This window comes from Streptomyces sp. NPDC015032 (assembly GCF_043080425.1).
GTDB lineage: Bacteria > Actinomycetota > Actinomycetes > Streptomycetales > Streptomycetaceae > Streptomyces.
On the sequence record NZ_JBIBVN010000036.1, the window covers coordinates 1 to 56,270 of the forward strand.

The window sequence follows — 56,270 nt, forward strand, 5'->3', positions numbered from 1 at the left end:
CGTAACGCCTCGCGGCCGATCCGGATCACACGGCCGTGTACGCGGCGCAGGTAGGCGGCGAGTTTGCGGATGGACCAGCGGGTGAAGGGCTGCCCGAGTTTGGTCGGTCGGGTGGTGGCCGTTTGGACGACGAAGTCCTCGTCGTCAGGACTGAGAAGGCGGGGACGGCCTCCCGCCCACTGAGGGTCCAAGCAGGCCAGACCGATCTCGTTGAACCGGTGGATCACGTCCCGGACCGTGTCCTCGTCGGCCTGCACCAACTTCGCGATCACCGGCACCCGGTTCCCACCAGCCGAGGCCAGCAACATCATCGCGCGCCGGTAACGCACCGAACTGGTGCTGCCCCGGCGCACGATCTGCTGCAGCTTCTGCCCCTCCTGGTCAGTCAACCTGCGCACGCGGACAGGCTCAGCCACCACACCCCCAGCGGTCAGATCGGACGTCACCGCTCATCCAACCGCTCGGACACCCAACCCGGCGAACCTACGTGGTCAGAGCACTAGCCCGTCGAAGACGAGGAGGACGCGCCCCTCGTCGAGAAGCCGGTCCAGGACGGGGAGCGGGAGCCCCAGCCCCTCGGTGGTCCACAGGTGTGCGAGGAACGCCGCGAACGTCTGCTGCCGCCATGCCGGTTGCGCGTAGTGCCACAGCTCCACGATGAGGGGGATGCGCCCCGCGAGGCCGACGAGGGACCCGTCGGAACGAAGGCCGCCGGTCAGGGCGAGCGCGAGGTACTGCGCGAGGGTGGACTTGCCGGCCCCCGGGTCGCCGAGGAGCACGACCCGCTGGCGGCCCTCCCGGGCAAGGGCCGCAGGAACCCGTACGGGCGTCCGCGAGTCATACGGTGCCCTCGGCTGTCGTGGCTGATTCCGCAGGAGGCTGTGAGGCGTCCTTCTTCGCCTGTTCGGCGAGGATCTGTCTCACCTGCCAAGCCGGTGCCCGTGTTGCCAGGGCGATGTCACGCCGCGTGGTACGCCGCAGAGCCAGGGCGTGCACCGCGGCGCGCAGGGCCTGTTCGCGTGCGTCGTCGGCGGCCCGGAGCGTCTCCAGCTCCGGTGTCACCGGGATGAGCGTGACCTCGGCGCCCACGCCGACGAGTTCGAGCGCCTGCGCGGCGTTCGCCTCCGTCGCCCCCAGCGTCCGCCCGTGTGCGTACACACCGTGCTCGGCAAGGTGCGTCACCCAGCCCCGGCCGCGCCGGTGGGTCTGGCCCTCGATGGTCTCGCTCACTCCACGCTCCCCAAGCCCTCGATGACCTGCTGGACGAGTGCTTCCGGGACCGGCGTGGGCAGGACGATCTGCCGGTTCCCGATCCGGTACAGCGTGTGCGTGGCGCTGCTGCTGACTGCGGTGACGGTGAGCCCGAGCCGGGAGGCCGCGGTACGGATCCGCAGCAGCGGGCCGCCTTCGACGCCCGCGCGCATTCCCGCAGTGACCTCCTGGGCCTGCATCCACTCCTCCAGGCTCACCACCGGCTTGTGCACGACCTTCGGCGACCACACCCACTGGGAAATGGGGTTGCGCCGCGAGAACCCGGCGCGGCCGGTGCGGTTTGCGCGCCGGTTGTACACCTGATAGCCGCTCAGCTTCGGGTTCGCGAGCAGCCCCTCGACCCTGTTGAAGGTCCACTCGCCCTCGATCGGGTACCGGTCGGGCTCCGCCTTGAGGATCGCGATGATGTCCGCGCCCTTCAGATGCTCCTCACGCCGGAGGCGGCACAGCTCCCGGGCGGCGTCGAACCGGCGCTCGTCGGGGTGCGGAACGAGCTTCTTCTTCGGTCGTATCTCACCGAACCGGCCCTGCCCCCGCACTGGGGCGTCCTCGTCGACCACCGCGACGTAGGGGTAGGGCGGGTAGCCGTGGTTCCATCCGTTGATCGCATGCTGGAACTGGCCGCCCATCGACATCTCGATCACCGTCGCGCGGTAGATCTCTGCCTCAGCCTGCCCGTACCTGCGGGTGCGCAGCTGGCCGGACTCGGTGCCGCCCGTCGGCTCATTGGCGTACACCACCTCTGCCCCGAGGCGTTCCAGCTCATGTTCCACGGTGAGGCTGGTCAGCATGGCGCGCGCCACGCGGTCGGACCGCTCGGCCAGGACGTGCGTGACGCCCATCTGCCCGGCGCGGTCCACGAGGTCCTGGAGGCCGCCGTCCCGGGGCGTCGGCACGCCGAGCCCGTCGTACATCTCTTGTGGTCCCAGGCCCCTCAAGTGCGTGGGAAGCATCCCGCTCTCCACATCCCAGAAGTACGCGATGAACTCTTCACCCGGGTCGAGGCGTTCAGCGGCGAGGACGACCTGCCGCGGGATGGACGAGGCAGGAAGCTGCCGGTCCTTGGTGGAGACACGGCCGAGGAACACCGCGCGGCGGGGACGCGCGTCGGTGTGCCGGTAGTTCGGCAGGTGGCTGAGGTCGATGGGCGGGGCGAACGGGTTGGTCATGACGTTCTTACGGACTCGGAGCGGACAGTGGTCCTCTGGCCGGGGCCCGGTGGCTCCCCCCTGGGGGCGTTCACCGCGCGGCGTGCTCGTTGTGGAGGGCGGCGGCCTTCTTCCACCAGGCCTCGCGCACGTCGGCTTCATCGCCGACTCTCGCGCACTGGCCGCGCTGGTCGCCCATGTCGCCGGCCAACGGCGCGTGCAGGTGCGGGACAGACGGCAGAAGCAGCGCGGCGTAGTCCTGGCCGCCGAGGAAGATGACGTCTGCGTCGTCCAGGCCGAGCCGTGCCGCGTGCCAGCGGATCGCCTCTGGCGTGACGGCCCGCTCGTCCGTGAGGGGGACGTCATAGGGGTGCAGGAGCCGGTCGAGCGGGACGAGGCCGTGGAGCGCGGAGGCGATGAAGATCAGCGCAGGATCGGTCAGGGTGTCCGCAGCACCGCGCAGGGACCGGTGGTAGTCACCGACGTAGAGCTCCCCAGCCGGGTAGCCCGGAAGAGGGTTGCCGTACTCGTTGACGCCCGGGTCCGGCAACTTCTTCTCCCCGCAGGCGAAGGCGCGCAGGTTCCAGCAATCCCGGATGGCGGGAGCCTGGAACCCGTACGCGAGTACCTGGATATTCCGCCTTCGCGTACGGGTTGCTGGCTGAGGGACAGACGTCACCAGGGGTGTCCGGACGGATGGAGCACGGCCCGAAGCCTGTGCTCTTCGGCAGCAGTCGGCGGGTGTCGGTGCCGTGGAGGAACGAGGAAGTTGGTCCCCCAGAGGGCTTCTCTGTCAGTACGGTGAGTTTTTTGATTCCAGAGTCGGTGGAAGCAACTGGGGGGAGTCACTGTGACGGATGATCACGAACAGCAGCCACAATCCGACAGGCGGGACGAGAGCGATGCCCCGTCCCCTCCGCCTCGCCCCTCCAATCCGCCCACGGTGCCACCGCCACCGTCTCGGCCGCCCCACCCACCGCAGCCGCCTGCGACTCCTCCGCTACCGACCCGGCCTCCCACGGCAGGTGCGCCAGCGGGGTCCCCGCGAGCGGTTGCCCGGTGGCTACGGCAAACGCGTGCCCGGTCCCTCACGGCCGCGGGCGTTGCACTGGCCGTGCTGGCGACCCTGCTGTTCGTACTGTGGCCTGGCGCGTCGAAGGGGTCGGACGCTTCCGAGGATGCCAAGCACCGCGTGCCGCCGGCGCAGCAGGGCGCCTCGGCGGCAAAGGCGTTACGCGCCCTACCCGCGGTGCACCTGTCGATGGTGTACGCCCCGACCCAGCGCCAGCCCATGACCCGGGTGAACCTGACAGTCGACAGCACAGGGAAGGCGTCGGGAACCCTCAGTGAACCGGTGGTCGGAAAGTCCACACTCGCATGGTCCGGCGACCAGCTCTACCTGAAGGGCGACTCGTCCTTCTGGGCGCAGCAGGATCCCCAGTACGGCCACGATCTGACCAGCGCCGGCCGCTGGATCAAATCGGAGAAGCGCGACGGCTACTACATGCTCGACAGCTTCGGGGTGAACGCCGGCTCGCTGACGCCGGCCTCGCTCGCCACGCTGGTCCGGCAGGTCACCTCCGACCCCGAGGCGGTCCGCGAGGACGGCGCAACGCTCCGCGGCCGCAAGGCGGTCTCGTATACCACTGGGGGCTGGACGGTCGTCCTTGCCGCCGAGTCGCCCTACCCGGTCCTCGCTATCGGCGGCGAACCCGGCCACGACGACCCCGTCAAACCCGCAGTCTGGCACCCTGCCGGACGCACTGGACCGGTGATGTATCCGGCGGATCACCGTACGACCGCCGTGGTGGCCGACGACAGCAGCCTCAGCAGCTACCTCCTGCTGGAGCCGAAGCCGGCCACCACCGAACAGGTCAACTCCGTCCGCACCACCACCGCCACAGCCGTGGCGACTGCAGTCCCGCCCGCTACGTCGGCCGAGGCGGTCTCCAAAACCATGGGGCCCGCCTTTACCATCACCAACAACAGTGGGTACTTGTGCACGACGAACCCGTGCTCGTACTCCTTCACGGTCACCAACAGCGGAGATCAGGCGGGCGCGGCCACCCTCTATCTATCCCTACCGAGGGTGCCGGACCAGCCCCATCCGCTGGGCACCCTGCAGCCCAAGCAGTCCAAGCAGGTCAACGGAACGCGCCCCAACATCGCGTGGGGCGCCGGCGGACGGACCGTGCGCCACACCGACTACGCCTGGGTGTACTCGACCGCTGAGTACGGCCCCGACCCCAAGATCGGCAGCCGCCTCCACGCCCGCAACCTGCGACCGGGCGACCTCTCATACAGCACCCCTTTGCAGCCCACCGTGGCAGGGCTGCTCGACGCGATGACCAAGGACCGGCCGACGAGCGACACCGAGGCGGGTAGCAATGCGAGGGACGCAATCTATGCGGCCAACAGCCAGGGTGCACTGCCCGACCTGGGGAAGATTATCGACTCCGGCCGTCTGAACAATCCCGAAGACCTGCGCAAGATCCTCCCCACCACCGACAAGGTCGACAACCGGCGCGTGCTCCAGCAGATCGCGCTGCTCCTCCAGTCCGACCCCCACGCGCACGTCACCTGGACCGCCCCGCCCGCCGCCGGAGATACGACACCTCCGACGGACTACCTCTACACCACCACCGAGCAGGGTCAGCAGGTCAAACGTGCCGTCAAGGCGGAAACGGTGCGGAGCCCGGCGGAACTGGGGTCACAGGCACGCCTCGGCGCCGCGCAACTGAACGGCGAGCAGCCGGATTCCGGGGCCGGCGGCGGCCAGAAGGTGCGGTCCGGATACGAACGGGTGCTGCGGCTCGACCTCGAACCGTTCGTGGGCCCGCTGCTGGACCTGGCCACCACGCAGGACCTGGAGCGCTCCCTGTCCACGGGACAGCAGTTCCAGCAGCTGCGGGACAGCCTCTGCGAAGCGAACGGCGGCGGCCCCCGCGTCGACCGCCTCGTCATCGTCAACGGATCCGGCACCCACCAGTGGACCAGCCCGCGCCAGGTCGGCGCAGGCTGCGGTTCCAGCAGGACCCCGGCTTCTCCCAGCGCGTCGAGCAGTGGCACCTACTCCATTCCGGGCGCGAAACCGGACTACGACAAGGGGCTGCTGCTGACACAAGACAACAAGCAGGAGTTCCAGCCGGGAAACACCACCCTCCCGGACGAGAGCGACCAGTCCAACTGCAAATCTGGTGGTCCGAGTTCGGTGTACTATATGCCGCTGGATTCTGAAGGTCGTGCCCAAGGCGTCGTCGCCTGCCTCAGCCCTGGGGGATTCAACTACCTGAACAAGAACGGTAACGAGGAGCTGAACACGTCGCCGACGAACATCGTCGGTACGGGCACTCTTTGGCCTCCCACGACTCCGGGGTTCTGGGACAGTGTGCCGAAGGGGTTCGTTCTCGGAAGCAAGCCCGTCATGAACCGCGGACACCTTCTGGCACGTCAACTCGGCGGCAGCGGCACAGATTTGCGCAACCTGGTGCCTCTGTATCGGAAGGCAAATTCACCGGTGATGTCCGCCCAGGAGCAGAAGATTGCTAACGCGATAGCGGCGGGGAGTACGGTCTATTACTCGACCTTCCCCGTCTACTCCAGTCCTGATAATCCGATCCCGAGGGGTATTACCATGAACGCGCACACGTCGACCGGGGTCAAGATCGTCAACCAAACCATCTTGAACAAACCCTGACGATCGAATGCAAAGGTAGCAGCGGAAGAGAGGATAGGTGCGTATGGAATGGGTTGACCGGATTCTGTCGGCGACCGGGTGGGACGGGATGCCCGGACGGTTGGACTGGGCTGGTGTCGAATCCGCCGTGGGCACCCCTCTGCCGGAGGACTTCAAGGGGTTGTGCCGTTATTTCTCCGGCGGATCCTTCGATGATCACCTCGTCCTGCTCGAGCCCGAGGGTGAGTCGGAGTCCATGGCCGGGAACCACGAGGGCCTTCTCGCCTCGGTGCGGGGGAATCCGGAGAACCGGTCGGTGTACCGGCCGTACGGACTGTTCGGCGACTCTGGTGCGGGCTCGGGAGCGGGACTGCTCCAGTGGGGGTTCTCGTACATCGAGGACGAGTACTACTGGCTGGCAGACGCCCGCACCGATCCGGCGGACTGGCCTGTTATCGCCCGGGAGGATCCACTGGAGGGATTCCACCGGTTTGACATGCCGGCCTCGGAGTTCCTCCACAGCGTCCTTACGGACCCGGGTTTCCGTCCCTTCACGATCGCCCACAAGATCGACCGGCCCTTCTACCGGTCCTGGTGAGATCCGCTGCGTCAGTCGCCCACGGCAGTGGGCGACTGACGTGCCACCTCGGCGCACGACGGAATTGTGTGGCCGCTGCTGTCCGTCGCCTCTCTTCGGACGAGACGTTCCTGATGTCCGGTGCGGCGCATCCGTACAACCGGCTGTGCCACAGTCGATGCTGCGAGGCCTGCTCGTGTAAGTAGCCCGTGCGACGCACGGCGCCGGGAATTCGTTCCCCCGGCGCGATCCCGATGTGGTCGCCGGTGCCAACGGGGTGCTGATCTTCACTACCTTCCTTCTCGCGGACCTCCACCCTGGTGGTCTGGCGGTGCAAGGTCGCAAGGTTCTTCTTCCTGGCCCTCCTCGCGGTGATCGTGTGGCTATGGAACCAGATCCCCGTGTGAGGCCGTGTCTGGGAAAGGAGTAGCTACAGTGCAGTGGCTTGATCGCCTGCAGGAGGCGACGGGTTGACAGGGATCTCCGCGGGAGTACGACTGGGCGGCGGTCGAGGCCGAACTGGGCACGTCATTGCCGACGGACCGGAAGGAGCTTTGGGCCCACTTCAGACCGGGATCGTTCTTCTACTACGTCTTCGCTCTTCGCGACGGCGAGGGCGTCGACTCACTGCTGCATTTCTGGCTGACCGAGGACGCGGATCCGGACGCCTGGACGGTCGTGGTGTGGGACAAGGTGGAATGGCGCCACTACGACATGAGCATTGTCGCCCTTCTGATCCGGGCTCTTACGAAGGGCGACCCGTTCTTTGCCGATCTGATCGCCCCCAAGCTGGATCATCCCGCGTGGAACCCGCGGCTCTAGCCGTATTACACACGTGGCAGGGGCGCGGGGCATAGCAGCGCAGGACGTCGAGGTCGGCGATGCGGACGGTGGACCAGTCGGTCGTGAGCAGTTCTGCGTCCGCCTCCGTGATCCCGAGCCCCCGGAGGGCCAGAGTGACGATGGTACGGCGGCCGACGGTCTCGGGGAGGATTCAGAACACTCTGCGAGGTGCTCGATCCTATGGCTCCTGGGTACGGGTTGGTGGCTGCTGCTCACTTCATCGGGGTAGCTTCGCGGTGCGTTCGGGGTGGGCCGCGGTGATGTACCGCATGGCGGTCTGCGAGGAGATGCCGAACAGGCGCATCAGGTGGAGCGGGTCGTCGACCTCGAACGCCTCATCGCGGATTCGGTCTTGCCGCAGCGTCGGCATCGTGAGTCCGGTGGGCCGGAAGATGTTGGTGAACGTGGTGCCGATGGGCGAGTGAGTGGTGTCTACCGCAGTCCAGCGGTTGATCAGCGGATGCGGGTTGGTGGTCACCGGCCAGCGGCGGTGACGTTCACGAAGCCACGCAGAGGCGCAACGGTAGGTGAGTTCGTCCAGGTAGATGATGTGGCGTTTGCCGGGGCGCCGGACGATGAGGCGCTCACGGGACAGGTCGAGGTCGGTGAGTAGCAGGTGGCGGATGTCGGTGCCGCTGAGCGCATGCACGCAGACCAGCACCATCACGAAGCGCTGGAATTCGTTCCGCGCGTGGCTGAGGACGCCGGCCAGCCGGTCCGAGGGGACGGAAGGCGGGGGCTTGTTGATCCCTGCGAAGACGAGGCCGCGGGTGGGATCGCGGAAGATCGCGCCTTCTTGCCGAAGAGCCCGGAAGACGTTCCGAAGGACGATATGGATCGAGCGGGCCGGCGTCCCCTTGCGGGTGGCGATGGCCTGCTTGATGTCGTCCTGAGTAATCTCGCACAGGCTCTCTATGCCGTTCGCGAGCCACCCCTTGAGGATCGGGGTGAGGACATGCCAGTAGCGGGCGATGCTCCGGTAGGTGCGGCCGGGGTGTTCCCACTTGCCCTCTCCGCGCACGGCCTTGATCCAGACCGAGAGTTCCTGTGCGATTGTCGCGGGCAGTGCGGCGAGCTCGGCCTCCAAACGCTTCTGCTGTGCATCCCGGCGAAACTCGGTATCCGGGATCAGCAGGCCTCGGGCTTCCAGGAACTGCGTGACCCGCCGCCCGCTGAACTGCAGGGGACGGTTGTCGACCAGGGCCCGGATGTCGGACTCCAGCAGCGGGGCATCGGCCCCGAGCCAGGACACCAAGACGGCCAAGGTGCGCCGAGTTTTGGTGGCAACGAACTTGGACCACATCTCCCGCTTCATCACGCTGTCGAGGTCGGCGAGCAGCAGCTGGGCCGAGTCCGTGGGCGTCGGCAGATCCTGCCGTTCCAACTCGACCACCGAGCTCCACTCTCGTCGGAGCTCGAACAGCCTCTCCTGCCCAGGGACCATCAGGTGCTCGGAGACAGGGCGGCGCGAAGTAGGCGGGGGCACCTCCGAGTGACGCAGGCTTGCAGGTGCGGGGACCGGTGAACCGAGCCACAACTGCGTTCCGTACTGGGTGATGTCCCCTGGGCCCTGGATGGCTACGTGCCATCGGCATCCCCGACAGTGTCCGTCAGCGAGCGGCAGGTCAACGCGGCGACAGCGGTCACACGCTCCCTTAGAAGCAGAGCTGCTTCCACTCTTCCGAGCGAAGGACGAGCAGGGCTCGCAGGTAGCCTTCATCTTCGCCGCGAACCAAGAGCCGCACTGCTGGCACGACCTCGGTGTCATCGCCCGGGGCGCCCAGACACGGCGCGTGGTCTGTGACGTCCGTGACCGCAGGCGGCGCTCAGGTTCGCGCGGCTCTGGCAGGAGCCTGAGCATCTCCGCCCGCAGCAGGATCGCCCTGACGGACCGGCCGTAGTTGGGGATGTCGTCAAGCACCAGCTCATCGACGATGTCGTCGCCGTCCGCGTCGCGCACGGCGAGCGCGAGGCGCAGCATCTCGTGCAGCTTGCGCTGCATGGCTTTGCTGATGCCGGTGTCCGCGGCGAACGCGGCGGTGTGCTCGACGACCTCGCCGTAACCGGCGAGCGGCCTCTGCAGAATGCGCCGGCAGACGTCGATGGACAGCGTCCGGCGGACCGGGAAGAGCGGTAGCTGCCCCGGGACAGCGGGCGGGAGGACCGCAGAGTCGTCCCGCGTCGGGCCCGCGGCCGCGCGCAGGTGCTCCACCCAGTGGAGCCGCTCGCGCTGGTCGACACCGGTGCGGCCGGTGCGCCTGCCGTACTTCTTCAGAGGTTGGGCGTGGGTGGGCGCGAGACCGTAGTAGAGGAACATCAGCTGGCGGCTACGCGGGCCGGCACCGTCCGGGTCTGTGACCCACGCGACGTCGGTGTCGAGCCGAACAGCGTGCAGGCATGCCCGGCACAACCGGTCGGAGTTGAGGTATCCGGTGTGATGGCAGCGCAGACATACGCTCTGCTCAGGATGCTTCTTCCGCCATCCTGAGCACCCCTGGCACACGCTTAGGCCGAGCGTCCCCCAGCCCTTGCAGTCCGGGCACTGAGCGGGGTGCGATGGTGCCCGCATTTGTCAGTTCGGCGGCAGTGTGCGACGGCTGCCCTGCCGACGAGGCGTCGGCCGCACCGGGCCCCCGTCGGAGCCTTCGGCTCCCACGGCCTTCTGCAGCACTTCGCTCTCTCCCGCAGTGGCCTCCAGTGGCTCGGCCTGGAGCAGATCGCCGACCGTGCAGTTCAGCACCGAACAGATCTTGTCCAGGTCGTCGAGCCGCACCGTGACCGGTGTGCCGCTCCACATCGCGGCGACCTTGCTCAGCGACGGCGTGAACCCGACCGTCTTGAACGCCTCCAGCAACTCGGTGGGACGCCACAGGTCCTGCTGAGCGGCCACCATCCTCAGATTCCACTTCACCGAAGGTTCCCCTTGTCCATCACCAGGCGCTGGGCCGCCCGCGAGCTTGCTGCAACATTGGCATGCTCGGGGTCGGCCTGTGCAGTCGCCATGTACCGAAGAGTCGTGGTGGCCCAGTGGTGGCCCAAAACGCGCTGGACTTCCCACAGCGTCATGCCGCGCTCGTAGTTGTGGGTCGCGCAGGCATGCCGCAGGAGGTGCGGGAAGAGGTCGGTGACCGGGCCGGTCAGGTAGCTCGCGGCCGCCGCGTGGAGCTGGCGGCGGAACGTCGAGGGTGTGATTGCCGGCGCGATCGGCAGGTTCAGTGCAGCTATCGCCTTGGGCTTGCGCCCGGACGGCCACAGGGGCGCCGACGGATGATCGGCGTCGTCACCGAACTCCGCCCGAACCTCCTCGATGTACCACCAGAGCAGCTCGCGACCCTCGCGAAACATGTACGCCTCGCGAGGCCGCGGTCCCGAACCACGAGCGCCCTTGCCCTGGACGACGAACCGGCCCCACTGGCCATGCTCCCAGTGGACATCGCCAATCGTCACCGGGCACAGTTCGGCAGCCCGTACACCGGAGACATACGCGATCTTCGTCATGACGTAGTCACGGCAGGCCACGGCGTACTTCCGGGCACACGGCAACTGCTCCCGCCAGCGAGCGAAGAACTCCTTCATCGCCGTCTGCGACGGTGGGATCCGGAGCCCGAAGTCCCCACGGTGAACCGGCCTGTTGAACGGATCGACCGGTGACCCCACCGTCGCCCCGAACCGCATCATGATCTCGTGGGCGTAGCGCTGTTCGAGGAAGGCGAAGAACGCGTCGATGTGGTTGAGCTTCTGCCGGTGCGTGTGGTGCGCGCGCTTCCCTGGGCCGGCGAAGTACTTGTCGACCTCGCGCGGTGTCAGGTGCCACGGCACGGTGCCGTAGAAGTCGCAGACCTCGATGACCGGCTTGATCAACTGGTCGATCGTCGACGGGGCCAGTCCAGCTGAGTCCCGAGCCCACTGGTACTCGGTGAGCGCGTCGGCGAAGAAGCTCTCCTCGTCTTGGACGGACATCCGTGCCTGTCGGCGCCGCTGGAGGGTGACGACATCTGCCAAACCGGTCTCGATCGGACCTGAGCCCTCCTCCGTAGCACGGGGCGACAGCACGAGGGTGAGGGTGCGACCTTCGGAATCTGACACAAGCCCAGAGATTACCGCAGCACCAACGAACTTCCCTCAGTTACTCGCAAATTCCTGGAGATCGCTAAATGAGGGCTACGTACGCCGCTGACCTGCTGACGAGCGCGTTTACGACCCTCGAAGGCCCTCGGCGAACCTGCACGCCATCCACTAATGACCACGACGCGCCGCCGGCGGACGTCGATGTTCCCGCGCTGCCGGGCGTAGAGCCGCCCGGCCTCCGTGAGGTAGAGAGGGCGGCCCGTCTCCTCCCACGTCGCCTGGCCCTTGTCGTACGGCTCGGGCCGGATGGCGGCGTAGCCGCTCGCGGCGATCTTCCGCAGGGTGGAGCCGCGGAACCACGTCTCGCCGGCACGGCAGGCCGGGTCGTCCCGGCCGGGGACGTTCTGGTCCGGGCGCCGCGCGGCGGTGAGCACTGCCTCGTGCTGCCGGCCGGGCAACTTCGGCAGGATGCCCGAGGCGTCCGCCAGCGCACTGCGGCCCGGGTTCTCTTTCCGCCAGGCGTCGAGGGCCGTCCAGCCGGCCTCGGTCATCCAGTGGGTATCGCCGTCGGCGGTGTGCGGGACGACCAGGCCGTCGGACATCAGCCTGGCGAGTGCTGCGGGGTGCCCGGCAACAAGGCCGTCGTCGTTGGCGTCGAGAATCTTCGCGCCGGTAGGGCTGAGGCCGTGGCTCATCTGGGAGTTCCTTCGTTTCTCTGGGTAAACAGTGAGGGTGAAGGCGTCCCGTGCCGCGGAGCTGGAAGAGCGGGCCCTGCGAGCCGGAGCCGCGTGCGATGCGGGCCGATGGTTCGCGCGTACTTGTGGCAGCCGCCGTGGTGCAGCGCCGCTGCCCCGACCTCCTCGAGCGCCCGAGCGAGCCAGCGCGTGCCGTCTTCCTCGGCTCGGCGGGCGGTGGCTCCGAGTGCGATGAGGCGCCGTTCGACTGCCGCGTGGCCGGTCTCGTTTCGGCGGACCTTGACTGCGGCGCGGTCGTTCAGCACGGTGGCGTCAGGCAGTACGACCAGACGCCGGGCGCGGGTACGGCCGAGATAGGCGAAGCCCTGGCTGTGGCCGTAGACGTGGCCGATGTGTCCCGGCATCACGTACGACGGGCCGTCGGCCGTGATCCTGACCCGCGGGACGGGATCAGCGTGCGCGACGATCCCTCGGATTCCCTTGGTGGCGGCGTCCTGGAATGCCCTCGCGCAGGCCCAGGATTCGCCGTTCGAAGCCACGGAGTCCAAAAGACACATACGTGAGAGCTCAAGCGATTCCTTCAGCGGCGTCAGGTCCGGGAACACGTTGAGGACGGCGGTGTTCATCGGGACCCCGAGGGCGAGCACCCCGACCAGACGGCCGCCTTCGGGCTCGCCGGGCCCGGGGGGCTGATCGACGCGCTGGAGACCGTAGGCGAGCCGCACGACCGGCCAGCTCGCGCTGTAGTGATGAGCGACCGTGAAGCGCTTCGCCGGGGCCTCCGGGATCCGGACGACACGGTGGGCCTCCGGGTCGAAGCCACCGTCCCGGGTCCGTCTCCACGTCGGCAGCCGGTGGTTCCAGCGCTGGCACCAGGCATCGGCCCCTGGCTGCTGCAGTTCGAGTTGCTCGGCGAGGATCATGCGACCCTCTCCAAGGTTCGCCCTTCGCGGCCGGCCTTCTGGTTCTGGAGGCGTCGGCGATGCCTGGCCGGGGTCAGCGGGCGGGGCTCGGCGAGGATGAAGTCGCCCCATTCCCCGTACGGGCCTCCCGGTCGCGTCCTTCCAGGAGTCTCCAGCGGCTCACGCATCACGCCACCTCCTTGCTGCGCTTGCCCGCCGGCTTCGCCGCGGCGAGGGCCTGCTGCTCGACGTGGCGCGCCGCGATGTACAGGCCCTCACGGTTCAGGTGCCGCGAGTAGCTGGAGTCCAGGTAGAGCACCGGCACGTCGCCGGCGGCCTTCAGCAGCGCCGGGTGCAGCAGGTGCTTGATCGGGCCCGAGCCGCCGCCGTAGACGTAGACGACTTCAGTCGTCGCGCCGGCCTGGGAGAGGACGTCGCCGAAAGAGGAGACGATCTCGTCGACCAGATAGATCGCCTCGTCCTCGACGAAGCCGGCGGCGCGCTGGTGACGGTTCTTCACCAGCACCGACGGCTCCGCGTGGAGGAAGTCCGCCAGCTGCTTTCGCGAGGAGAACTGCAGCGTGGAGTCCGATTCGCTCATGCGCTCCATGGCGTTCATGAGCGCGGAGCCGTAGCCCTCGTCGAGGGTGTCGGCCGCCTCGGGGTTGAACCGCCCGTCGGTGAAGACCGGGAAGTTCACGGTGCCCTCGCCGACGTCGACGCCGATGGTGTTCTGCACCGCCACCAGGTCGGAGGCGGAAACGCCTTCCACGATGGACGCGTCGCGGGCGCGCAGGTCATCGAGCAGCGCCTGGGCGAGCGGCTCGCCCTTGTCGGTGATGGCGAACTGCGCGGACGCGCCCTCGGCCATCACCTGGACGTCGACGAACTGCAGGCGCACCGATACCGGGGTGCTGAAGTTCTTGATCGTCACCAGGTGCACCGTCGGGTCCGCGCTGCCGAGCAGGCCGATGAACTCGGCGGCGTAGGCGTGGCGGCGCGCGACGAACTCGGAGATGGGCAGCGCCAGGCCTGCGCGCACCAGCACCCGCAGCTCGCGATCGGGCAGCGCGCCGTGCTCCTTCACGTAGTCGCGCAGGGCCTTCGCGGCGAAGACGCCCAGGACCAGGACCTTGCTCAGCTCCTGATCGGCCTTGGAGTGCTTGCCCAGCACCTCGAACTCGGTGAACTTCGAGCCGCGCACGGAGAGCGCCGCCCGGCCGAAGATGCGGCGGTCCGACGCCGCCACCAGGGGAGTGGTGAGCGAGCAGTCGATCTGGTTGTAAAAGTCGCCCGCCAGCACGGAGGCCGCGTCCGCGTCGGGGAGCGGAACCTTCGGCGAGGTGCGGGAGGTGGAGACGACCGCGCTGGGCAGATCGATCTCGTCGAAAGTGCCCTGCTGCGTGTTCTGGATGACGCCCTTGACGTAGCCGTTGCCGACGTCGATGCCGCCGGTGAGCGTGATGATGTCGTTGCTGTTCGTGCTCATGAATTCGATCCCTCGGTGTCTGTGTTGTCTGCCTGGAAAGTGGTGATTACCGCGTCACTCAGCGCCGAGTGCTCGCCATGATTTCGTCGATGGATGCCTGCGCCGGCGGCGCGCTGGGCGCGGGCGCTGCGAACTCCTCGGCCGGTGCGGGAACCGGCTCCGGGCTGGCCTTCTGCGCTGGGGCCGGAGCCGCCTCCTCGACGACGGACACAGCCTCGGCGACGACCGGGGCCTGAGGCTGCGCCTGTGCGGCGGACCCGGGAAGCGCAGTGACCGTCTCCTCGTCCTCGCGCGGCTCTGTGCTCTCCAGCGGCGGCCGGCCGCGGCGCGGCAGCTGGACCACGGGCTTGTAGAAGACGTCGACGAAGCCGTCGCGCTCGATGGACTCCCGGATGAGCAGTCGAATCGACTGCGAGATGTCCGCCTGCTCATTGAGCCACTCGTTCACCGAGGTGTCGGCGGCGGGCACGGTCCAGCGGACCTTGCGAGGCTCACCGGACCGACCGGCCATTGCACTCACCTCTCCCCGGCACTCGCTCCTGCTCTCGATCCGGGCGTTCGCCGGATGTCTTTCGCTCTGCCATATGGACTCACCATCCTTCGCGTTTCCTCTCGAATGCGAATCAATGCGAGTCCACTCTAGTGTCCCTATCGAGTCCTATGCAAATCCCATTCGATACGCGGGAGAGGTGCCATTCGAGTACCTATCGAGTACCGGCAGGGACACCTGCGAGACACCGCAGCACCCCTACGCGGGGCGACCGCGCGCAGGCCGTCGATGTCGTGCACCTCTGCACCCCACCTGCGACGCCACGGGTGCTCACGAGGGACGCCTACGCGACACCTGCCGTACCGGCAGCGAGCCATGGAAGTCGCATTGGAGTACCTACGGCGTCCCCTCGGTGTCCCGGCTGTGTCTCCCGAAAGACGCCACCCGACACCCCTGCACAGAGGAGTCCACCCGGAGTGCCGAGCGCGACGCCGGAAGAGCACAACCGGAGCGCGTGTGAGACACAAGAGAGACACGCGCGGGACTCTGAGGGCTGCACCTGCACCAGTCGGCGTCTTATCGGCGTCCCGGTCGCGTCTCAGGGGCGTCCCGGCGAGTCACCACTGAGACGCGGTGGAGACGCCGTTTCACGGCTGTCTCGTGGGGCCGGGAAGCCTGATGGTGCCCTTTGCTGAAGCCCGCCGGCGGGCACGGCGAACCAGTCACAGACCGCCGGCGGAGCAATGCTGCTGGTTGCCAGCTCCTAGCGAGTGAAGCCGATCGACTGATCGCAGGTGCCGGGGTGGTCCTCGACGAGCAGGCACGCTTCAGAGACGACGACCTTCTGGCACCCCGGCGCGATCCGCAGCTCCCGTCTGTCCTCGTCGTCCCAGAACAGCCACCACAGTACGAGCCCGGAGGACTCGTACTGCATCTGCGCACACACTGTGTGCTGCACATCGGGCCCGTGTGCACCGAAGTCGCAACCAAGCGGCTCGGCATCGGCCTCGAAGTCCGCGCCGGGCAATGCGTTCAGGGCGCGCACCTCGTCGTCCGTCAGCACCACTTCCGCTGAGCAAGGCATGGGCATGAGGTCCTCCGACTTAAATTGAGTGACAGGGTCACTCTTCAGGCCCGGCAGACACCGAAAACGTCAATAAATCCTGGAAGTGTCATGGTGACCTGCGTCACAGTGATTTGTGAGGCTTCCGGGAGGGTTGCCTTAGCTGGCGCAGCCAGCACAGCGCGATGGTGCAAGGCCTGCGCAGCCGACCGCGGCGAGCGGTGGAGCAGAGCGTTATCCACAGCCTGAGCGACGGTGTCGCAGGAGGACGTATCCGCTGCGCGGCGAGGGCTGTGCCGCCTGCGGCAGCAGGGAGACGGACCGGGGCTGCGCCCCAACAAGCACAGACCCGTACCCCCGTCATCGCTCGTGCCTCACGAGGACGGATCAGCGTGGGGGTACGGCCGTATCACGGACGTCGAATCAGCAGTACGACCAAAAGGTGCAATGACCAGGCGAAACAGCCAGCCCCGTACCCCCGCTGCGCGGAAAAGGGGGAGGGGTACGGGTCAAGAGGGTACGGACTGTTTCCCCTGATGTTCCAGGCTTCCGCTAACGCTCCAGCTGTGGAACAGCGAGATGACGACAAGGAAGCAAAGGGCATAAGGGAACCTGATAACACGTGTCCTCCGGACCCTCGCTCCGCTCGGCCTCTCCGCTGCGCTCCGAGGACGTGTTAGTCGGCATAGCCGACGGGTTCCACCGCTCGCAGGCTCGCTGGTCCGTCGGTCGCTGGCGCTCCCTCCGGCTATGCCCAGCGCTGTGCTTGAGAGACGAAACCCCACCACTGCCCCGCTGCAGTCGTCCACAGATGTGGCCAGCAGCGAAAGGGTGCAGCAGTGGTGGATCGCCCGGCGCTGCGCGCCCGGCTCGGGCGAGGAGCGACGACCCGGCCGACGGCTCGCTGCGCGATCCATCCAGGGGCGGATCACGCTGGTGAGATCCTCCGGGTCGTCAAGCCAGCGGAGCTGGCACGGGCGCTCCGTCGAACATCGAGATCACACGGACCCCGCGGGGTCCGCACTCGATGGTCGCCACCCGCACCCGAGACCACGAAGAGGCATCGCCATGACGCAGTCCCAGTCCGAACTCTCGCCCTACGACACCGGAGCCCGGTGCGAGCCGAAGTTGTGGCAGCCCGACAGCGAAGCCGTCGCCGCGGTGATGCGTTCCGGCGAGGCCGAGGACATCGGCAACGTCGACTTCACCAACGAAGAGGACTGCACGGTCGTCACCGCGCACGTCTCCCGCGGCGACGACGGGATGTACACCGTCCACCTCATGCCGATGTGCGGCGACGACGAGATCCGCGTCGAGTTCCACGGCGAGAAGGGCCTGGCCGTGATCGAACCCGGTACGAGCCGTCTCGCATGAGCCGGCTGCATGAGGGTCGCTGCGCCTGCCCCGACGCCGCGGGCACGCATCTCGGATCCAGCCTTGAAAGCCCCGGAGCCACGAGAGGAGGAGGCTCGAATGATTCCTGAAATGATTCCCGGATCGTTCTCGCACGTCGTCCTCGTGACCGGTTCCCGCAGCTGGAACGACGAGCAGGGCATGCGTGACGCGTTCAACGACGCCTGGCGCGGCTGGGGAGTCGAGAGCGTCACCCGACCGGTGCTCCTCTCGGGGCACTGCCCCGAGGGTGCCGACGCCATGGCCGAGCGGCTGTGGCGGTCCGCCGGCTTCGAGGTCGTCGCCTTCCCCGCCTCCTGGTCGGCCCACGGGAGGGCGGCCGGCTTCCGGCGCAACCAGGAGATGGTCGACGCGGCGCAGGTGTTCCGCGACGCCGGGGCTCAGGTGCTGTGCGCGGCCTTCCTCGACCTCTGCCGGAAGCCCGAGTGCACGCAGCGAGGCCGGGAGCAGCTCATGCCGCACACGCCGGGGCACTTCTCGCACGGCGCCGTCCACTGCCGTGATCGCGCGCGAGCCGCGGGGATCGAGACGGTCACCGTGATCCATCCGTCGCTGCCGCCGTTCTGAAGACGCGCGAAGGGCCCTGCAGCATGCTGCGGGGCCCTTCAGGGGTTGATGGGAGGAGCCGGCCGGGAGGCGAGCACCGGGGTCGACGGGCGCTACTTGCTCCGATCGATGTCGTGGGCCTCGTCGTAGGCCTTCATGACCGCCTTCGGGATGCGCCCCCGCTCCGCGAAGTCGAAGCCTTTCCCCTTGGCCCACTCGCGGATCTTGTCGCGCTCCTCGGGAGTCGTCTCGGGCACGACTCGCTTCTTGACCGGCGATGTCTTCCCGGCTTTCCGGCCGACCTTCAGATACGGCTTCAGCGCCTCCTCGAGCTTCTTCTGCTCCTCGGCGGTGAGGTCGATCTCGTACCAGGTGTCGCCCAAGCCGAACGTCGCCGTAGCCGCATCCGGCTTACCACTGAGATCTGACTCGACAATGCTTCGAATGGCCATACCAGTGAGAGTAACCGATTCGCAAGGGCCTTGGAAAGTCTGTCGAGGCCATTCGGGATAAGTACATCCTGTGGATCTCGAATGAGCCCCAGAAGCACTGCTAAACGAGCAGAAGAGGTGAATGCCACTGCTAAAATCACAGCATCATGAGGGGCATTGCGCACCCCTTTCTCCACCGACCACAAAACCCGATCGAGAGGTCCCGCCATGTCCACGCTCCACACCGTCGACAACCATTCGCTCGCCGACGAGGACACCGACCTCTTCGAGCTGCTGTGCCAGCGCCGCGGCTGGTCGGATCAGTACCTGAAGGAGATCGAGTCCGCCGAGCACGACGAGCTCCTGGACCTGGCCGAGATGGTCGAGGCCCTCCACGACGCCCGGACCACGGGCGAGAAGATCACCATCGCCCCCGACTTCGACATGGACGGCATCTCCTCCGGCGTCCTCGGCTGCGCCGGCCTGGCCGAGCTCGGCTTCGACGTCGAGCTGCACCTGCCCGACTACCGCCGCGGCCACGAGCTCGCTCCCGAGGACATCGCCGAGATCCACGCCAAGTGTCCCGACACCCGCGTCCTGCTCACCTGCGACGGGGGAGTGAACTCCCATCGCGGCATCGCCGCCGCTCGCGCCCTGGGCTGGAAGACGCTGGTGACCGACCACCACGAGGAGCTGGCTCCGGGCTCGACCGCGGACATCACCGTCGACCCGTGCCGGATCGACGAGACCTACGCCCACACCGGGATCTGCGGTGCCCACGTGCTCTACCAGGTGATCGAGGCCTACGCCCGCGTGCACCGGCCCGAAAAGCTCTGGGAGATCCGCCTGCTGCGCCTGTTCGCCGGCCTCGGCACCGTCTCCGACGTCATGCCCGTGCTGTACGAGAACCGCCAGCTGGTGCGCGACGCGATCTCGATCGCCCGCCTGCTGCGCGTCGCCGCGCCGAAGACGATCCCCAATCCCTGGGGCGGCTTCGACGCCGACCCCGATGCGATCGACGTCGAGCAGTCGATCCTGATGCAGCTGTTGCGCACCGAGCCGCATCACCCGGTCTTCCTCCGGGCCTTCGAGGGATTCGCGATCGTGCTCAAGGCCTTTGCCCAGGTCGGCAAGGTCCGCGATGTGGACGACCTCGACGAGGGCTTCTTCGGCTTCTACCTCGCTCCGGCTATGAACAGCCCGCGGCGCACCGGGGCCTCGCTTCAGCCGTGCTTCCAGGTGTTCACGGCCGACGGTGCCGACGCCAAGCTCAAGGCCGCCCACCAGGTGATCGAGAACAACGAGCTGCGCAAGCAGCTGGTCATCGAGCACATGGCTGAACTCGCCGCCGGAGACCAGCCGCTGGTCCCATGGGTGTACTTCTCGGACGCCTACCCGGGCATGTACGGCCTGCTGGCCAACCAGATGATGGAGCGCAACGGCCACCCGGTAGTCGTGATGAACCGTCCCGCCGGCCCCGACGACTTCGTCAGCGGCTCGGGCCGCGCGCCGGGATGGTTCGACATCATCACCAGCCTGGAGCCGCACGACGGGCTCAGCGCCATCGGCCACCAGCAGGCCTGCGGCGTCCGCGTCGCGAAGGCCGAGAAGCTGGGCGACCTCGTCGCGGTGCTGCGGGAGGCGACCCAGGCCGCGCTGCTCGCCGTCGGCGGCGACGGTCCGAACGGCGACCTCGTGCTCGGCCCGGACGCCGACTGCGACGCCGGCCTCGAGGACCTGGAGCCGCTGTTCGAGCTGGTGCGCCGGACCGAGGGGCTCAAGCCCTTCGGCCACGGCTTCACCGCGCCGGTCGTCGAGATCGCGATCGAGCCCCTGGGGCTGCGCGTTGACCGGATCGGCTCGGAGAAGCAGCACCTGCGCCTGGTCACCCGGTCCGGCCTGTCCTGCCTGTGGTGGAACGTCGCCGAGGAGAAGTTCGGCATGCTCCAGGGCTTCGTGCGGCGCGCAAGCCGCACCGAGCTGGGCACGCTGCGCTTCACGGCCTCGCTGCAGCTGAACACCTTCCGCGGCGACACCCGAGTCCAGGCCGTCATCAACGAGCAGCTCACCGCGATCGCGTGAGACTCAAGAAGGGGGGAGCCATGACGGCGTCGCCGATCGCTTCGCGGCTGCTCAGCACCGCCTGGTGCGCCCTCGTGCCGCTCGCCGTCGTCGCGGCGTACCTCGGCCTCGGCACCGTCGCAGTCCGGTGCATCGGGGAGCCGATCGCCGCGACAGCCGTCCTGGGCGCGCTCGTCGTCGCCCTGGTCGGCTCTGTGAGGACGCTGCGTCCCCGATGGCTCGCGCATGCGCCGGCCCCGCGGCTGAAGGGGGAGACCCCGGGATTCGGGTGGGCCGTCCTGGGCTGCGCGGCACTGGCCTTCCTCGCCGGCCAGTCGCTGGCCCTGTGGATCTACGTCGCGGCCGGGTCCGCCGGCTTCGACGCGTCGAACCAGACACGGCACGCGGCCGGGGCGGCGGCGACCCTCCTGCTCACCCTGGTCGCGGCCCCGGCGGGGGAGGAGTTCCTGTTCCGAGGGCTGGTCTACCCGATGCTGCGCAGGCGGGCGGGCGTCCTGGTCTCGACGCTGGCCACGGCGGTGGTGTTCGGCCTGCTGCACGGCAACGCCGTGCAGTTCGCCTCGACCCTGCCGCTGGCGGTGCTGCTGGCCCTGCTCTACGAGAGGACCCGCGCGCTGTGGCCCTGCGTGCTCCTGCACCTGGGCTTCAACCTGGCGGCGACCTTCGTCCCGGCGCAGACTCTCGGCGCTCTGGCGAACCCCGTCTCCGCGGCGTTCCTGTGCCTGGCCTTCGCCGGGTGCGCCGTGGGGCTCCACCGGCAGTTCGCTGGCGGGGCCGCGCTCGGCGCTGCCCAGGACGCGGGGGACGAGCCCGCGATGCAGTGAGCGAGGTCCTCAGCCTCTTCTGAAGGACGACGGTGCCCTCCGTCCGGACACGCTCGACATCAGCCGTGCGAAGATCCGTCTGGACCTCGACACCGGTGAGAAGCCGACCTTCGAGCGCGACCACACGCACGTCTTCGTCGTCTCCGACATGGGCGTCACCGCCGAGCAGGCCCGTGATCGCGTGAACGCGAGGCTGCGTCGGTTCTTCGATCGGGCCGAGGCCGTCCACGGCTTCCGCGAGATCACGATGCAGAAGCGTCAGAGCAAGAACCCGCTCAACCTCAACACCACGATTTCCTACGAGATCCTCTACGTCGTCGAGTCCGACGAGCGATCCCGTAGCCGCAGTCCCGAGTCCCCCAATGCGGGATACCAGCGAGGTTGGAGCAGGGTCGCCCCCTAGGGGATCCGCGCCGTCCACGCCTCGCACTCATCAGCACATGCAAAGAGGCCGGAGAGTTCCCTTCCCACGGGGATGCTCTCCGGCCTCTCTGTTTTCACGTTCCAGTGCAACATCGATCACCTGTGGTCAACGATAGCAGCTGTCGTGGATCACTCGCAATGACCAGCGAATGCCATTCGGGCTCCTTTCGAGTCGAGCGGAGCCTCGCCAAAGCTGCTGCTCGGACAGGGCCTCGACGCGACCTGAGGACGCGCAGGCCGAGGGCCGCGAGGCGATTCGGCGGGGACTTTCGCCTCGACCCGGTCGCCAGGGGAGCGGGCCCGGACTCTGAGCGCCTGGGTGTACCACCAGACGTGGTACACCTCCGAAAACCATGTCTGACCTGGGCAAACACCTGTACCGGGAAGGTCTGCCCCGCGCCGGGTGTACCACGTGGGAAAGGCGACGTGGTACGACGTTTTGCCTGGTCAACCAGCGTTTCTGGTCCGTGTACCACGAGTACCACGTTTTTTTGACCGTTTACATAGGGGACGCGTTCAGGGACGATCCGGCCGACTCCGGCCTTGGCTGGGCAGTCTGCTCTCTTGTCCCCCCTGCGCGTGTATCTAGTCTCTATTTCCTGGTACAAGTGGTACAGGGGGTATGTAAACCTTGCCTGACCTGGGCAAGCACCTGTACCACCTAGAAAAGGCCACGTGGTACACCCCGATCTCGAAGTCCCTGAATTCCTGCTCTGACCTGGGGAAACAGGTGTACCACGTCAAGTGGTACAAGCTCCAATACCCCCAGGGGGTATGTTGCGGTCGGGAGTCCCTGGGGGCGTCCGGTCGACGCCCTGGCGGCTACTGGGCCGGTCGGTCGGAAGAACTCCTCCGAGCCCTGACCGCAGGGCCGGGCGGCTCACGCCGCCCGCGGGTGCGTGGTCGAGCACGAGAAGCCAGTGGCTCCGGGGGCATACGCCCTCGGAGCCACTGGTTCTCGCATCTCATCCAGTCTCGCGGGGCGTGCGGCGCGGTCGTGGCGGTCGCGCGCGCGTCCCCCTCGGTTCCTCTCGATGGACCATTCGGGCCTCTCCCGAGCGTCGTTCAGGACCTCGGTCGATCCTCTTGTCGACTGGCAATCGAATCATTGCGAAAGGATACTCGGATGGCATAGGATCAAGATCACGTTCCATTCGATTGCGAGTCCAATCGGCTTCCCACTCATCGCCGGCAGGAACTCGATCACGATCGAGAAAGCAGCAACATGACGCCTCCTGATGCCCCCACATCCGCACCTGCCGCCGGCTCGAACGCCGGACCGCGCACGAACCCCGCCGCCGACCTCCTGCCCGGCATCACGGGGTACTTCTCGGGCCGCGACGACATGGCTCCGCAGAACGAGATCATCACCTACGTCACCGCGGCCTACCTCGACCACCTCGACCTAGCCGACCTTCCGACGCCCCGCGTCCTGGAGAAGCAGCTGCTGGCGATCGTCAACGCGGTGTGCAAGAGCGAGAACTTCAAGGCCTCCACCGCCACCGAGAAGCTGCCGATGCTGCGGTGCCTGACGTACTGGCAGGTCGCGCAGATCCTGCTGCGCCTGCACCACGTCATCCGCATCGCACCCAACGCCAAGGACACGGACCGCGAGTACGACCTGCTGGCGCAGTACCAGGCCGACGGCCGTGCGCGGGGGACCTACACCACCAGCGAGGACGACATCCGCACCACGGCGCGCATGTACAACACCCAGCTGACCCTCAAGGAGTTCGCCGAAGTCCTGGCGGTCCTGCGCGAGGACAGCCCGCGCCGGCACCAGAGCACGAACCGCGACTTCATCGCCGCGCGCAACGGCATCGTCTTCTACGGCACAGAGCCCCTGGACGTCACGATCTTCGGCACGGACTTCCACTTCGAGCCCAAGCGGGTCCACCCCTTCGACCCCGCCATCGTGCTACTGACCAAGAACGACGTCGACTACGTGGACGACGCCCCCCAGCAGGTCATCCCTCACCCCGCGGACGGGGACTGGGAGGTCGTCGCCTGGATCGAGGAGCTCTTCGACCAGCCCGGCGACGAAGGCCTCGCCGACCTGATCTGGGAGATCATCGGGGCGATCGTCCGACCGCACGTGCGCTGGGGCAAGACCGCCTGGTTCTACTCCGAGCAGGGCAACAACGGCAAGGGCACGCTCTGCGCGCTCATGCGCAACCTCGTCGGCAGCGGCGCTCACACCTCGATCCCGCTCTCGGACTTCGGCAAGGACTTCGCGCTCGAACCGCTGGTGCGCGCCAACGCGATCATCGTGGACGAGAACGACGTCGGCACCTTCATCGACAAGGCGGCCAACCTGAAGGCGATCGTCACCAACGACGTCATCCAGATCAACCGCAAGTACCGGATGCCGATCGCCTACCAGTTCTTCGGCTTCATGGTCCAGTGCTTGAACGAGTTCCCGCGCGTGAAGGACAAGTCCGAGTCGTTCTACCGCCGGCAGCTCTTCGTGCCCTTCACCAAGAGCTTCACCGGGGCCGAGAAGAAGTACATCAAGGACGACTACCTCCAGCGCCGCGAGGTCCTGGAGTACGTCTTCTGGTACGCGATCAACCGCGCCGGCGCGGCGTCTCCCGGTGACTACTACCAGCTCTCCGAGCCGGTGGCGACCAAGGCGGTCCTGGCCGAGTACAAGGAGGCCAACGACCCCGTTCGTGCCTTCTGGGAGGAGTTCCGCGGCCGGCTGGTCTGGGACCTGGCACCGTTCACGTTCCTCTACGACCTGTACAAGGCCTGGTTCGCCGACGTCTCGCCGTCGGGCTCGCCGGTCAGCAACAAGCAGTTCATCACCGACCTGGTCGCCATCATCCGGCCGGACGCCCTGTGGCACTGCCCGGACAAGAACCGCAAGATCCGGCCCGGCCAGATGATGAGCGGCCCCGAGCCGGTCATCGCCGAGTACGAGCTGAAGAAGTGGGCCAACCCGGGCAACAACGGCGGCAACCCGCTGAAGACGTCCCAGCCGAAGCTGCAGCTGTCCGCCAGCTACCGCGGACTGCTCCGGCAGACGGGCGCGCCCGCACCGACCGACGACACCACCGACGAAGAGGACTGATGCACCCAGGGCTAGAACTGCTGGCGAGCTCACCCAGGCCCTGATAGAGCTCGCCCGCGGCCAGGGCCGCCTGATCACGGCGATGTCCGACGTCGCGCGCGAGCAGCGGATCACCAACCTCATCGTCCGCTCGCAGATCACGACGGACCCCGAGGAGAAGGCCCGACTCATGGGCGAGGCGTCCCGGCGCATGGACGCCCCGCGCCAGCGCTCTCCCCTCGACCCCCTCTGAGGCCGCGCGCGCCGCCTCCCCAGACACCGGCCGTGATGGTCGGACCGACGAAAGAGATCCCCATATGACCACGCAGCGAGCACCCGTCACGGCCTCGAAGGCGCGATTCACCTTCTACGACATCGAGTCGTTGTCGGACGTCTTCACCCTGTGCGCCTATACCCCGCAGCCCAACACAGCCGTCGACGACCTGGAGATCTTCTTCCTCGCCGACGACCAGCAGCTCTCCGACGCCGTGGACCCGCAGGCGCTCTATGGAGCCGTGGTGCGCTCCAACCCGGGCCTGCCCGCAGTGAGCGTCCAGCTGTGGAACCTGCGCGGAGAGCAAGGAAACCTCCGCCTAGCCGAGCTGATGGGCCTCTCGAACGCGGACCAGGTCAACGACCGCAGCGAGGTCTCGTCCTATCCGGCAAGCCTGCGCCCGGTCTGCGACACGGATCCCGAGTACGACCCGCTGAAACACCCGTTCCTGGCCGGGTACAACTCGCTGAACTACGACATGACCATGCTCGCGCTGTACCTGATGGAGACCTTCCCGGCTCCGCACTCCGGCCGTCTTGTCCAGCCGACCACCGCGCGCGAGATGCGCGAGCACAACGACAAGCTGTTCAACGAGCACATCGACTACATGCCCGGCTACCTCGGCTGGGACGGCCCGGCCGCCAAGATCCGCCGCGCCATGATGCACTCGGGCCGGCACCTGGACGTCGCCCGCCTCAACGAGCTGCAGACCAAGGTAAGCCTCAAGCGCCTGCTCGGGATGCTCGGCCGTCAGATCAAGGAGTCCGAAAAGCTCAGCCACGACACCTCGATCGCCGCGATCGAGGATCTCTACGAGCTGCTGGCCTACAACGTCTCCGACTGCCTGGGCCTGGCCCAACTCTTCCAGCACCCGGCCTACGCCAGCAACTTCGATCTCAAGGCCGGCCTGCTGGCGCAGTACTCGGAGACCGTCTACGCCAAGAACGGCTCGGTGCGCCGGGACCGCCTGACCATCGACTCGTCCTCGGCGAAGTTCGTCGGCCGCATCCTCGCGCCGTACACCTCGCTGAACGACATCGAGGCCGTGTCGTTCCTTTATCCGGCCAAGGAGGTGGCCAAGGAGCAGGGCATCCCCCAGGTCAACGTGCTCGACGAGTGCGTGCGCTTCTTCGAGGAGAACGTGGCGCCCGACCCTGCCAGGGACCCAGCCGCGACGCCGGCACAAGCGAAGGCACACCGCCAGTTCATACAGGTCGTCAACTACTACCGCTCGATCGAGGGGCAGAACTTCAACGACTCCGAGGAGTACCGCAAGCTGTTCAGCCTCCCGGCCCAGAACCTGCGCGAGCTGCCGAAGACGCCGAACAACGTGCCCTACTTCCACCCGGACGCATCCCCGTCGTCGTGCTTCGCCACGTTCAGCACAGGCGGCATCCACGGCGCGGAAGCGAACATGTCAGTCTTCGACGCCGACTTCTTCGAGCACCGAGAACAGGCAGCCATGATCGGCATCGCCAAGCTCTTCTACCCGGACGCGAAGGACTTCGTCGCCGAGGCCAAGCGCCAGCACAGCCTGCTCCCGCTGCCCGACGGGACCTCCGTCGACAAGCGGCTCGTGCTGCTGGGCTCGGACCCGGAGAAGGTGAAGTACCGCAAGGCCAAGAAGGTAGATCCAGCCCAGGCCGAGCAGCTCGCTCGCGCACAGACCCAGGTCCCGGACCCGGCGGAGTTGCTGGCCACGCAGCGCCCGGAGGCCGAAGCTCTTCAGGTCCGCCTGGACGACGGGACGGTGCTCGACGGCAAGGTCGTCCTGGCCGTCACCTCGGCGGCGAAGGCCGCGTACCGCGAGGAGCCGTCGAAGAGGGCACCCGAGCTGTTCACCGCGAAGGCCGACAAGTCCACCAAGCTGCACCCGAAATTCGCACGGACCTCGGCAGGCCTCGTCATCCACGAGGACTTCACGAGCTACTACCCGAACCTGCTGCGCAACATGAGGGCGTTCTACAATCCCGAGCTGGGCGAGGACCGCTACACGACGATCTTCTTCGAGAAGGAACGCCTGGGCTTCGAGATGAAGAAGCCGGGGATCTCCGCCGAGGAAAAGGCCCGGCTCGCGACCTTGCGCAATGGCACGAAGCTGATCCTCAACTCAGCCTCTGGAGCCGCTGACGCCGCGCACCGGACCCCGATCAGGATGAACAACCGCACCGTCTCGATGCGGATCATCGGCCAGCTGTTCAGCTGGCGGATCGGGCAGGCCCAGACGCTGGCCGGCGCGCGGATCATCTCGACGAACACCGACGGCCTCTACTCCGTCGTCGGCGGCGAGAACGGCTTCGACGAGACCACCAACAACAGGGTGCTCGCCGAGCAGCAGGCCGCCATCGGTATCGACATCGAGCCGGAGTTGATGTTCCTCATCAGCAAGGACTCGAATAACCGGCTCGAGCTGGAGTCGCCCAGTGAGGACCGGAGAGTCGCCGACAGCCCGATCATCACCGCCTCCGGCGGGACGCTGGCCTGCCACGCAGGTCCTACCCCGACGAAGTCGCTGGCCCACCCGGCCGTGATCGACTTCGCTCTGGCCCGCTACCTGCAGACCGTCGCCGACAGGGGAGAGGAGGCTCTCGCCGAGCCGTTCGATCCCGTGCTGGGCCGGAAGGTGATCGAGGAGGTGATCGACCCGACCGATCCCGTGCGGACGCTGCTGCTGTTCCAGAACGTCCTCGCCGCCTCGCGTGGGTCAATCACCTACCCGTTCGCCGCCGACCCGGTCTGCGCCGGGCCCGACCGTGACGACAACGAGGACGCCGATGGGCAGTTGGTGAACCCGCGGGCCTTACAGATGGTCAACCGGGTCTTCATCGTCCGCGACGGCACCGATGGTGCCGTGAGCCTGCACAACGCCGGCGCATGGAAGGTGAACCCGGCCAGCCAGAGTAAGCGGCGCGCGTCCGGCAGCGCCGGGGTGCGACGTGATCCAGTCGCGCTGGAGATCCTGCGCCACCACGGGTGGGCGAAGAACCGCAGTGAGGCCAGCACCTCCGACGGCCTCAGGCTGCTGCCCGATGATCAGGACGCCGTGATCCGCCGGATCAACGGCATCGATCCGTACTGGTCGGTGGTCGTCGTCAACGATGACCTCCGCGCGCTGCCGGTCGCCCGAACCGAGCAGCTCATCGGGGCGCTCGATCTCGACATCTACACCCGGATGCTCGACGAGACGTTCACCAAGAACTGGAGAAACGGCGCCTGATGAGCGCCTGCATCACCATCGGACCGCAGGGTGCCGGGCCGTGCCGACACGACGCTGCTCGGTGCCCGATTCGAATTTCAGATGAAGGCGAGTCTGGCTCGCCATGGCAAGAGAATCGAGAGACGTCATGTTCCAGACCACACCTCCCGTCCGCACCGTTGAAGGGGGCGACCAGTTGTGAGTGCCGCGACCGACACCTCCACACAGAACGACGACGCCCAGGGCCAGCAGGAGAAGAACACGACCCGCGAGGGCATCCTGGTCCGCCGGGGCCAGATCTGGGAGGACCTCGACACGCGGCAGAGCAAGCGCCGGGTCGTCATCGAGTCCATTGCGGACGGGGAGGCCCGAGTCCGGGATCACTACGGCACGAAGCACTCCACCCTTAGCGTCTCCCGAATGCACAGGCACTCCACGGGTTTCCGCCTCGTCGAGCCAGGTGAGCTGAAGTACGGCGTGCAGACGATCTCTTCGGACGAGACGGTACAGCCCTGATGGCTCGCACGCGCGAGAGCACCATTGAGGACTACCTCCTCAGCCAGTGCCGGGCCCACGGCTTCCTGTGCCTGAAATTCGTCTCGCCGGCCCGCGGGGGAGTGCCCGACCGGATCGTCGTCGCCCCCCGCGGCACCGTGTTCGTCGAGGTCAAGCGCCCCGGTGGCCAGTTGCGGAAGCTGCAACAGCTCACGCACGCCAAGCTGCGCCGCCACGGGGCCGAGGTTCACGTCGTCGACGACAAGCCGAGCATCGATGTCTTCATCGCGCACCTCCTCAGGACCTCATCCAACCAACAGAGAGCAGCACCATGCCCCACGGATACATAGGTGCGTCGTGAGCGAGCCTCGCTACGCGTGCCGTCGGTGCGGTACGTGGAAATGCTCCGCCTGCGACGGACAGCGGGCGAACACGGACGTCCGGTACGTCAACTACCCCTGCAACCGCTGCCGGGGCCTGACCGGGACCCTCATCCCGACCATGCACACAGCCAAGATGTGGGGCACGCACAACGACGGCCCGCTGCCGATGGCGTACCCATACGGCGAGCGCCCTCTGGCCGGGGAGTGGGGTTCTGGGTTCGGCAGCCGGGATGTTCCGCAGCCGCAATACCGGGGCGTGCCCGTCCCGGCGAACATTCGGTTGAACCCGGAGTCGTTCCGGCGAGGCGTGGACGCGGCGCTGGAACGTTACGGCATTCCCGCGGATACGCCGCTGAAGGTGACCATCGACGAGTCCGCTCAGCCGCAATTCGAGGTCATACGCGCGACTGAAGCCGAGGCCGAAGCCGATCACACGCCCCAGGCACGGGAGTTCAGATACGAGGTCTGCCAGCGACCCTTCAGCGCTGCGGCTGCTCTGGGCTCGCGTCAGCGAGTCCACCTCGATCGTGCCGCGTCGGTTCCCGTAACCAGAACGAACTCCGACATCGCTCCTGAGGCTCCGCAGAAAGCGAATGAACACTCACCCGAGGAGAAGGGATGACCAGCGACATGACTACGGCTACTGCTCCGTCCCCGATCTCGCTGATGCCGCATCAGCAGCAGATCCACGACTTCCTCGTTGACCATCCCTTCGCTGGCGCGTGGCTCGGCGTCGGAGCCGGCAAGACGCTCACGACCCTCAGTGTCCTGCAGACGATCCGCCCAATGGGTCACATCCTCGTCATAGCACCCGTGGCGATCGCCCGCTCCACCTGGATCGACGAGATCGAGAAGTGGGGCTTCCCCATCCGGACAAGGTCGCTCATCGTCGACGAGAACGACAGGAAGCTCTCCAAGGCCAGGCGCCTGAGGCGCTTCCAGGAGGTCGCCACGGATCCGCCGACGATGTACTTCATCAACCAGGAGCTGCTGACTCAGCCGTCCCAGGAGACGAAGCTGATCACGCCAGTGCCGGGTGCAGTGCCTGCCCCGACCGTCTCACCGGAGGCGACAGCGATTCTGGGTCTGCTCCAGGCACGGGGGCCGCTGGGCCGAGACGAGGTGATCGACGAGTACCGTGCTCTGGTCGCCAGCAACGCCAACAACCGGGTCCCCGCCAAGGCCAAGATCCGCACCTGGATTCAGGAGTTGCTCAAGTCGGCCCTGGTGACGTGGGAAGCCTATGACTGCCGAACCTGTTCCGGCGCAGGCTGCGCTCAGTGCCGCTTCGGTCTGGTAGATCAGCTGCCGGTCCAGAACATCAACGGCCAGAACACCATCATCTGGCCCTTCCAGACTGTCATCATCGACGAGTCCCAGGGTTTCAAGTCGCACGACTCGCAGCGCTTCCTGGCTCTGGCAACGGTGAGGCCGGCCATGAACCGACTCATCGAGCTGACGGGAACGCCAAGCCCTAACGGCCTCCACGACTTGTGGAGCCAGGTCTACCTGCTCGACCAGGGCCAGACGCTGGGTCGGAACATTACCGCGTACCGAAACCGCTGGTTCACGCCGAAAATGGTGCCTGGCACCACGACGCCGGCGAAGTGGATCCCCACGGCAAACGCCGAGTCCGAGATCCATCAGGCCATCTCGCACCTGGTGATGAGCGCGCAGAACACGAGCCTGCAGCTCCCGGCGCTCAGCATCCAGGACGTCAATGTCACGCTCCCACCGGACCTGCTCCAGGCATACAAGGACTTCAAGCGCGACCTGGTCCTGGATATCGTGCAGACCTACACCGACGACGACGGGAAGCTGACGCAGAGCGTCGAATCGATCGTTGCCGCGAACCAGGCGGTGCTGACGAGCAAGCTGATGCAGTTCGCCTCGGGCACGCTCTACACCGCGGATCCTGACGACCCAACCACGAAGGGTCGGTACGAGGTCATCCACGACAAGAAGATCGAGATGACCGAGTACCTGGTGCGGAACAACGGCGGCGAGCCCCTGCTCATCGCCTATCACTTCAAGTCGGACAAGGAGCAGCTGCTCACGCGGCTCCGCAAGGCCGGCGTCAACGCGCTGGCCTTCGACGGCTCGCGCGACATGGTTCGCCGGTGGAATGACAAGCAGATCCCGGTGATGTTGCTCCACCCTGCTGCCGCAGGGCATGGCCTGAACCTGCAGCACGGTGGCTCGACGATGATCTGGTACACGCTGCCGTTCTCACTCGAGCACTACCTGCAGACCAACGGCCGGCTCTTCCGCACGGGCCAGACGAAGCCTGTGACCATCCACCGGCTCATCGCCAAGGGCACGCAGGACGAGCGAATGCCCTCGGTGCTCGCGGGCAAGCAGCAGGTCCAGGACGACCTTATCGAGGCAGTCTCCGGGGACTGCAACGCCGAGCAGGCGCTTCTCGCCGCCCTGGAGGAAGAGATTCGCGAGGACCTCAACGAACTCTGGGCTGCCGAGAGGGTCTAACCCACACCCACTCGACGACGGACGGTCCGGTTGTGATCCGGCAGCCGGGCCGTCGCTGCGGCGATCGCTCACCAAGCACGCGTGATCAAGAAGAAGACGTCCTCATGAGGACGATCACTGCCCGACGCCTCGATCCGCGACCGCGGGCGGCACTCGCCAGCAGCGGCTGGACCAGCCCCCTGCTCAACCCGGGGCGGGCCCAACGCCAGGAGCTGAACACCATGACAGACCTGAACCACCTCGGTGCCAACGAGACCCACACGCTCCGGATCACCTCCCAGGCGCTCGCCGAAATCGACAACTTGCGCGACACCAGCTCCCTCCGCGAGGTGTTGCTGGATCTCAGCTACACCCTCGCCAACCTCGCCGGACCCATCGGTGCCCTCACCGATGCCTGGGTTGAACAGGGCGGTCAAGCGCCTGACGGTGAGCTGCCGGACGCGGATGTCTTCATCGTCGTGGCCGCAGACCTGCGGCAGATGGCCGACAACACCTGACTTTCGTCCCTCGTGGGCCGCCCCGTTCCCCTTGCGGCCCCCCCACACCCCGGAGACGCACCATGGACCGCATCGACGGCCAGCGCCGCATCCACGTCGAGATCCACGACAACGAGATATCCGACCTCATTGACGGCCTCAAGGCTGACCCTGAATCCCTCGCCGCTACCCACGCCTTCCTGGTCATCCTGCGCACCGCCGAGGAGACGCTCAGCCCCGCCGTCGCTGAGGGGCGCCACGACCGAGGCCTCCGTCACGCCACTGGTCAGGCCACCTGCGCGCCGGACCCGACCACCGCCGACGACCCGGTCCCGCTCCGCTGGGGTCACGGTGACGTCCTCCACAGCGACGACAACACCACCATCGTCTGCCTCTCCGGTCCCGGCGGTCGGCCGTACTGGCTGGAGCTGGAACCAGAGCGGGCCCAGGCACTCCGCGACGACCTCACGCCGCCCGCCGCCGAGCCCGACGTCCACCCCGCTGCCGAGGTGGAGCAACTGCGGAGGCGCGTCGAAGAGGCCGAGCAGGATACTGAAGGGGCGGTCACCGCAGCAGCGCACCTCACCAGGCTCATCGGCAAGCGCTCCGAGAAAGCAGAGCGGAGCGCCAAGAAACAGTGCAGCCGGGCCAAGATGGCCGAGACCGAACTCCGCATTCTCCGCAGTGGCCTCCGCGCGAGCGGCGCCGACCCCACCCAGATTCAGAACCTATGGGCGCAGATCCGCCTCCGCAACCGCCAGTGGCGGGAGGAGAAGCAGCGCGCCAAGCGGGCCGAGGCCGCCCTCAACGCCGTGCGCACCGAACTCGCCGCCCTCAACAGCGAGACCACCGGCCTGAACCCCTACGCAATGGCAGGCCGCCGTGACGCCGTCGCCCGCGTCCACGCAGTCCTCGACGCCCGCACCAACTCCGGAGACACCGAGTGACCGCCGAGCCCCCGTCATCGACCGCCTGACCGGCGACCTTGCCATCGTTACCGCCCTTCACCGGCACCGAGTGCTGCCGAGCAGCCGACATCGACGACCGGTAGATGGTCTCTGGGTCGGCATAGCCGACCCGGGTGCTGGGTCGATGGCAGAACGGGCTGGGTGTTCAGCACACGGCCCGTTCCCTGCTTTTACGCCGATGTCTCGTCAGGGACATCACGGTGACTCGGGGATGTCCCTGACGAGACATTCTGCTGTCATCGGGCGGACGCCAGGGCGACATTGATGACCGACGCACCGAGCAAGACACCGATGAGACCTGTCGGTGCACCGGTCAGGACACACATCGGCCGCCAACCAGACACCAAGGAGGCTCGATTGCCTAACGCTCTATCCCGGTAGTGCTCGTACATCTGCCACCACCCGCCCTGGCCGCATTCGTGCGGCGGGTGCTGGTGCGAGGCGGGCCGAGAGCTCGTGCGACCCGAGGAGACCCCGGCGCTCACGACCCGGGTCTCGGACCTCCCACCGGTCTTCGAGCCTGACGAGGAGCTCATGCGGATCGTCAGCGAACGAACCGCGCAGATTCTGGAGCACGGCTGAGCCATCACTCGAATCACCACCACCGAAGACGGAGGCATCCATGGGCACGCGGGCACCGAAGAAGTGCGCCGACTCCCGCCGCACCCAGGTCACCCGGGAGTGGCAGGCGCGGGACGCCGAGCGCCGCGCCGAAGCCGCCGACGAGGATTATTTCCTCGCGGCTTCGACCGCGGCTGAGCCCTCGATGTACTTCCCCGAACAGGATGGCAAAGCCGTCCCGGAGGACGGGGCCTGGATCATCGTGGTCGAGGAACCCTTTACCGAACTGCGTTACCGCTTCCGGGTGCCGCCGCTGAGCATGTGGCGGGCCCGCCCACACCAGCTGAACACCGGTGCCATTGTCTTGAAGGGCGTGGAGATTCACCCGAAGCAGGCGATCATCGCCACTCCCGGGGGAGACCTGCACCTGTGGCCGCACGAGTACGTCGTCGCCGCCCGGCCCATGGCGCTCGCATCCGACCCCGACGCGATGCTCCACTCCCTGGGCGGACAGCCGGTCCTCGACGAGGACGCACTGTTCTACCTGATGAGCCGGGGTATCCCGCGCCATGAGGCCGTGATGGTCCTGTTCGACAAGGTCACGTCCCTCGACTTCGTCTACGTGACGTTCCCCGAGTGGATCACCGATGCCCTCGCCGGTGCGGGGCAGAGCCTGCGCCGGCACATGGCGTTGAACCCCAGGGAGTCCACGACCTGGGAACCGAGAACGCGACTCTCGTCATGGGCACCGTCGCCGAGCTTGGAGGAGATCTGACCGTGCACGAGATCACGACCGGTCACGACATCGGCAATCGAATCAGCTTCCGCAGCCACGGCACCCATAGTGCCCGGCACCCCTGGCCCGACGAGACAGTCGTCAGCGCCGGCGAAGGCGTGGTCTTCCGCCGCGACCCCAAGCCGGGGGAGCCGGCCTCCTACACCACGCTGTTCATGGAGGTCTACCCGCCCGGCGCCACGTTCATCCGCGGCGAGGGCACCACTCCGCAGGGGTGCGAGGACAGCGCCTGGGCCCAGTACCGGCTTGCCTTGGACTGCGCCGACGGCAGCGGTTCCCACGACTGGGAGACTCGCGGCTACCGCAACGGCGCTGGGCTCTGCTCTCGCTGCGGCACCTTCAAGTCGCAGGTCTTCACCGGCGAGCAGCTCGGCCAATTCTGTCGGATCTGTGGTACGGGCACCACGTACCACTGGGACACCGACAAAGCAGCCGGTACCACGACGTTCCTCTGCGAGGAGGACTACAAGGCGTACAAGCCGGCCCGGCACCCCTCCCACGACCGCTCCCTGGTGCAGCTGCTGGCCGAACTGCTTGACGAGGATTCCTGATGAAGTCGTCGGCTGGAGTGCGGTGATTCAGAACGCACGACACCGAGAGCGACGTGGAACGCGGCAACCGCACCGCTAGACCTCACCATTCGCTCCAGGGCGGCAGAGCCGCCCCGGGTGGGCCGCTGAAACATGTGATGCAGAAGCCCCGGGAGACACCGATGTCCTTCGGGGCTTCTGCGTGTGCGCCTCCAGCAAGACCTGCACGGCCATGCGACAAAGCAACTGGCAAGCGTTTCTAGCGCTATTCAGGCTGCCGCCTCCATGCCGCCGCTTGGCGCCCACTCGTGCTCAACGCCGGTGGACGCCCAGTCGTCTCAGAGCTGCTACTCCGCAGTGCCTTCTAGCGCCGTCGCCGCATGTACCCCCGGACCGCTCATTGCGTCCCGACATGCCCTTCGCAACTGCCGCTACCTCCGTTCAGGACCGACCGGCCTCGACCCGAAAGGACGAGCACCGCAGAACGTCTGAGTTCGCCAACATCCCGGGCCTGTCGCGAAGACCGAGGACCGACGGACACGGACTGGGCCAGCCAGTGGTCGGGATGAGCCGGGACCGGACGCCGTACCTCGGCCCGAACAGTGCGCAGCGGGCCGGGCCCACCAGGGCCAGTGACCTTCTTCCATCTGAGCAAAGGAACCTCATGTCCAACCTCAAGCGCACCACAGCCTCCGTCCTCGCCGCATCCGTCGCTCTCGGCGGAACTATCGCGCTGACCGGGACAGCCCAGGCTGCGACGACCACACACTGCAAGACCAGCAGCAAGAGCATTGCTCTGCCGGGGAAGCCCGACGTGAAGGTCAGCCTGAACATCTGCGTGAAGTACCAGGGGTCCAGCGGCGGGTACCGCCACTACAAGGCCTGGCTGAACAAGGCGTCTTGGGACGGCACTTCATTCTTCACGGGCGGCAAGCGGTTCAACGGCTTCTCGGTCCTCATGTACGCGCAGAGCGGTGCGACCACGAAGAAGAACTGCAGCTACGGCATCTGTGAACAGCGTGAGATCAGCTCGCAGATCAACGGCTCCGAGAAGGGTTCGAAGACCTATCCCACCGGAGCCGGCGGCTACGGCGAGGTCTACGTGACGACCAAGCGGAAGAACTGGACTGCGGACGCCACCGCCTACTACGACGTCGCCGATGACGGCAAGAACGGCAAGAGCTGGAACCTGGCCGGCACCGCCGCCGTGTCCTAACCCCGCGACCGGACACCACCCAACTGAACTCGGTGGCGTTGTCCCCGATCGCCTCCTGAGCGCGGTCGGGGACCGATGCCCCCAGGGAACGGAACGCACATCGCGCCTTCCACCACCGAGTGCGTACACCCCTTGGTCGCAGGCCGGCGTGCCCACTCAGGGCTGGCGGAACTGGTGGACCATCCGTGGACGACGCAGTGGTCGGCTTCCCCGCATCGCCCGGACTCTGCTGGTCCGCCCCGCCCAAACCGGCCCCGCCGCAGCCGTCGACCGAGTGGCCCTCTTCACCGACTCGCTCCAGACATCCGCACCGACGTGACCGCCCAGATACACGCCCGACCCAAGGAAACTCGCCGCCCTGGAGCCCCTGTGCCTTGTACCGAAGTCGCGCCGACGGAAGACCCCTCCATACCGGCCTCTCCCGGCTGCTGGCCGCCCGCGATCTGGGCCGTGCTCATCGGCTGCTTCGCCGTCCGAGGGCTCGGCTTCGCTTACCCCTTCCTGCCGTATCACCTCGACGGCCTGGGCTTCTCCACCAGCACCACGGGCTGGATCGTCGCCGCGTTTGGTGCCGGCTATTTGATCGGGCAGATTGCGTGCGGTTGGCTCTCGGACCGCATCGGCCAGCGGGCCACACTCGGCATAGCCATGGCTGCCGCAGCCGCTATCCTGCCGGCCCTCGCGGAACTCCGAACCACTGCTGGCATCTTCGTAGCGGCGTACCTCACCGGCGTGATCTACGACGCCGCGCGCCCCGTCGTCTCGGCAGTCATCGCGGACGCCATGCCCACGGAGGCCGAGCAGGCACGCGTCAACGGGTGGCGCCACTTCGCGATTAACTCCGGGGCTGCCCTCACGGGGGCACTGGGCGGGTATCTTGCCGTCCGCATTGGAACAGGTGCCTTGTTCTGGACCAACGCAGTGGCCTGCGCAGCCTTCGGCATTGTGGCGCTGCGCTTCTTGCCCGGTCGAGACATCCACGCCCATCCCCAAGCGGAACGAACGGGATACAGCGAAGTCAGCGAAGCGCTTCGAGACGGACGGCTCTGGCTCCTGTCCCTGGCCAGCCTCTGCGCCCTGATATGCGCCGGCGGCGTCTTCACTGCGCTGCCGATCCTGATGACCGCCGACGGGCTGGACGCGGCCGCCTACGGCACGACCCAAGTCGCCAACGGAACCGCGGTCGTACTTCTATCACCTCTCCTGACCCCGTGGCTCAGCCACCGGGCCAGCGCAAAGAGCCCCATGACCGGCCTGCTTGCGGCCAGCGGACTCATTCTCGGCGTTGCGATGGGTGCTGCCGGACTGTCCGACTCGACGCTCACCTACAGCCTTGCCGCCGCGCTCGCGGTTCCCGGAGAAATCCTGCTCTTCATCGCCGCCGGCGACCTGGTGACTCGCATCGCGCCGCCCCAGTCCCGCGGGCTGTACGCCGGACTGTGGGGCACCAACCTGGCCATGGCGATCATGATCGCGCCAGTGATGACTGCCTGGGCCCTTGACCACGGCGGCGAGCTCACAGCGTCTGCTGTGTTCTTCGGCATCGGGCTCGTCAGTGCCGCCCTGTGCTGGTCACTGCACTCCAGCATCCATGAGGTCAAAACGTCACCAGCGATCCGAGAATCACGACCGCCGCGGCTATCCCGGCGACGGTGATCCGGGTACTCAATGCGTTCGACAGCCACCACTTAAGGAGATCAATTCCATGGACCCTGAGGTACAGGAGCCTGTCAGGGCGTCCTGCGAGATGAAGCTTCACCTGCCACAGTCGTACGACTACATTCTCGGCACGGCGTCCCTTCACTACTCACAGCAGGATCCATACGCCGTGCGTGTGACTTTCCGTTTTAGCACAGGAGACGATCCAGTCGTCTGGTACATAGGGCGAGACCTGCTCCGTGACGGCCTCGTCCGCCTGACGGGCGAGGGCGACGTACAGATCAGTCCTGATCCGGAGTCGGCTGCCATCTCCATCCGTCTCAAGGTCGACGACGGAAGCGCGGCCCTGACGGCTCAGCGTCGACCGGTCGAGAGCTTCCTCCGGCAGACGGCCGAGGCTGTTCCATACGGACGTGAGTCCAAAGCGCCGGGATTCGTCACACAGCGAGAGGCCGCGTTGGCACGTCTTTTGGCCGGCAACTGAAAGACGCAGTGACTCGGCATTCGAGAGGTTGTGGACCCCGCTCGGCAGGAACCAGGCTGGGACGTATACGAGTCCCGAGGAACCCCGTGTTCCCCAGGGCTTCTGCATTCCTGTACCCACCACGAGCACCACGATGCTGGACGGGCCAGCACACGACACAGGAGTGACAGCACAATGCAGGACTTCACCGCTGGTAGGCCCCGCAAGAGCCCCAAGACGAACCCGGCAGATCAGAACGTCAGATTCACCGGGCTGGGTGTCGATGACGGCGATCCGGATACAGCTGCCCTCAAGAGTTCCATCGCGGGGAGCCTCGCCCCGATGGGCATTACCAGCGTCAGCTTCGTCGAGCCCCCTGAAACCACCGATGCACGCAACCAGATCCGTGGGCGGGAAGACGCCTACATGCACGTGAGCGACGGCACGTGCCGCGGTTGCCTGTGCGGCTACACCGTGCAGCAGCCCGCGCCATCCGGAGCACCCGAGTGCCCCGCATGCGTGCTTCTGGACGGCTGAACGACGCAGGACCGTCCCCCTTCCACGCTGCGACGTCCGTGCCCACGTCAGCCAGTTCTGTACTGGTCTGGTCCTGCGGTTCGAGCGCATGGCGGACCTTCTGAAACGCCTTGCGTCCGGTCTGGTTCTCGTTGAGCTCTCCTGAGAAGAGAGCCAAATCCGCACAAGGAGAGCTACCTTGCACACCGCGCTGCGCGTCATTCCGGCCGCGTACCGCGAGTGACCATCGCCACTGCCGACGACACAGCCGGAATGTTGCATATCACCATCGCCGACGTGCTCATCACCGCCGAACAGCGCGCCACCATCAACGCGACTGATCCGGGCACCCGCGCCCAAATGAAGATGGCCGACGTTGTCGCCAAGGAAGTGCGTACGACGAGAGCCAAGGTGGCGAGTGCGTTGCGGGCAGCTGGGTACGACGTGGCGGAGGCCGACGGGGGACACTCACGGGTCATCGGCGATTGGGAGGGATCCACGGTGCGGCACAAGCTCCGCCAGGAGTGGCGGAAGAAGTGACCCCGTATGTGAGCAGGGAGGAGCACATGGATCACGAGGTGACGCGGTTCGAGATACCGCCCGAGAAGGATGGGCTTTCGGTCGAGAACATGACCGGTGCCGAGGCCAACATCCGCATCCGGGGACTCGTCGTGAACAGCATGGCCGACGAGCTGTGGACGTACGAGGTCCCCGATTTGGACGACAACCCGCTGCGGATCGTGGCCCGCACCGTTCGGCCCGGCGCTTTCAGCGGCCCGCGCGTGGTGCGCGAGGTCTACGTGCAGGCCATGACCGGCGGCCAGGTGCACGAACTCGACTGGCTGGAGCGCGGGAGGTACGACCCGCCCGCACCGGCGCGGCAGCCGGTCAAGCTCGGCGAACGCGTTACCGCGATGCTGGATGGCTACAGCCTCGGGGCCGGTCTGGTGACGAAGATCGAGTGGACGTTGCACCCGATGCAGGCGCACTACGTCCTCCCGCCGCTGTGGCACTGGGAGTGGCGCGTGACTGTGTGGTTCGGCGGCGACCAGACGCGCGAGGACATGTGGGCGAATCACTGGGTCAGCAGGGCCGGCGACTCGCTGCCCGGAACACGGGACGCCTTCGAGCCGGCGTGGCAGCGGTTGGAGGCCGAGTAGGCCGGCCAGTTCCCCGGTGGAGAGCTCTGTGACGGCTGGAACGACGTCCAGCACGACGACGGCTCGACCGCGTGGCTTTGTTCACGACTCGCGTGAGCAGTTGTTCACCGTTGCGGGAGGCACCGGCGCGGCGGCGATACCGATGTTCACGGCTTTGAGCAACAACACGGATCACGGGTCTGGCACCCGGCAACGGTGCCGCCACGACGGACCACCTGGCCCCGTAGCCAGCGATTTTGCCCTGGCCCTCTGGAAGCGGCAGACAGCCGACCTCACCTACGCCCCCGAGCTGCTGCTCAAAGCCGTGAACATTCGACGCGGGCCGACCCTCCGCAGCGCCTCCCGAACTGCTGTCAAAACGCTGCTCACTGTCGTGTACGAAGCCAACCGCGCTGTGAACGGCCACCAGATATCGAGGTTCGCCCCGAACTGTGACCCGGAAACCCCCTACGGCCCGCTCAAGTTCTGAAAACAGGAGGGGAATTGTTCACCGTCTGCATTCTGAAGCCGTGCTGCGAGAAGACCGAGCCGGGCTACGTGCCGAAGCCGAAGCCGTACCACGTGCGCACTCCCAGCTGGTCGGACTCCTGTAACCACCCCAAGCGTGAGCGGCGCAAGGCCACGCTCACCATGTACGAGACGCGCGAGGCGGCCGAGGCCGAGTACTCCGGCAAGGCACGCGGCTGGGGCTCGACGGACGGCTGGATCTACGAGGGTGAGATGCCGCCGGTGGGCCGGCGATACCGCATCATGCCGATCGGCGGGTCTCTGAATACGTACTACGAGCACGGGCGACCGGTCGAGATTCCGTTCCCGACCATCGAGCTGGCTCGTGAGTACGCCGAGGAATACCACGAGTACCCGAACGGCGAGCGCGACAAGCAGGTCCTCTACAACATCGTCGGCGACCAGGACACGGTGGTGCGTTGGTCGTCGTACTCAGTCCCGGTGGGTACGGAGCTGTCGCCGGGTGACTGGGCGTGATCCGGTCGGCCTGCTCTGGCTTTTCATGATCCAGTTCTATGAATTGCCAGCCAGGAGGCACCGGGCCACTTGGTCCAACATCGCAGACCGGTACGTAGAACTCAAGCCGCGCCGTCACGGCGCGGAATTCGAGGCTGCCGAGTACTGCATGCACCGTATGCAGGCGTACATCCGAAGCAGTGAACCCAAGTTCCGTGCGCTGGTCAAGGAATGCCGAAATCGCACGTTCCGTGGGGCATTCGTGCTGAACCTCGACGGAGCCCGCACACCAAGCGCCCCTGAGCTACCGACTGACAGCCGCATTTCAGTCTTCTGGGAGGCCATATGAACAACTACGTGCGACCCGAGAAACACTATGTGCAGCCCGGTGACACTGTCGTCGTCAAGCTCGGTGCGTCGGAATGCATGATGCATATGGGCCTGGACGGAAAGCTTATCCCGGTCCGCATTCTGGAGAATGGGTTCGGACAGCTCCTGTCGACGGAGTCGGGTCGCGAGTATTCCATGCCGAACCCGCTGAGCTGGATGAGCTTCTACAGCGACGACACCGGCTCCTACTCGTACGACGTCCACGAGATCGGTGTGGGCCGTACCGTGACGCATACGTCCGGCTGCTTCTACGTCTACGTGGACGGCAAGCAGCTCTATGGCGTCCAGTCGCCGCGGTTCGAAGAGATGCGCGACGAGGCCCGCAGGATGCGCGGCCGGGGCATTGCGAGCGCCGAGGTTCGGTTCGTGGAGAACAGCTGCTGCCTGCCCACCTGGTGGTCGCGCTCCGTCGTCGTGCCGCTTGACACCGAGGTCCGCGAGAACGCCTCCCGCGCATACCGCGACACGTGGATAGACCTGCCGACCCATTTCGACCTGTTCGCCGGGCGCTACCCGGCCAAGCGCAAGGGATCCTGATGATGAGTGGAGTGGTCGGATACACCTACCAGACAGAAAACCTGTGTCCGAGCTGCACGCTCAAAGCAATGCGCGCGAACGGCATCAAGGTGCAGAAGGGCAAGCCGCACGAGGGCGCGATCCGTCGCGCGGCGCAAAACCTCGGCATCGACTTCGACGACGAGTACTCCTACGACTCCGGCGACTTCCCGAAGCCCGTCACCGAGCAGCAGTGCGAGACCGAGCTGACCGAAGTGCCCAGCGACAAGACCGGTACGCGCCATGCCATCTCGGACGAGCGGTGCACCGGGGACGGATGCGGGAAGTGGCTGGTCCTCGGTGAGAAGTCGCCGAGCGAGGCGGCTCTGACCCGGTACGTGCGTGACTCCTACGAGCTGCCGCACGCCCTGGCCAAGAGGGTCGCTGGCGAACTGCGCCGGTGGGGGCTCTCCCACCCGGCGTTCATCAAGGAGGAGAACGCGCGGCAGGCCGCCACGATGTTCCCGCACGATTTCGCGACCGTGGAGTTCCGGGGGAATCCGCAGCAGGTCGTCATGTTCCCCACGCCACAGGCGGATGGGGACGTGTGCTTCTACTGCGAAATGCCGTGGGAGGAGCACATGTTCACCTGCGACACGTGCGGGATCGAAATTCCGGCACTCACTCCGCACCGGCACCAGGTCCCGGTCAAAGGCCAGCGCAAGCTCCCCCTGGTCCTGGCGCCGTAGCGCAACCCAGGACCAGGCCCGGTCGACGAGCAGCGAATGCCATCCTCCCCGATCAGGCATTCGGCGGGTCCGATTCCCGCGCCGGGCACTCAGGAATTCAACTGCGAAAAGCAGGGAGGAAAAATGGCCGCAAGCATGCGCGAACTGCGCGACCAGGCCCGGGAGCACCTGGGGTGGGAGAACCGCGCCCCGGAGCGGTACGACATCGACGGGATCGTGCGGGACGCCTGGATCAACGGCAACGGTTCGGAGGAGACCTGGAAGACCGCCGTCGAGAAGCACCACCGGCGGTTCATGGTCGGGGACTGGGTGCGCATCACGGTGGCCGAGGACGGATTCACCGAGCACCACTACGGCCCGATCGAGAACTTCCGGAAGCCCGACGGGAACTACTACCGGCGCAACGTGGCCCGGCCGCACGCGGCCTTCGTCCACCCCGAGTACACCCACAGCCACGTCGTGCCGCTGACCGACCTGGTCGAGGAGATCACCGACTTCGAGATCATCACCGAGTGGTCCGAGGTCCACGAGGGCGGACCCCAGCACAACTACGGGGTCTACTCCTGCATGGGAGCGCACGGCCCCTACGCGCCGCCCGCCAAGGTCATGGTGATCCACAAGATATCCGGGCGTAAGAAGCGGTTCTGCAACGACTGCAACACGCCCGACTACCGGGCCCGGTTCGCGGACGAGGCGCTGCACTTCCAGCGCAACTCCAGGCAGACGATCTCGGAGCTGCGCGCGAATCCGGAACTGATCGCCGGTCCGACGACCGAGCCCGGCCGTTCCTGGGAGGAGACGCCGGCCGACGAGTACCGGTCGTGGGCCGACGCCTTCCCCTGGCTCGTCCCGGCCGCCGCAGCCGCCGCGTACACCGAGTGGCGTGACCAGCGCACGGCGGTGGCCGCATGAGCAGGCAACAGCGCCCTCGACGGCCGGAGGTGAGCCTGCGCATCGTCCGGCAGGGCAAGCCCAGCGGCGCGTACACCGACTCGCGCATGAACATCGACGACCTGGACGACGCGGTCGCAGCAGAAATCCGGGCCGGACGGACGCTGATGGTGGAGGTTCACCTGATGGTGCGAGCCGACGCCGACAGTCCGCTGGTTGTGGGGGACATGCTGTTCAACCGCGTCACCGAGCGCGAGTCCGTCGGCTTCTACCACCACCCCGAGCAGATCCTGGACCCGCTGCTCCGGCGCGATGCGACCGACATGTGGGCGGCGGAGTTCGGGGTCGAGGCGGGCGGTCTCGTGCACTGGCGCGGGCGTACGTACCGCGTCATCGAGCTGGAGGACGTCGACCGGGAGTACGGCGAGTTCGGCTACCGCACCGGCTACGCGATCTGCCGCCGCACGGACAGTCCGCCGGGTGGCCAGTGCAACCCGAAGAGACTGCGGGTGAACGAGCTGACGTGTGTCAGCACGGACTCAGCAGCAACCCATCAGACCGATCAGTCGGTCAGTAAGGAGAAGACGGCATGAGCTACGAGCTGTGCGACGTCGCGGGCCGCACGTGCCACGCGAACGAGTACCGCAACACTTCCACTGGAGAAATCGAGTTGCTGCGCTTCTACGGTGCCTACCGCATCCAGGAGACATTCCTGATGCCGGACGGCGATGTCCTGTTCCTCGCGTTCGACAAGGACGCGGCGTATCCGCACGTGATCGGCGTCTACGGCAAGTCGGTGGGCGTGTACCGGGAGGACGGGACGGATGCCCGCCGGTACTTTGCCTGGCGGAGCGCCGAGTCGTTCGGCCTGGTGGTCGACAAGGAGGGCTCAGCGACCGTCGTACCGGCCAGCCGCGAGTACGCCACCGATCTGGTCAAGAAGATCAAGCAGGACTGCGCCGAGTGGGACGGCGGCGAAGTCGATGCCGAGGTGGCCGGCGACCGCCTGGCGGAGCACGCCTCCTCGCTCGGCAAGCACCTCCAGAGGATCGGTGTCCTGTCCGCTCCGGTCTTCGAGAGCTGGGAGGCGGTGGGCTGATGCGCCCACGTTGCAGACCCTGATGCTCAACCTCCAGGTGACGGCCTACCAGTCCACCCCTGGCGCCCCGATCAAGGACTACGGGCCCCAGGGCAAGGGGTCGATGGGCGAGTACCTGCGGCCGACCACCGAGGCCGAGGCCGAGAAGCTCCGCCCCGACTTCGAGCGGTACTCGGCCGAACTGCGCCAGCGCGACCCCGGCACCTACGAGGCATGGCTGGCCGACTTCGAGTTCTGGAGGGCGGGCGACTTGAGCGTCCGCATGCCGAGGGTGGACGCCTACGAGAAGCGCGACGAGGACGGCCTGCGCATCTTCCGTGACCACAGGCTGGTCAACACCAGGGAGATCGTCCCCTGGTTCGACGACGACACACAGAAGGCATGCGCGTGGTCGTGCCGACGCTGCGGATTCCGAGGACACGACGCCGACCTGATCGGCGCACCTCGCTGCGAGCCCGGGGCATGACCCGCAGGGTCTACGTCGGCTCGCGTGGCCGGACGGCGGGCCCGAGCCCGAGGTGCAGGGTCATTTCGGCTGTGCCAACACGAGTGACCCAGCTCGTTCGGCAGCGGTCACGGCCCCGTTCTCAACACGCGGAAGTACCAGGTGCCCGGCGGGTCCATCTGCGAACTCTGCGCGAAAGTGCACGACACGGAAAGCGAGGGTTATTACCCCGTGAACGACCTCATCGACGAAATCCGACGCACTCACCAGCTCGAATTCACCTGGCAGCACGCCGGGTCCGAGCGCAAGGCCGACGACCCCACCGTCTGGCAGAAGTTCGAGGTCCAGGCGTACGCCGACGGCGGGAAACGCGGGGCGAAGCTGAACCTCTTCGTCACCGACGACCTCGCGGCCGGCGTCCTTCGCCCGGACGACCACCCGCACTACCCGCTGACCGGCGAGCCGCTGCTGGTGTGGAAGCTGTGGACCACGGTCTTCGACGACGCCGACCAGCAGATCAAGAAGGCGCCCGAGGACCGCGATGCGTACTGGCCCTACGCCGAGCACCTGTTCAGCCGCGACGGCCTGGCCAAGCTTCTCGCCCTCTACCGGCAGCTCGTCAAGGTCGATGTCGAGGCCGACATCCCGATTCGCTCCCGGTACGTGCACGAGTCCGGGCACCGGCTCTCCAACACAGGGCGCGGGTACAACAACAACCCGCACGGCACGTTCCTGTTCCGGTGCGTGGACTGCAAGCGGATCGCCCGACTTGCCGACTTCCGAGAGCACGAGTGCTGGATTCCGATGCTCATCGACCTGGAGCACTGGGACGACTTCCAGCAGCTCGCATTCCGCTTTACCGGACTGGACCGCCAGAACAAGTACGGCAGCCCTGATTTCGCGATCTGGCACAAGGGCGCCACCACCGTTGCCCTGTACGAGGCCAACGGCTTCGACCGGGGCACCCTCGACGTTCCCGCCGACATCGAGTTCGACGACCTCCTGGCCGTCGTGATCGACAAGTGGGGCCCGCTGGCGTCGGTGCAGTTCTCCACGCTCCTCTACCCGAGCGGGGAGTGAGTGTGTTCGAGCTGCCCATCAAGTTTGTCCGTTGCTCCGCGTACGACAGGCGCGGCTATGGCGTGCGCGACTTGAAGAACCCGGAAGTCTCCTACAGGTTCGTGTGGAATCACCGAGGCACCTCGAAGTGGGTCGCCACCTACCCGGACCCCCGGCCCGGACATGAACGCCACATCCCCGGCTTCGCGAACCGCACCATGGCGGGCCTTTTCCTCTACCGCTACGACCAACCGGTTCTGACCGGCAGACCGAAGTAGATCATCATGCACAGCACACTCCCGCCCATCGGTGGCACCGTCCAGCCCCACTTCATCTACACCCGGCCCGAGGAGGGCCGGAACCGCTTCGTCGTGCACGGCCGCGCCGCTCACTGGGGCAGCGACCGGCACCTGGGCTTCGTCTCCGAGACGGCCGGCGGCGGCTGGCTCGCCGACTGGAGCAAGAGCGCCGACCAGTCGGAGATCGCCATGCCCGGCTTCCAGTCCAAGGAGGACGTGGCCTCCGCGCTGTTCTGGTTCAAGCCGCCCGCCCGCTCGGACCTCTCCGCACAGTGGTATCGGCCCAAGGATCAGTGGGTGAACGCCACCGTCACCGTCCGGGCCGAGACTGAGGAGGCCGCGCGGTAGGCCATCGAGCTGGCCGCGAGTGCCGTTGGCGGCGGTGAGACGCAGTTCGAGGAGACTGCCACCACCGTGACTGCAGCGCCCGAGCCGGGCACCCGGTAGCGCTCGAAGATCCAGACTTCGGCTGGTGATAGTGCGTCTGTGCAAGCGGCACACGTGGCAGTCGGGCCTCCCCGGGGACCAGACGCTGGCACTGAGTGCGGACACGCGCGCTGCGGCTATCAACGAGCGGCCTCCTCATGCCGCTGGCCCCTGCACGTCCGCCGGGACAACGGCATCGAGTCCCAATGAGCGACACACTTCGACAACGAGGAGCAGTGACGATGGTCCGATCCGTCAAGGTCCGCTGGCGCGAGATGCCCTACCGCAGGCCGACCGAGGGCGAGGAGCCGCTGTGGCGTGAGAGCGTCTGCACCCTGGAGGCACATGCCAACGAGCCCAACACCTCCATGGACAACATCGGCGACCTGAAGAGGGTGATCGCCAACACGAGCGGCGTGCTCCAGGACGCGAACCGCATCGAGATTGACGCGGTGACCAACGTCTGCAACTGCCGGCCCCACCCCTCGCACTGCGTCTACCAGGAGAAGTTCACAGGGCGCCGGTTCGTCGTGCAGAAGGGCCCCCGGATCGGCTACATCTCGATTTTCGAGAACATCCCGCACCCGGCCGACGGCTACCCCGACCGACGGATCACCGTGGAGAACGTCCGCGAGAATTATGCCGCCGGCATCCTGGCCGTCCTGGTGGAGCAGGAAGGACATCGGTGAGGTGATCAACCCGTACACCTACGGCACGCAGCAGTGGCGCGAAGCACTCGAGGCCGCTGAAGGCGCCGAATGGAACGAGATCGACGCGTCGGAACAGGGCGGGGAGCTGGCGCGCGTGGTCGCCGAGCTGTACACCGAGGACCTGGTCGGCCAGGACGAGGGCCAGCTGTATGCGGCCATTACCGTGGCTGGCCACCAGGCCGATGTCTTCAACCAGGAGTTCCTGGAGAAGGTGCTCAATTCCTACCGGGGCGAGTCCGAGGATGACCTGGACAAGGTCGCCACCGACTACATCGAGGAGAATTGGCCGGGATTTCCGCTCCAGGCCATCCCCAGCCTCGAAGACTTCGCCAACGAGTACGCCATTCGGGAGAACATTGCATGCGCTCCCGACCAGCCCGGCGGCACGCTCCACTACTTCGACACCAACAAGTGGTGACCGGCATGGATGCAGTACAAGTCGCCAACGGCTGCCCGGTCCACGCTCTCTGTGGCAGGTGCACCGAAGATGCTGAGACGTGCTGTGGACGGTGCATGACCCACCCGGACCCGTCGCAGCGGCACATGCACTTCGAGAGCGTTGTCACGCTCAACGGCCGCCGCGGAATCGTCGACCGGGACCACTCGCACTACCCCTTCGACCCGAACAAACGCCTCGTGCTCTTCGAAGGCGGCGGCAATCAGTGGGCCACGGCGAAGGACGTCGTCGTTCTGCCAACCGAGTTCCTCGGCATGCCGAACGAAGACCACATGCCCCAGCCGGGCCAGCCGCTGACGCTGTGGCAGCAGATCCCGCACAGCTTCGACTCGTACCTGTGGCCCGACTCTTGGGACCGCTGCATGTACTGCGGCCTGCCCGAAGCCGCCCGGATCCACATTTCGGAGTAGGAGACGGCTCGGGCCTGCACCCGCTCTTCACCGATCGGTTCCTCCCGCCGCCGGGCTGGAGAAGGCACACCATCCGCGCCTACGATTCCCGGCTCAGCGTGTGCGTGCAGCAGGTCCGCCGCATACCTCGGTCTGCGGCGGACCTGCTGCACTTGAGATCGTACTCAAACCTTGAAGTATTCCCGCCTCCGACGCTTTTCGATACCACTGGACCAGCTGAACGAGTAGGTCAGCCGATAGAAACTTCAGGGACAACACGGCAGAGATACGCGGCCCCGATCAGGGCCCATTTTCATTTCTAGCTGATAACGCGAATGGAGTAACAGTAAATGCAGATAGCGGAGAAGATGTCCTGCGCCCGCGAGGAGGGATGTCCTGGGTACTACGAGGTTCGGATTCCGGCCTTCTTCGCCCTCAACACTGACCAGTCCCTGTCTTTCTCCCTCCTCGGTGAGGGAACGGGCATGGGCGGTGTGGTCACCGACTGCACCGAGTGCGCAATGCCCGCACCCCGCGTTCTCCTCCACGGCCTCGGTGAGGCCATCCACGAGCTGGAGACCAAGCTGAAGGAAGTACTCACGTGACCGCCACCCTGCGCTACGACGTCTGGATCGAACGCCCCGACGCGGTGGAGAAGCTGATCCAGTACATGGGTCTCCACCTGGTCGCCTACCCGCATGGAAGCTCGGCGAAGAAGTTCGGCGGTCAGGTGGTCGGCCTTGACCCCGAGAAGCAGACCGCGTCTCTGCGCCGGTACGACACCGGTGAAATCACCGAGTTCCTGCTTCCCACCACGATCTTTCACTACACGACTGTGATCGAGTCGCCCTACCAGGACCTTGCCGTCGGGCAGCGAAGGCTCTTTGAGTGGTACTGGGACGCCGACGGTCGCCCCATAACCGAGCCGGTCACCCTCGTCGGCACGGTCGAGAAGGTCAAGGACAGCGGGGTCACCTTCTGGGTGACCGACAACCGCATGGGCGGCCATGGCTGGTGGGCCCATCTCAAGAACAAAGACGCCGCGAAGCACGCGATACGCACGGTGGATCTCAAGCCCCAAACCAAGAACTGACTACACGCCACCCAAATGGGTGGCCGGTCGGAATCATGAAGCGCTTGTTGAGTAGACCCCACAACCACACCTGAACGACGAGAGAGACCAATGACCGCCACCATCACCGAACCGCCCTACGACCGCACCACACCGGCGGCTGTACCCATCGAGTACCGCACCATCGTCGCCGACTGGGAACTCCTCGATGGAGTCTCCGTCGATCTGCGCCCCGTCGTCGTCACCGTGCCCGCAGCCACGACGGACGAGGCTATCGAAGCCGCGTCGGACCGACTCCAGGATCATTTCGGTCCGAACGTTCCGGAACTCGGCTACGAGGAAATCGAGCGCGACTGGTGGTTCGGCCTCAACGAAACTGACGCCCTTCTGCGGGTGTGCGCCGTCATCGTCGGGGCCCCGACTCTCGACAATGACGACGAGATGACCAACGAGATCCACTGACCCGCCCCGGCCGAGTCTGTGCGCGGTCTTCGCTGAGCTATTCCTTCCTCTCATTTCACACGGACCCGCTGGAGGACTGAAATGCACTGCACCCACACCGACCTGTCCGGCGGTATCCGTTCCAATTGCAGCACCACGGAATTCGCCGCCATGGTCTCCGCCATGCTCACCGTCGACCTCCCCGGCGAGGAACAGGACCACACCGTCGACCTGGACGGCCTGGCGCACGAAGACATCGACCTCGTCTGCAAGAAGTGCGGCAATCCGCTGGAAGGGCCCGAATTCGCCAAGGCCATAACCCTGCTGATCCTCAAGCTGGAGAAGCGCCTGGGAGCCGGACTGGGCTCGTTCTCCTCCTACACCTTCAAGGACGGCACGGTCATCCACCCCGAGCAGCTCCAAGTGACGCCGCTGCGGGACGTGACCGCTGGCCCCGCCTATCAGAAAGCCGTCAAGCAGCGAGCCCGCTACGAACAGTGGATGGCCAGCCAGCAGGCCCGTGTCAACTCCGGCGAGATCCACGAGATGGACCTGCGGGTCATGTGCAGGCCGTGGCATATGAGTATCGCCATGCACTACGCCGCCCTGCTCGACGAACTGGCCTCCTGAACACCCCGACCGAAGCCCATCCTGACAACATCAGAAAGGCATCCGGTAGCCATGGCCGACCGCCCCCCAACTGAACACGCCGACCGGCGGGGCAATGACCAAGCCCCGCAGTCCCGCCCAGTGGCACGGCCACCCCTTCGTGTGGGCCTGGTATGTCTCCCTTGCCTCCCTCGACGTCACCTTCATCGAGGACAGGTGCCGCGAGGCCGAGGCTGAAAACGCACCCGCCGACGCCGTCTACAAGACCGACATCAGGAACATCCCGCCCAACGAGTGGATCACACTCGAGCAGCTCTCCGAAGACCACCGCGAACGCGTCCGCGACTACGGCAACACACTGCTGCACTGGGAGCAAGAACTGAAGGCGCGCCGGAATGGGCCGGTGGTCCAGCCGCTCCACGCCCATCAGCCCACCGTGGCCCCGACCGTCCCCACGTCGGCCGACCCGCGCGAACACTGACAAACCACACGACGCCGCCCGCCTTGTACCCGGCCGGGTTCCAGAAACGGGCTCATTTCGCTTCTTCCCCGAAGACCCCTGGGTTCTGGCCGCTCGGGGCCCCTTTCGCATGCCCGAAACACTCCGAGAAAGGCACTTCGCCATGCGCGACGCCAGCCGCCCCGACAGCGACTACAGTCTGCTGCCGGTGATGGAGACCAACACTGCCTACCCGCTTACCCACTACACGATCGGCGTCCACCTCGGCCTGAAGGAGTTCACCGAGGACAACGCCGCTGAGGCCTTGCGCAGGACAAGGGCGTTCCTCGGCCTCTACGAGGAGGCCGGCAAGCCGCTGATCTCCCGCCAGGATGGCTCGCCCATACTGGCCCAGCAGATCGACAAGGCGTTCATCCGGCACCACTTCGGCCAGAAGATGAGCTTCGGCATCAGGACGTCTGACGAATTCGACGAGCACCTCCTGAATATCCGATCCAGCCTCACCGGCATCCCTCGCCGCTCCTACCGCCGCATCACATTCCTCGGTCTCGCCCGGCCGAACCAGCACCCCTTCCAAATCTTCCAGGAGATCGACGACCGGTATCGCTCGGAGGCCCGCCGGGTCGAGATCTTCACGGACGGCACCCTGCTGTGGCGGGAGGACGGCTACCACGGCCTGGGGCCCGCGGAGATGGAGCACACCGAATCCGAGGATGTCCCTGGTCTCGGCATCATCAACGACCGCACCAACCAGCACGCCGAATCCGTGTCGGCCGCTGAGTTCGAGGCCCTCTTCGAGCGCGCCCAGGGCCTCACCTGCGGCTGGGTCGTCGACTGCGAGCCGTCAGCTGACGAGCAGCCCAGCATGGCGATCTACTGCGAGGAGGCCCGGCCCGAGGACGAGCCCTTCTGCGGACACCACATGCGCTCCGCCCGCCTGATGCTCCCCGCCCTGTACCCGGCAGCGTAAGTGCGGCGCGGCAAGGACACAGCAGCAACGGCCGGCGGCTGCCGCACTGGTGGGGAAAGCCGTCGGCCACGCTCCGGAAGAAGCCCGCGCTGCCCAAGCTGCGCCACCCGCATTCCAAGATGAACGGGATCGACGACAGGGACGAACACCAAACTCATTCTCCGCCTCCCGCCCCTCTGTTCAACAGCCCCATCCATCAACGGACGCGAGACTGGCAGCGTCTTGGTTGGCATGGCAGCGGGTGCGGAGAGCATCGACGATCTGGGCATCCTGCAGCACGGCACGATGCCGGGCGACAACGACGGCATGTGCCTCCGGACCCCGTGGTCCAGGTGTTCTCGGACGAGCCGGCCTCCGCCCCACGAAATAACCACTGCCTCGACGACGAAGGCTTCGGGAATTTGCCCATCGGGCTGAGCCCGAGGCGAGGCCTCGGCCGTTGCTCAGAAGCCTGAGCAACGGCCGCATGAACCGCTTCGAGATGAGGATTCCGGTGTGGGACAGGGCCTCTGCCTCTCGCGCTGGGCCAGTGCCACGGAGGTCACGGCTTGGCGGAGCTGGTAGAACCTGCGGGCGGCTGGCCACTGGACGATGTCGCAGACCTACCGAAATGACCAGTACCAACGGAATGCACTTTCAGCGACGAGCGGTTTCGGTGGAGGTCGTCAACCGGCAGCCATAGCCTTTCTCTGACGTAGACGCTCGCGTACGGAGCCAATCATGGGAAGCGTCAGGCCTGAGAAGAGGAACAGCACTGCCAGCCCGCTAAGGGCGGGGCTCACAGCCTCTTCGACCTTCAGCGGCCAAGGATCGTTCAGGATGTAGAAGATGATGTACGACCCTTTGGAGAGGGAGTACGCCATGCCCAGAGCGGCGGCCGTTGAAGACAGGGCGAAGCCGGCACCGCTCCAGGGGCGAATTCTCCAGTTGCGTCGCGCCGTTCTGCCACACATGAATGCAAGCTCGCCACAAGTGACAAGGACGTACGAAAGGTAGACGAGTAGGTAGACGGCGACCTTGGGGTCATCAACGTATGCGGTGGTGAACTGGACCTCGGGCCGGTTCGTGGCCAGGAATAGCGGCACCATGATCGCCAGTTCCACCAGCGCGGCGAAACCGCGCTGGAACATTGCGGACTTCAGGTACTCGGGTCGGTAGGCCAGATCCACCATCGTGATCTGCAGAGCGGCACACCACAGTATTGCGCAGACATGGGCTACAAGTTTGCCTACATTCGCGATACCCGTGATGTCCTCCGCCTCTTTGGCGACTACAGGAATGGCACACAGGACGCCCAAAGTGCACACACTGAAGGCAATGGCGATGGCCCATGTGGAGACGCGTGGGTTGCCCACGGCTCGCCGTGTGCAGAGTGCTGAGACGAGCAAACCTGCCACGGTGCACGTCCCAAAGACTATGCCGTCCACTTACAGCCCTTCCAGTGCGTCGGCCGCATAGCGTGCGGCCTCGTCTTTGCTCCGTCGGCGTTGACGTTTACCCGGCGCCTCAGTGGCGTCACTTATGGTCACCCGATTCAGGTCGAGGCCGGCCCTACGCCGTTCCAAGTCTTGGATGACGTCCTGCAGTTCACTGGGTGGAAGTCCGCTGAGCAGGATCAGGACACGGCGCGCGAGCGGTTCCTCAAAGGCCAGCAGGGCCTCAAGGTCGTCGTAGCTCTCATGCGGCAGCAGGTGAGCGGGCGGGACACCGCCGAGAGCCTCGCACAGAGCCATGATCGTGTTAACAGTCGGGTTGTCCTGAGAACCGTTGGCCAGCTTGGCGATGGCGGCATGCGACACCGAGGGGTGCTCACCCGGCAATTCATCCACGGAAGCCGACAGCGAGCGCGACGTGTGCGCCCGGCCCCGGTGGCCGGCCATGAGTGCTTTGAGCTTCTCCGCCAAGGGCAGGCGGCTGCTGTTGCTCACCACGGACAGAAACTACCGGATGTGGCCTGGAGGCCGCCCTGCTGGTATCTGCACACGACCATGTACCGGTCTCTCGCTCTGTTGGGGACTCGTATGTGTGTACTTTAGTTGACACGCTCGCGTGCGCAAGGCAGGATCACGATCGGGAAATATCCCGCTGCGCAGCGGGATGTGCGCAAACTGTGACTGCTAGGGCTTCTAGCATCTCGGCCTGGGCGTCCCATGTGTCATGGATCCGTGGTGGCCCGCCAAGCAGTAGGAGGGCGGACGTACTAGGAGGCCGGCGCGCGCCGCATGACCCGCGGTTAGCGCCTTCAGAGCAGGTGCTGCGCCGCGAGGGGGAGAGCTGAAGGTGAAGTCAACAGCAGCGATCGGACGGGCCAATGCGTGCGTGGCGCACCAAATGAGCCGCGCCTCCCCTGGTGCACTTCAGTGCAGAGTTTCGAGCGAGTCCTTCAGGCGCTTGTGTGGTGCATTTTCCCGGCCCGGGTCTCTGTTATCGGCAGGACGAAGAACCCATGAATGCCCCGTCGAGGCAACCCTGAAGACCTGAATCGCGGCAAGGTCCCGTATGGCTATGCAACTTCGCCTCACGCACCTGTAAAGGTTGCGCGATGCGGCACTCGTCGATCGAGCACAACTGGAGTGCTCTCATGAAGTCGTGACTGCCTGTGTGCCATAACGACTCAAACGTCAATGGTGCATTCGCGACTTTGTCCGGATAGTCCGAGGAGCGCTCGATGCCGACACTGGGCTCGCTGCCCACCGACAAGCCTGAACTCAGACTGACGTTCATATGGGCTGACCCAAAGCGCTCCAGGGCTACGGAGATTACCGGCGTTGTAACCATGGCCCCAGAGCAGTTACTGGAAGATGGTGTCCCGGGAAGCCTGCCCGACGGCTCCCTTGTCCTGATCATTGGTGCAGTGCCTTTTCGGCTTCGTGGCCGCATCACGACGGTGCTGGGAACATTGCTTCAGCGCATGAGCCAGAAGGGGAGTCCAGGGCTCATTGTCAGCGCCGTTTCCGATGCTCGTCAGCCGTTTCCCCAGTCCGTCGTGGATCAGGCTAAGCGCCTGAACGTCCCGCTTTTGATCACGACCGCGCCTGCAGAGAAGTGGGAAGGCGTACACGAAGCGATCCAGCGGTTCCGGCTCAGGCTTGCCGAGCGCCGAGCTTCACATCTCAGCTCACTCCTGCAGGAATTGCCGGCTCAGCTTGCCGACTCCCGGGCCATGCAGCGCATTGCGGACTGGCTCGCACGTGTCCTGGACGTTCAGGTCCTGGTCAGTGAGCCGGAGAGGGTCCTTGCCGCTTCGCCAGCCACCGCGGCCGAGCAGCTGGCGCAAGCCATCATCCAGCAGTCTGTCGATGTCGGTCTGCCCGACGCTCCCTCCAGGCCGCATACCCAGCTCATCCCGCTGGCTCCGACCTCGGCGGTGGACACGGTACTCGCCGTGGCGCGCCGAATTCCGTTCGACGCCGCGGACCTGCTGCTACTGCGTCATGCTGCGAAGTTGTTGGGTCTCGTGGACCAGGCGCGCCGCGAGTACCGGGCAGCCTCTGACGCCTCCAGGGCCGCACGCAACGCAGCTTTTGAGTTGCTTTTAGATGGTGAGGTGGCAAAAGCCCGTCGTGTCATGACCAACCTGGTACCAGGGCTACTGGAGCCGGACACTGCTCGTGTCTTCGTCGTAGAAACCGAGCAGGCGTATAGGGATACCGCTGTGCGCCGCTGCACTGCCGCCATCGGTCATCATGCCCTCGTCGTTCCCGACTCAAGGAGAGCACGAAGGATCTTAATCGTGCATCCGATCCGTTCCGAGGAGGACAATGGGGCTGCCGTCTCTGCGGAGCTGACCCACCTGGTCGGCACTTTCGGAACCCATTCGTCGCTGGGCGGCAGCGGCGTCTACTCCATGACGCTACTCGCCGATGCCCTTCACGAGGCGACCACTGCGCAGAGCTTTGCTGCGCTGCAGCCGGACCCCATAGCTCTTTCGGTGCATGGATCCGACCTCGTTAGCCTCCTTCCTCAGTCGGAAGCACAGCACTGGGCCCGTCATCTGCTGAGTCCGCTGATGCGGGACGAGGCACAGTGGGAGTCGATGCGCGAGACACTCCCGGCCGCTCTCGCCTACCCGTACACGGTGGCTGCTCGCCGGCTTCACTTGCACCGCAATACCGTCATGCGCCGTGTTCGCACCGCGGCTGAAGTTCTGCACATGGACTTCGGCCGGGTGG

Annotated in this window: 64 protein-coding genes (1 of these 64 running past the window's edge); 48 read left to right on the forward strand and 16 right to left on the reverse strand. The window is 66.3% G+C overall.

The features are described 5' to 3' along the window. From ACF08M_RS33050 to ACF08M_RS33070, 5 genes are all read right to left on the reverse strand, one after another. A partial coding sequence (locus ACF08M_RS33050; protein WP_392188946.1) for a transposase occupies positions 1-416 on the reverse strand: 416 nt, incomplete at its 3' end. 75 nt (positions 417-491) lie between these two features. Further along, positions 492-779: a hypothetical protein gene (locus tag ACF08M_RS33055; protein WP_392188947.1), complete on the reverse strand. Its 288-nt coding sequence runs from the start codon at positions 777-779 to the stop codon at positions 492-494. 58 nt (positions 780-837) lie between these two features. Continuing rightward, positions 838-1,230, reverse strand: a complete 393-nt coding sequence (locus tag ACF08M_RS33060; protein ID WP_392188948.1) for a hypothetical protein — start codon at positions 1,228-1,230, stop codon at positions 838-840. After that, entirely contained in the window at positions 1,227-2,441 is a 1,215-nt protein-coding gene (locus ACF08M_RS33065; RefSeq protein WP_392188949.1) for a recombinase family protein, read from the reverse strand. The genes ACF08M_RS33060 and ACF08M_RS33065 overlap by 4 nt, the downstream gene beginning before the upstream one ends. Positions 2,442-2,511: 70 nt before the next feature. Next, positions 2,512-2,970, reverse strand: a complete 459-nt coding sequence (locus ACF08M_RS33070) for a DUF6884 domain-containing protein (RefSeq protein ID WP_392188950.1) — start codon at positions 2,968-2,970, stop codon at positions 2,512-2,514. 564 nt (positions 2,971-3,534) lie between these two features. Between ACF08M_RS33070 and ACF08M_RS33075 the strand changes: the two genes are divergently transcribed. From ACF08M_RS33075 to ACF08M_RS33085, 3 genes are all read left to right on the forward strand, one after another. Continuing rightward, positions 3,535-6,117: a DNA/RNA non-specific endonuclease gene (locus ACF08M_RS33075; RefSeq protein WP_392188951.1), complete on the forward strand. Its 2,583-nt coding sequence runs from the start codon at positions 3,535-3,537 to the stop codon at positions 6,115-6,117. A gap of 43 nt (positions 6,118-6,160) precedes the next feature. Next, entirely contained in the window at positions 6,161-6,694 is a 534-nt protein-coding gene (locus ACF08M_RS33080; RefSeq protein ID WP_392188952.1) for an SMI1/KNR4 family protein, read from the forward strand. A gap of 510 nt (positions 6,695-7,204) precedes the next feature. Continuing rightward, positions 7,205-7,495, forward strand: a complete 291-nt coding sequence (locus ACF08M_RS33085) for a hypothetical protein (protein WP_392188953.1) — start codon at positions 7,205-7,207, stop codon at positions 7,493-7,495. Positions 7,496-7,733: 238 nt separating this feature from the next. Here ACF08M_RS33085 and ACF08M_RS33090 read toward each other — a convergent pair whose 3' ends face one another. From ACF08M_RS33090 to ACF08M_RS33125, 8 genes are all read right to left on the reverse strand, one after another. After that, positions 7,734-9,833 carry a hypothetical protein gene (locus tag ACF08M_RS33090; protein WP_392188954.1) on the reverse strand — a complete coding sequence of 700 codons (2,100 nt, stop codon included), beginning with the start codon at positions 9,831-9,833 and terminating at the stop codon, positions 7,734-7,736. 255 nt (positions 9,834-10,088) lie between these two features. Further along, the gene (locus ACF08M_RS33095) at positions 10,089-10,427 is read right to left on the reverse strand and encodes a helix-turn-helix domain-containing protein (protein ID WP_392188955.1); all 339 of its coding nucleotides are present in this window, start codon (positions 10,425-10,427) and stop codon (positions 10,089-10,091) included. Further along, on the reverse strand, positions 10,424-11,476 hold the full coding sequence (locus ACF08M_RS33100; RefSeq protein WP_392189029.1) for a tyrosine-type recombinase/integrase: 1,053 nt from the start codon (positions 11,474-11,476) through the stop codon (positions 10,424-10,426). Before ACF08M_RS33100 ends, ACF08M_RS33095 begins: the two co-directional genes overlap by 4 nt. 137 nt (positions 11,477-11,613) lie before the next feature. Next, positions 11,614-12,279: a hypothetical protein gene (locus ACF08M_RS33105; protein ID WP_392188956.1), complete on the reverse strand. Its 666-nt coding sequence runs from the start codon at positions 12,277-12,279 to the stop codon at positions 11,614-11,616. After that, complete coding sequence (locus ACF08M_RS33110) at positions 12,276-13,202, reverse strand: hypothetical protein (protein ID WP_392188957.1); 927 nt, start codon at positions 13,200-13,202, stop codon at positions 12,276-12,278. The genes ACF08M_RS33105 and ACF08M_RS33110 overlap by 4 nt, the downstream gene beginning before the upstream one ends. A gap of 166 nt (positions 13,203-13,368) precedes the next feature. After that, complete coding sequence (locus ACF08M_RS33115; RefSeq protein WP_392188958.1) at positions 13,369-14,670, reverse strand: hypothetical protein; 1,302 nt, start codon at positions 14,668-14,670, stop codon at positions 13,369-13,371. Between the two features lie 58 nt (positions 14,671-14,728). Continuing rightward, entirely contained in the window at positions 14,729-15,181 is a 453-nt protein-coding gene (locus tag ACF08M_RS33120) for a hypothetical protein (protein ID WP_392188959.1), read from the reverse strand. A 742-nt stretch (positions 15,182-15,923) separates the two neighbouring features. Then, positions 15,924-16,244 (reverse strand): hypothetical protein, encoded by a 321-nt coding sequence (locus ACF08M_RS33125; RefSeq protein ID WP_392188960.1) that lies wholly within the window; start codon positions 16,242-16,244, stop codon positions 15,924-15,926. Positions 16,245-17,291: 1,047 nt separating this feature from the next. Between ACF08M_RS33125 and ACF08M_RS33130 the strand changes: the two genes are divergently transcribed. Together ACF08M_RS33130 and ACF08M_RS33135 are read left to right on the forward strand one after the other, a co-directional pair. Next, positions 17,292-17,597 (forward strand): hypothetical protein, encoded by a 306-nt coding sequence (locus ACF08M_RS33130; protein WP_392188961.1) that lies wholly within the window; start codon positions 17,292-17,294, stop codon positions 17,595-17,597. 99 nt (positions 17,598-17,696) lie between these two features. Next, on the forward strand, positions 17,697-18,203 hold the full coding sequence (locus ACF08M_RS33135; protein ID WP_392188962.1) for an SLOG family protein: 507 nt from the start codon (positions 17,697-17,699) through the stop codon (positions 18,201-18,203). Between the two features lie 92 nt (positions 18,204-18,295). Here ACF08M_RS33135 and ACF08M_RS33140 read toward each other — a convergent pair whose 3' ends face one another. Further along, positions 18,296-18,634, reverse strand: coding sequence for an Lsr2 family protein (locus tag ACF08M_RS33140; protein WP_392188963.1), 339 nt, complete (start codon positions 18,632-18,634; stop codon positions 18,296-18,298). Positions 18,635-18,841: 207 nt separating this feature from the next. Between ACF08M_RS33140 and ACF08M_RS33145 the strand changes: the two genes are divergently transcribed. The 42 genes from ACF08M_RS33145 to ACF08M_RS33350 all read left to right on the forward strand — a co-directional run bounded on the left by ACF08M_RS33145 (position 18,842) and on the right by ACF08M_RS33350 (position 52,098). Then, the gene (locus ACF08M_RS33145; RefSeq protein WP_392188964.1) at positions 18,842-20,695 is read left to right on the forward strand and encodes a DHH family phosphoesterase; all 1,854 of its coding nucleotides are present in this window, start codon (positions 18,842-18,844) and stop codon (positions 20,693-20,695) included. 20 nt (positions 20,696-20,715) lie between these two features. Further along, complete coding sequence (locus tag ACF08M_RS33150; RefSeq protein ID WP_392188965.1) at positions 20,716-21,519, forward strand: CPBP family intramembrane glutamic endopeptidase; 804 nt, start codon at positions 20,716-20,718, stop codon at positions 21,517-21,519. 148 nt (positions 21,520-21,667) lie between these two features. Continuing rightward, a complete protein-coding gene (locus ACF08M_RS33155) occupies positions 21,668-21,922 on the forward strand; it encodes a hypothetical protein (protein WP_392188966.1) in 255 nt (84 codons plus the stop codon). Positions 21,923-23,167: 1,245 nt separating this feature from the next. Continuing rightward, positions 23,168-25,015 (forward strand): phage/plasmid primase, P4 family, encoded by a 1,848-nt coding sequence (locus ACF08M_RS33160; RefSeq protein ID WP_392188967.1) that lies wholly within the window; start codon positions 23,168-23,170, stop codon positions 25,013-25,015. Positions 25,016-25,097: 82 nt separating this feature from the next. Further along, on the forward strand, positions 25,098-25,247 hold the full coding sequence (locus ACF08M_RS33165; protein WP_392188968.1) for a hypothetical protein: 150 nt from the start codon (positions 25,098-25,100) through the stop codon (positions 25,245-25,247). Between the two features lie 64 nt (positions 25,248-25,311). After that, complete coding sequence (locus ACF08M_RS33170; RefSeq protein WP_392188969.1) at positions 25,312-28,485, forward strand: hypothetical protein; 3,174 nt, start codon at positions 25,312-25,314, stop codon at positions 28,483-28,485. Positions 28,486-28,662: 177 nt separating this feature from the next. Continuing rightward, positions 28,663-28,980 (forward strand): hypothetical protein, encoded by a 318-nt coding sequence (locus ACF08M_RS33175; protein WP_392188970.1) that lies wholly within the window; start codon positions 28,663-28,665, stop codon positions 28,978-28,980. Continuing rightward, entirely contained in the window at positions 28,980-29,309 is a 330-nt protein-coding gene (locus ACF08M_RS33180) for a VRR-NUC domain-containing protein (RefSeq protein WP_392188971.1), read from the forward strand. Before ACF08M_RS33175 ends, ACF08M_RS33180 begins: the two co-directional genes overlap by 1 nt. A 151-nt stretch (positions 29,310-29,460) precedes the next feature. After that, positions 29,461-29,964, forward strand: coding sequence for a hypothetical protein (locus tag ACF08M_RS33185; protein WP_392188972.1), 504 nt, complete (start codon positions 29,461-29,463; stop codon positions 29,962-29,964). Next, positions 29,961-31,829: an SNF2-related protein gene (locus ACF08M_RS33190; protein WP_392188973.1), complete on the forward strand. Its 1,869-nt coding sequence runs from the start codon at positions 29,961-29,963 to the stop codon at positions 31,827-31,829. The genes ACF08M_RS33185 and ACF08M_RS33190 overlap by 4 nt, the downstream gene beginning before the upstream one ends. Before the next feature lie 104 nt (positions 31,830-31,933). Continuing rightward, positions 31,934-32,326, forward strand: a complete 393-nt coding sequence (locus tag ACF08M_RS33195; protein WP_392188974.1) for a hypothetical protein — start codon at positions 31,934-31,936, stop codon at positions 32,324-32,326. 62 nt (positions 32,327-32,388) lie between these two features. Next, the gene (locus tag ACF08M_RS33200) at positions 32,389-33,252 is read left to right on the forward strand and encodes a hypothetical protein (protein WP_392188975.1); all 864 of its coding nucleotides are present in this window, start codon (positions 32,389-32,391) and stop codon (positions 33,250-33,252) included. A 477-nt stretch (positions 33,253-33,729) separates the two neighbouring features. Next, entirely contained in the window at positions 33,730-33,855 is a 126-nt protein-coding gene (locus tag ACF08M_RS33205; protein WP_392188976.1) for a hypothetical protein, read from the forward strand. A 40-nt stretch (positions 33,856-33,895) separates the two neighbouring features. Next, positions 33,896-34,609, forward strand: a complete 714-nt coding sequence (locus tag ACF08M_RS33210; protein ID WP_392188977.1) for a hypothetical protein — start codon at positions 33,896-33,898, stop codon at positions 34,607-34,609. A gap of 2 nt (positions 34,610-34,611) precedes the next feature. Next, complete coding sequence (locus tag ACF08M_RS33215) at positions 34,612-35,181, forward strand: hypothetical protein (protein ID WP_392188978.1); 570 nt, start codon at positions 34,612-34,614, stop codon at positions 35,179-35,181. 643 nt (positions 35,182-35,824) lie between these two features. After that, the gene (locus ACF08M_RS33220; RefSeq protein WP_392188979.1) at positions 35,825-36,376 is read left to right on the forward strand and encodes a hypothetical protein; all 552 of its coding nucleotides are present in this window, start codon (positions 35,825-35,827) and stop codon (positions 36,374-36,376) included. A gap of 369 nt (positions 36,377-36,745) precedes the next feature. After that, on the forward strand, positions 36,746-38,032 hold the full coding sequence (locus tag ACF08M_RS33225) for an MFS transporter (RefSeq protein ID WP_392188980.1): 1,287 nt from the start codon (positions 36,746-36,748) through the stop codon (positions 38,030-38,032). A 49-nt stretch (positions 38,033-38,081) separates the two neighbouring features. Next, complete coding sequence (locus tag ACF08M_RS33230) at positions 38,082-38,519, forward strand: SsgA family sporulation/cell division regulator (protein ID WP_392188981.1); 438 nt, start codon at positions 38,082-38,084, stop codon at positions 38,517-38,519. A gap of 174 nt (positions 38,520-38,693) precedes the next feature. Next, the gene (locus ACF08M_RS33235) at positions 38,694-39,035 is read left to right on the forward strand and encodes a hypothetical protein (protein ID WP_392188982.1); all 342 of its coding nucleotides are present in this window, start codon (positions 38,694-38,696) and stop codon (positions 39,033-39,035) included. A 252-nt stretch (positions 39,036-39,287) separates the two neighbouring features. After that, positions 39,288-39,554 carry a hypothetical protein gene (locus tag ACF08M_RS33240; protein ID WP_392188983.1) on the forward strand — a complete coding sequence of 89 codons (267 nt, stop codon included), beginning with the start codon at positions 39,288-39,290 and terminating at the stop codon, positions 39,552-39,554. A gap of 26 nt (positions 39,555-39,580) precedes the next feature. Further along, entirely contained in the window at positions 39,581-40,174 is a 594-nt protein-coding gene (locus ACF08M_RS33245) for a hypothetical protein (protein ID WP_392188984.1), read from the forward strand. Positions 40,175-40,202: 28 nt separating this feature from the next. Continuing rightward, entirely contained in the window at positions 40,203-40,643 is a 441-nt protein-coding gene (locus tag ACF08M_RS33250; RefSeq protein WP_392188985.1) for a hypothetical protein, read from the forward strand. 14 nt (positions 40,644-40,657) lie between these two features. After that, positions 40,658-41,158 (forward strand): hypothetical protein, encoded by a 501-nt coding sequence (locus tag ACF08M_RS33255; protein WP_392188986.1) that lies wholly within the window; start codon positions 40,658-40,660, stop codon positions 41,156-41,158. After that, positions 41,145-41,486 carry a hypothetical protein gene (locus ACF08M_RS33260; protein WP_392188987.1) on the forward strand — a complete coding sequence of 114 codons (342 nt, stop codon included), beginning with the start codon at positions 41,145-41,147 and terminating at the stop codon, positions 41,484-41,486. The genes ACF08M_RS33255 and ACF08M_RS33260 overlap by 14 nt, the downstream gene beginning before the upstream one ends. Positions 41,487-41,494: 8 nt before the next feature. Further along, a complete protein-coding gene (locus tag ACF08M_RS33265; RefSeq protein WP_392188988.1) occupies positions 41,495-42,064 on the forward strand; it encodes a hypothetical protein in 570 nt (189 codons plus the stop codon). A gap of 68 nt (positions 42,065-42,132) precedes the next feature. Continuing rightward, positions 42,133-42,771, forward strand: coding sequence for a hypothetical protein (locus ACF08M_RS33270; protein WP_392188989.1), 639 nt, complete (start codon positions 42,133-42,135; stop codon positions 42,769-42,771). Between the two features lie 123 nt (positions 42,772-42,894). Further along, complete coding sequence (locus tag ACF08M_RS33275) at positions 42,895-43,683, forward strand: hypothetical protein (protein WP_392188990.1); 789 nt, start codon at positions 42,895-42,897, stop codon at positions 43,681-43,683. After that, positions 43,680-44,255, forward strand: coding sequence for a hypothetical protein (locus ACF08M_RS33280; protein WP_392188991.1), 576 nt, complete (start codon positions 43,680-43,682; stop codon positions 44,253-44,255). Before ACF08M_RS33275 ends, ACF08M_RS33280 begins: the two co-directional genes overlap by 4 nt. After that, entirely contained in the window at positions 44,252-44,761 is a 510-nt protein-coding gene (locus tag ACF08M_RS33285) for a hypothetical protein (protein ID WP_392188992.1), read from the forward strand. Before ACF08M_RS33280 ends, ACF08M_RS33285 begins: the two co-directional genes overlap by 4 nt. A 10-nt stretch (positions 44,762-44,771) precedes the next feature. After that, the gene (locus ACF08M_RS33290; RefSeq protein WP_392188993.1) at positions 44,772-45,227 is read left to right on the forward strand and encodes a hypothetical protein; all 456 of its coding nucleotides are present in this window, start codon (positions 44,772-44,774) and stop codon (positions 45,225-45,227) included. Between the two features lie 177 nt (positions 45,228-45,404). Beyond that, positions 45,405-46,286 (forward strand): hypothetical protein, encoded by an 882-nt coding sequence (locus ACF08M_RS33295; protein ID WP_392188994.1) that lies wholly within the window; start codon positions 45,405-45,407, stop codon positions 46,284-46,286. Positions 46,287-46,288: 2 nt separating this feature from the next. Beyond that, complete coding sequence (locus ACF08M_RS33300) at positions 46,289-46,543, forward strand: hypothetical protein (protein ID WP_392188995.1); 255 nt, start codon at positions 46,289-46,291, stop codon at positions 46,541-46,543. Between the two features lie 6 nt (positions 46,544-46,549). Further along, positions 46,550-46,912 (forward strand): hypothetical protein, encoded by a 363-nt coding sequence (locus ACF08M_RS33305; RefSeq protein ID WP_392188996.1) that lies wholly within the window; start codon positions 46,550-46,552, stop codon positions 46,910-46,912. A gap of 320 nt (positions 46,913-47,232) precedes the next feature. After that, complete coding sequence (locus tag ACF08M_RS33310) at positions 47,233-47,679, forward strand: hypothetical protein (RefSeq protein WP_392188997.1); 447 nt, start codon at positions 47,233-47,235, stop codon at positions 47,677-47,679. Position 47,680: 1 nt separating this feature from the next. Beyond that, positions 47,681-48,118 carry a hypothetical protein gene (locus ACF08M_RS33315; RefSeq protein WP_392188998.1) on the forward strand — a complete coding sequence of 146 codons (438 nt, stop codon included), beginning with the start codon at positions 47,681-47,683 and terminating at the stop codon, positions 48,116-48,118. A gap of 95 nt (positions 48,119-48,213) precedes the next feature. Beyond that, complete coding sequence (locus ACF08M_RS33320) at positions 48,214-48,567, forward strand: hypothetical protein (protein WP_392188999.1); 354 nt, start codon at positions 48,214-48,216, stop codon at positions 48,565-48,567. Between the two features lie 329 nt (positions 48,568-48,896). Continuing rightward, positions 48,897-49,151, forward strand: a complete 255-nt coding sequence (locus ACF08M_RS33325; protein ID WP_392189000.1) for a hypothetical protein — start codon at positions 48,897-48,899, stop codon at positions 49,149-49,151. Continuing rightward, positions 49,148-49,639, forward strand: a complete 492-nt coding sequence (locus ACF08M_RS33330; protein WP_392189001.1) for a hypothetical protein — start codon at positions 49,148-49,150, stop codon at positions 49,637-49,639. Before ACF08M_RS33325 ends, ACF08M_RS33330 begins: the two co-directional genes overlap by 4 nt. Positions 49,640-49,729: 90 nt before the next feature. Continuing rightward, complete coding sequence (locus ACF08M_RS33335) at positions 49,730-50,080, forward strand: hypothetical protein (RefSeq protein WP_392189002.1); 351 nt, start codon at positions 49,730-49,732, stop codon at positions 50,078-50,080. An 81-nt stretch (positions 50,081-50,161) separates the two neighbouring features. Continuing rightward, a complete protein-coding gene (locus ACF08M_RS33340) occupies positions 50,162-50,689 on the forward strand; it encodes a hypothetical protein (protein ID WP_392189003.1) in 528 nt (175 codons plus the stop codon). A 94-nt stretch (positions 50,690-50,783) separates the two neighbouring features. After that, positions 50,784-51,149: a hypothetical protein gene (locus ACF08M_RS33345; protein WP_392189004.1), complete on the forward strand. Its 366-nt coding sequence runs from the start codon at positions 50,784-50,786 to the stop codon at positions 51,147-51,149. 142 nt (positions 51,150-51,291) lie between these two features. After that, positions 51,292-52,098, forward strand: a complete 807-nt coding sequence (locus tag ACF08M_RS33350; RefSeq protein WP_392189005.1) for a DUF6881 domain-containing protein — start codon at positions 51,292-51,294, stop codon at positions 52,096-52,098. 665 nt (positions 52,099-52,763) lie between these two features. Here ACF08M_RS33350 and ACF08M_RS33355 read toward each other — a convergent pair. Then, complete coding sequence (locus tag ACF08M_RS33355; protein ID WP_392189006.1) at positions 52,764-53,525, reverse strand: hypothetical protein; 762 nt, start codon at positions 53,523-53,525, stop codon at positions 52,764-52,766. Beyond that, positions 53,526-54,029, reverse strand: a complete 504-nt coding sequence (locus tag ACF08M_RS33360) for a hypothetical protein (protein ID WP_392189007.1) — start codon at positions 54,027-54,029, stop codon at positions 53,526-53,528. Positions 54,030-54,766: 737 nt separating this feature from the next. Here ACF08M_RS33360 and ACF08M_RS33365 point away from each other — a divergent pair. Next, positions 54,767-56,270: the 5' portion of a helix-turn-helix domain-containing protein gene (locus ACF08M_RS33365; protein ID WP_392189008.1), read on the forward strand. Its footprint extends 413 nt past the window's final position; 1,504 of the gene's 1,917 nt are visible here — the first part of the coding sequence; it begins with the start codon at positions 54,767-54,769; its stop codon lies beyond the right edge, outside the window.

Coding starts and splice junctions, on each gene's coding strand:
- ACF08M_RS33065 (WP_392188949.1), bottom strand. CDS start 2,441: ATGACCAACCCGTTCGCCCCGCCCATCGACCTCAGCCACCTGCCGAAC.
- ACF08M_RS33080 (WP_392188952.1), top strand. CDS start 6,161: ATGGAATGGGTTGACCGGATTCTGTCGGCGACCGGGTGGGACGGGATG.
- ACF08M_RS33090 (WP_392188954.1), bottom strand. CDS start 9,833: ATGTTCCTCTACTACGGTCTCGCGCCCACCCACGCCCAACCTCTGAAG.
- ACF08M_RS33100 (WP_392189029.1), bottom strand. CDS start 11,476: ATGTCCGTCCAAGACGAGGAGAGCTTCTTCGCCGACGCGCTCACCGAG.
- ACF08M_RS33105 (WP_392188956.1), bottom strand. CDS start 12,279: ATGAGCCACGGCCTCAGCCCTACCGGCGCGAAGATTCTCGACGCCAAC.
- ACF08M_RS33110 (WP_392188957.1), bottom strand. CDS start 13,202: ATGATCCTCGCCGAGCAACTCGAACTGCAGCAGCCAGGGGCCGATGCC.
- ACF08M_RS33115 (WP_392188958.1), bottom strand. CDS start 14,670: ATGAGCACGAACAGCAACGACATCATCACGCTCACCGGCGGCATCGAC.
- ACF08M_RS33120 (WP_392188959.1), bottom strand. CDS start 15,181: ATGGCCGGTCGGTCCGGTGAGCCTCGCAAGGTCCGCTGGACCGTGCCC.
- ACF08M_RS33125 (WP_392188960.1), bottom strand. CDS start 16,244: ATGCCTTGCTCAGCGGAAGTGGTGCTGACGGACGACGAGGTGCGCGCC.
- ACF08M_RS33130 (WP_392188961.1), top strand. CDS start 17,292: ATGACGCAGTCCCAGTCCGAACTCTCGCCCTACGACACCGGAGCCCGG.
- ACF08M_RS33135 (WP_392188962.1), top strand. CDS start 17,697: ATGATTCCTGAAATGATTCCCGGATCGTTCTCGCACGTCGTCCTCGTG.
- ACF08M_RS33140 (WP_392188963.1), bottom strand. CDS start 18,634: ATGGCCATTCGAAGCATTGTCGAGTCAGATCTCAGTGGTAAGCCGGAT.
- ACF08M_RS33145 (WP_392188964.1), top strand. CDS start 18,842: ATGTCCACGCTCCACACCGTCGACAACCATTCGCTCGCCGACGAGGAC.
- ACF08M_RS33150 (WP_392188965.1), top strand. CDS start 20,716: ATGACGGCGTCGCCGATCGCTTCGCGGCTGCTCAGCACCGCCTGGTGC.
- ACF08M_RS33155 (WP_392188966.1), top strand. CDS start 21,668: ATGGGCGTCACCGCCGAGCAGGCCCGTGATCGCGTGAACGCGAGGCTG.
- ACF08M_RS33160 (WP_392188967.1), top strand. CDS start 23,168: ATGACGCCTCCTGATGCCCCCACATCCGCACCTGCCGCCGGCTCGAAC.
- ACF08M_RS33165 (WP_392188968.1), top strand. CDS start 25,098: ATGTCCGACGTCGCGCGCGAGCAGCGGATCACCAACCTCATCGTCCGC.
- ACF08M_RS33170 (WP_392188969.1), top strand. CDS start 25,312: ATGACCACGCAGCGAGCACCCGTCACGGCCTCGAAGGCGCGATTCACC.
- ACF08M_RS33180 (WP_392188971.1), top strand. CDS start 28,980: ATGGCTCGCACGCGCGAGAGCACCATTGAGGACTACCTCCTCAGCCAG.
- ACF08M_RS33185 (WP_392188972.1), top strand. CDS start 29,461: ATGCACACAGCCAAGATGTGGGGCACGCACAACGACGGCCCGCTGCCG.
- ACF08M_RS33190 (WP_392188973.1), top strand. CDS start 29,961: ATGACCAGCGACATGACTACGGCTACTGCTCCGTCCCCGATCTCGCTG.
- ACF08M_RS33195 (WP_392188974.1), top strand. CDS start 31,934: ATGAGGACGATCACTGCCCGACGCCTCGATCCGCGACCGCGGGCGGCA.
- ACF08M_RS33200 (WP_392188975.1), top strand. CDS start 32,389: ATGGACCGCATCGACGGCCAGCGCCGCATCCACGTCGAGATCCACGAC.
- ACF08M_RS33210 (WP_392188977.1), top strand. CDS start 33,896: ATGGGCACGCGGGCACCGAAGAAGTGCGCCGACTCCCGCCGCACCCAG.
- ACF08M_RS33220 (WP_392188979.1), top strand. CDS start 35,825: ATGTCCAACCTCAAGCGCACCACAGCCTCCGTCCTCGCCGCATCCGTC.
- ACF08M_RS33230 (WP_392188981.1), top strand. CDS start 38,082: ATGGACCCTGAGGTACAGGAGCCTGTCAGGGCGTCCTGCGAGATGAAG.
- ACF08M_RS33235 (WP_392188982.1), top strand. CDS start 38,694: ATGCAGGACTTCACCGCTGGTAGGCCCCGCAAGAGCCCCAAGACGAAC.
- ACF08M_RS33240 (WP_392188983.1), top strand. CDS start 39,288: ATGTTGCATATCACCATCGCCGACGTGCTCATCACCGCCGAACAGCGC.
- ACF08M_RS33245 (WP_392188984.1), top strand. CDS start 39,581: ATGGATCACGAGGTGACGCGGTTCGAGATACCGCCCGAGAAGGATGGG.
- ACF08M_RS33270 (WP_392188989.1), top strand. CDS start 42,133: ATGCGCGCGAACGGCATCAAGGTGCAGAAGGGCAAGCCGCACGAGGGC.
- ACF08M_RS33275 (WP_392188990.1), top strand. CDS start 42,895: ATGGCCGCAAGCATGCGCGAACTGCGCGACCAGGCCCGGGAGCACCTG.
- ACF08M_RS33280 (WP_392188991.1), top strand. CDS start 43,680: ATGAGCAGGCAACAGCGCCCTCGACGGCCGGAGGTGAGCCTGCGCATC.
- ACF08M_RS33285 (WP_392188992.1), top strand. CDS start 44,252: ATGAGCTACGAGCTGTGCGACGTCGCGGGCCGCACGTGCCACGCGAAC.
- ACF08M_RS33305 (WP_392188996.1), top strand. CDS start 46,550: ATGCACAGCACACTCCCGCCCATCGGTGGCACCGTCCAGCCCCACTTC.
- ACF08M_RS33310 (WP_392188997.1), top strand. CDS start 47,233: ATGGTCCGATCCGTCAAGGTCCGCTGGCGCGAGATGCCCTACCGCAGG.
- ACF08M_RS33320 (WP_392188999.1), top strand. CDS start 48,214: ATGACCCACCCGGACCCGTCGCAGCGGCACATGCACTTCGAGAGCGTT.
- ACF08M_RS33325 (WP_392189000.1), top strand. CDS start 48,897: ATGCAGATAGCGGAGAAGATGTCCTGCGCCCGCGAGGAGGGATGTCCT.
- ACF08M_RS33335 (WP_392189002.1), top strand. CDS start 49,730: ATGACCGCCACCATCACCGAACCGCCCTACGACCGCACCACACCGGCG.
- ACF08M_RS33340 (WP_392189003.1), top strand. CDS start 50,162: ATGCACTGCACCCACACCGACCTGTCCGGCGGTATCCGTTCCAATTGC.
- ACF08M_RS33345 (WP_392189004.1), top strand. CDS start 50,784: ATGACCAAGCCCCGCAGTCCCGCCCAGTGGCACGGCCACCCCTTCGTG.
- ACF08M_RS33350 (WP_392189005.1), top strand. CDS start 51,292: ATGCGCGACGCCAGCCGCCCCGACAGCGACTACAGTCTGCTGCCGGTG.